Here is a 40925-nt window from a genome sequence, read left to right as displayed (position 1 = left end):
CTCCCCGCCCCGCCATCAGCCAGTCCAGATTGGCATGACACCATGCCGGATCAGCATCGCCCGCATCGATGCTGCCAGCGTGCACGCCCAACCATGTGCAGTTCCTCAGGTGTCGCACGCCTGCTGGCATGGTCATTGCAAACCCGCACGGGACGATACAGTTCATTCAACGAAAGGGATCACATGAAATTTGCCAAACCGGTGCTCGCCGTCTCGCTGGCCCTGCTGGGCCTGTCCGTTCAAGTCGCGCACGCGGACGCCCTGGCCGATATCCAGAAGGCGGGCACGGTGCGCATTGCGGTGCCACAGGACTTCGCCCCCTTCGGCTCGGTCACGGCCGACCTGCAGCTGCAAGGCCTGGATATCGACGTGGCCAGGCTGATCGCCCAGAAGATGGGCGTCAAGGTCGAGCTGGTGCCCGTGGCCAGCGCCAATCGCATCGCCTACCTGCAAACGCACAAGGCCGACCTGGTCATCTCCACCCTGGGCAAGAATGCCGAGCGCGAAAAGGTGATCGACTTCTCCCAATCCTATGCTCCCTACAACAACAGCGTCTTCGGCGTGGCCTCGGTGAAGGTGAGCGGACCGGAAGACCTGGCCGGCAAGACCGTGGGGGTGGCGCGCGGCACCTTCCAGGACCTGCAACTGACCGACACCGCCCCCAAGAGCGCCACCATCAAGCGCTATGAAGACAACAACGCCATGATCTCGGCCTACGTTTCCGGCCAGGTACAGCTGGTCGGCACCGGCGACTTCGTGGCCTACGCGCTGGCCGAAAAAGCGCCCGGCAACAAGCCCGTGCTCAAGTACATCATCAATGAATCCAGCTGCAGCGTCGGCCTCAACAAGGGAGAAGCGGCCTTGCTGGCCAAGGTCAACGACGTGCTCACGGCTGCCAAGAAAAGTGGCGAACTCAACGGCATCGTCCAGAAATGGCTGAACGTGCCTCTGCCCGCAAAGATGGCCACTACCTTCCAATAAGCAAAACGGCCCGCCAAGGCGGGCCGTCCTCCTGTGCCGGACCGCTTACTGGTAAGTGGTCGCGATCTTTTCCGGCAGCGGCACGTTGAGCCACTTCTGCACAATGCCGTTGAGCTCTCCGCTCTTCTTGGACGCAGTCAGCGCCTCGTTGACCTTGGCCATGAGCGCCGGCTCGCCCTTGTTCATGCCCACATAGCAGGTCGAGACGTTGATGATGTACTTCAGCAGCGGCTTGTTGGTGGGGGTTTTCTCCGCCAGCGCATAGGCCACGAAGTCGCCCGTACCCACGATCTGCACCTGGCCCGAGACATAGGCCGAGATCAGGCCGTTGTTGTCTTCATAGCGCTTGATGGTGGTGCTCTTGGGGACGCTGTCAGTCAGCATCAGATCCTCGAAGGTGGAACGGGCCACGCCCACGGTCTGGTTGGCCAGGTCGGCCGGACCGGAGACCTTGATCGCCGCCACGCCGAAGACGCTGTTGTTGTAGGGCGCGTAGCCCTGCGAGAAGTCGATCACCTTTTCACGCTCGGCATTCTTGCCCAGGGTGGAAATGATGAGGTCGATCTTGTGCGTCTGCAGGAAAGCCATGCGGCTGGAAATAGGCACCGGCACCAGCTCGGCCTTCACGCCCAGGCCCTTGGCAACCAGTTTGGCCACGTCGATGTCCAGGCCCTGCAGCTTCAGGTCGGACGTCACCGAGCCATAGGGCGCAAAGTCCTGCGGCACACCGATCTTGACCACGCCGGCTTTCTGGATGTCAGCCAGGTTGTCGGCGCAGGCGGTACCGCTGAGAGTGGCCAGAGCGGCCAGGGCGAGGATGGTCTTGACGAACTTCATGAGGGTTCCCTTGTTGTCGTGGATGTCGGACGTCGCGTGAAAAACCTTGCAGCGTGCAAACACTTAGAAAATCACGCGACTGACTGTATGTACGTCCCGGGCGCTTGCCCAGGAGCAGGCACGCCGGGACGCTGTCCCGACCTCTGCAAGGAGCATGCCAGCGGCCGCTTGTTGGCGTAAATCATCTGCCGGACTGCCGCTGGCTGCGGAACTTCGATATCGCTACGGATATCAATCAGCGTACTGCGTGAAGTTGTAAGGTTTCCCGCGGCTGCAATGTCACGACTACCTGCCCGCCAATGCCCATCCCCCTAGCGAAAACCGAATGACGACCCGCTCTGCAGAAGGCATGGCAAGGGGACAAAATCTAAGGATTGGGAAACCTGTCCACTCGGGCAATTGTTTAGAAATTCGCTTGACACGATCTCCAAGCAGGAATAAAAAGCGGGGGCATCGTCGCTGTTGCGATCTCGTCAAAGATCAGCCGCAGCATTCCCGCCAAATAAGAGCGGCCAGATAAAAATCGTAAAATCGAAGAAATAAGTTCTTCTGTCTTCACGATCAAAGTTATATTGCCGCAGGCACTCTACCAACGTCACTCCAGACCAATCACAAGGGAGATACCCATGCCCAAGCGTTCCAAGACCGTCGAACCCGTCGTGGTGGTTCCGCCGCAGTTCCTGACAGAACCGGATGGTTTCCTCAACGTTCCGGTGAGCCGCAAGACCCGCGATCACATCCATCACCTCAAGAAGAGCATGCGCGTCTCCAGCCAGGCGGAAGTCATCGAAAAGGCCGTGGCCATCGTGCGTGCCATCGACCTGGCCGCCAAGGGCGAACTGCCCGACAACTAAGAGCTGTTCGCGCTCCCTCTTCCTCGCCGCAACCGCTCCTGGTTGCGGCTTGCTCCCACCTTCCCTTGCACCAGCCGATCCGGGCCATGGCTCGCCTGCGGCCGCAAACGCCCATAAAAAAAGCTGCCCGTTGTGCGGACAGCTTTTCTCTGGCAAGGCGACCTGAACAGTCGCCGGGACTTACATCACTGCTGCACGCGCCTGCTGCGGCAAGCGGAACACAGCCACCTTCTCGGCCAGTTCAGCGGCCTGGCCCTGCATGGAACGGGACGCTGCAGCGGCCTCTTCCACCAGGGCGGCATTCTGCTGTGTGACCTCATCCATCTGCGCCACGGCCTGATGCACCTGTTCGATGCCGGCACGCTGCTCTTCGCCGGCGGCACTGATCTGGCCGATGATGGTGTTCACCTGGGCCACGCTTTGCACGATTTCGTCCATGGTCTGGCCGGCCTTCTTGACCAGCTGGGCGCCTGAATCGACCTTCTCAACCGAGTCGCCAATCAAGACCTTGATTTCCTTGGCGGCAGCCGCCGAGCGCTGGGCCAGGCTGCGCACTTCCGTGGCCACCACCGCAAAGCCGCGCCCCTGTTCACCGGCACGCGCCGCTTCCACGGCGGCGTTCAAGGCCAGGATGTTGGTCTGGAAGGCGATGCCGTCGATCACGCCGATGATGTCCACGATCTTGCGTGCCGAAGCATCGATGGCGTCCATGGTGCTGACCACCTCACCCACGATGGCACCACCCTGCCCGGCGATGTGCGAAGCGGCTTGTGCCATCTCCGCGGCCTGGCGGGCATTGGCGCTGTTTTGCTGCACGGTGGAGGTCAGCTCCTCCATCGAGGAAGCGGTTTCTTCCAGCGAGCTGGCCTGGTGCTCGGTGCGGGCCGACAGGTCCTGGTTGCCGGCCGCAATCTCCTGCGAGGCCGTGGCGATGGTGTCGGCACCGGTGCGCACGTTGGAGACGATATCGACCAGGGCGGCATTCATGTCGCGCAGCGCGCCGAGCAGGTCACCGGTTTCATCCGGTGCGCGATCGTTGATGGTCTTGGTCAGGTCGCCGTTGGCCACCTTGCGCGCTGCATCGACAGCATCGGCCATGGGGACCGTGATGGAGCGGCTGATGGCCAGCGCAGCGATCAAGCCAAGCAGGATCGCCACCGCCGCCGAGACGCCGAGGATAGTTGCAGAAGTGACGTAAGTTGCGTGGGCCTGCTCGCTGGCCGTACGCATCTGGCCTTCGAACAAGGCGACCAATTGCTGCAGCGTGGCCAGCAGTTCGCCCTGGGTCTTGTAGCGCGGACCGAAGAGCAGGCGCTGCCCTTCCACGTTCTGGTTCTTCAGTCCCAGTGCGACCACATCGCCCGTGAACGCGAAGTAGGCCTTGCTTTGCTCGTCAACCAGCGCAACAAGACGGCGGGCCTCGTCGGACACTGCACGGGCACGGACAAATTCGAGCGCCTTCTGGAACTCCGCCAGATCCTTGTCGATGCCCTGCTTGTTGCTGAGCATCTGGCCCTCATCCTCCAGAATGATGATGTTGCGCGCCGACCGGGCGATGTTCATCATCAGGTATTGCATCTTCTGGGACGCATTGACCTTGGGATAAATCCCGCTGCTCAAATCGGAGGAGGTCGCATCCAGAGAGGACATGCGCGTGATGCCGATGAAGGTAATGATGACCAGCAACAACAGGAGGGCAGCAAAGCCCGCTGCCAGGCGAGCGCCAAGGCGGAGACGGCGGAGAGTATTCATGTGGATTGCGCAGTGGAGTCGGACAGCCGGCGGAAGTACCGGCGCGGTGATGATAAGGCAGATGAGCTGGCACCCCAGGGAGGAATAAGGGGGAAGAGACAGGTCTGATCGGCCCTTGCGCGGCTGCCTCGGACCTGCGTCACTTCCCCGACAGGGTGGGCAGGCTACTGGCCCGCTGCCTTCTCGTCAAACCAACGCTTCCAGGCCGGCACCGCCGTGGCAAAGGTGCCGCGATGCGTGGTCGGTCCGGTGGAGACCGCCTGTACCCGTGCATTGCCGGCCCCCATGGCTTGCGCATAAGTCATCGCCATGCGGCCCACGCCGGGGGTGATGGCCTCGTCGGTTTCGCCGTAGTAATTGCGCACGTCGGAACGGATCACCCAGCGATAGGCCTGGGTGGTCGCGATCAGGCGGCCATAGGCGGAACGGGCGAAATACTGCGGGTCAAAATATTCGGGCCGCATCAGCTTGTGCAAGTCGGTCGGGATGTCGGCCACGTTGAAGGGCTGGCGATCGTAGGCTTTCTTGGCCACCGGATAGGAGGCATCGGTGAGCACCGAGCGCGCCAGCCCAGGCACGCCGTAATAATTTTCGAAGGCGAAGGCCGATAGGATCACGATGCTGTTGAGCCAGGAGGCATCGTTGGGGCGCGGAAAAGTGAGGAAGCCTTCGAGCAGCGCAAACACGTCCAGCGGCGCACTGGCCGTGGTGGCCGCATCCACCTTGATGCCGGCCGCTTCCAGTTTTTCGAGGAAGGCCATGGTCACGAAACCACCCTGCGACCAGCCGGAAAGAAACAGCCTGTCCTCGCGCACGCCCATGCTGGCCAGCACGCTGCGCGCGGCCAGCAGCATGTCGTAGGTCGCTTGCTGGTGGCTGCCCTTGACCATGTAGCCTTCCGGCTCGGTGGAAATGCCCATGCCGAAATAATCGGCGCCGATGAGGGCGTAACCCTGGCCGGCGAACTGGGCAATCATCAGCTGCGTCTCGGGTGATTGGTCGGGGAAGGAGGGGACCTGCTGGCGCTCGTAGACGGTGCCGTGCTGGTAGGACACCAGCGAAAAGGCTTTGGCCGGCGTATCCGGCAGCGCCAGCAGGCCCGAGGCCAGGATGGGCTGGTTGCCGCGTTCCGGGATCACGGAAGGATAGGTGATGCGATAGAGCAGCACGGCATTGCGCGCGGGCGAGTAGGTGACGGGCACGCCGGAGAAGGCCGGCGTGTCCTTTTGCAGGATGGTGTTGAGCTTGTCCACATCCCAGCGGCCGATGAGCTGATAGCGCACGCCGGAGGCCACTGCCTGCACCGGCGCAGCGGCGGGCGCCTGGGCCAATGCCGGAGATGGCAGGATCGACAATATCGCACTCAGCGCGGCGAGGACCAGGCTGGCACGTCTCAGGCATGACTTCATCACTTCCCCTTTTCTTGTATCGGAAATAATCGCTGCAATCGTTTGCAGCACTCCTGCACGGCAGGATCGGCAAGGCCGGCGCCGCATGCGCAGCATCGCCAGCCTGGCGCATTATGACGAGGTGCAACGTAACGCAAAGCGGGAAAAGCAAGGCCTTTACCGCGCAAGCACAAGTTTGGTGGTGACGTGACTTCTGGTATAAACGTAGACTGGAACGCCGCCGCCTCTCCCCCCGATGGCGGTTGGCGCCATTGACCTCCCGATATGAGAAAAGAGCAAGCCATGAACAAGCGCCCCCACTCTCGCTTCCGCTTCCTGAAGCTGGCCGCCCAGGCTGGCCTGATCTGCGCCGCCGCCCTGAGCCATCAGGCCCACGCGCAGGCCAACCTTGATTTCTTCGCCAACACGGCCGTGGCCGACCTGAAGAAGGAACAGATCAACTCCCTCTACGCCGCCATTACCGCGTCCCTGGACGCCGGCGTGAGCGGCAAGACTTCGCAGTGGACCGATGGCCCCAAGCCCAGCACCACGGCCAAGATCACCCCCACCTTCGAGCAAAGCACCCCGCCTTGCGCCAATGTGGACCTGGTGGTGAGCAGCAAGCGTGGCACCGAACCGCTCAAATTGCGTTATTGCAAGAACAGCGCGGGCAAATGGGCCCTGAGCAACTAAGGACAGCGCCCCTGCCCCACTGACCCGGCATCCTGCGCTTGCGCAGGACGCGGTGGCGGCTGCGGCCACACTGCGCCCTGCCTGCAGCCGCGTTATTTGCGGCGACTCAGCGTGTCATCGGCACGCTTTTTGCTCGTTGCTGTACATCACACCTTCCCCCTCAAGGTAGCTTCACCATGGCTGATACAGACCAACACTTTCTCGTCGTCGACGATTTCTCGACGATGCGCCGCATCGTCAGCGGCCTGCTCAAGGAACTCGAATACACCAAGATCGTGGAAGCCGATGACGGCTCCACGGCGCTGAAGATCCTGGAGTCCGGCGCCGCCGGCATTACCTTCGTGCTGACCGATTGGAACATGCCGGTCATGGATGGCCTGACCCTGCTCAAGAAGATCCGCGGCACGCCTGCGCTGGCCCACCTGCCGGTATTGATGATCACGGCAGAAGCCAAGAAGGAAAACATCGTCACGGCCGCCCAGGAAGGTGCCGATGGCTACATCGTCAAACCTTTCAACGCCGCCACGCTCAAGGAAAAGATCGAAAAGATCCTGGCGCGGCGCGCGCAGATGAAATGAGGGAGCGCTGATGGACATCCCCGCCAACGACGATCAACGGAACGTGGAAGTGGGCAGCGTCATCAAGCATGCCTCGATGACGGCACGCATCCACGAAACCCTCTACACCCTGGAAAGCCGCATCATCCAGGAGGCATCCGGCCGGCAACGCCCGGAATATCGCGTGCTGCTGGAGCGCAATGTCATCAAGGACTGGACCGAAGGTGACGTTGCGCAGTATTTCGGGCTGGACATCTACTGAGCCTGGCCACGCTCACTGCGCCGCTGGCGTGAATTCCTGCGCATGCATCCAGGCCGCGTGCCTGGGTGCGCGCCGGGTGCGTGCCCATTCCTCCAGCATCTCCCACTTGACCTCGTCAAGGCGCTGCAACTGCTGCGGGCTGGCGCAATCGGCTGCCAACTCCACACGGTGGCCGCTGGGATCGAAAAAATAAATGGATTTGAAAATGGTGTGATCGGTGATCCCGACCACCTCGATGCCATCAGCCTGCAGGCGCTGCATGACTTCCTTGAGGGTGGCCTCGCTGTCGACCTTGAAGGCGATGTGCTGGACCCAGGCTGGGGTATTGATGTCGCGCCCCATGGGCGGCGAATTGGGGATCTCGAAGAAGGCCAGCACATTGCCCTGGCCGGCATCGAGGAAGACATGCATGTAGGGATCGGCTGCCTTGGTGGACGGGACCTGGTCCTCGGCGATGGCCAGGATGAAATCCATGTTCAGGTATTTCTGATACCAGAGGACGGTTTCCCTGGCGTCCTTGCAGCGGTAGGCAACGTGGTGGATGCGATCGATCTTCATGGCAGTCTCCTGGAGGGTCATTTTAAGATTAGTAACAGTTGTTACTATATGGAGAGCGTACCGCCCAGGTCAACGCGCAGGTTGCGTCGGCCTTGCGGCAAGTACAGGGTTCTTGATGTGGATCAAGCGCGCCACTGCCCTGCCCGGATGGTAACGTCTGTTACCATCCGGGGATGAAACTGCAAACCTTCTTTCCCTATCAACTGGCCCAGCTCGCCGAGGCCGTCAGCCGGTCGGTCGCGGCCGTCTACGCGGACCGGTTCGGACTGAACCGCGATGAATGGCGCATCCTGGCGGCCCTCGCCGAAGAGGGCCAGATGCAGGCCAGTGACCTGGTCCCCCACACTTCGCTGGACAAGATGCAGGTCAGCCGCGCGCTGGCGCGCATGGAGCAGGACGGCCTGGTGACGCGCCAGCCCAGTCCGGACGATGCGCGTGCCCGGCTGGTCAAGCCCACGGCGCAAGGCCGCAAGCTCTACCGCAAGATCGTGCCGATGGTCCAGGCGCGCGAGGCCTATCTGCTGCAGGCCCTGGAGCGCAGCGAGTGCGAAGCCTTGCTGCAGGCCATGGAAAAAATCCGTACGCGTGCAATGCACGCCCTGGACGAACCCGACTGAGGCTTGTCCGTGCCTGGCTGACGTCATTGTGCGTGCACCGCTGATAACGCAGGCTGGCCGGCAAGGCTACCTTGCAGCTTTCAGGGAGACTGCCATGAACTTGCCAGAAAACGCTGCACCACGCGATGACGAGCGCGTCGAGGATCAATCCCGCCGTCCAAAGGAAGGCCCCACCGAGACCCGCTTCGAGCAGGAACCGGAAGGCCATGAAGGCACACTGGGCGGACAGCCGCCGCTCAATGCACCGGCCGGGATCCAGCGTGCCGGACGCGGCGGGGTACTGGTGGAAAAGAGCCCGAATGCGGCCAGCGACAATGGCGAGGCTGGCAAACCCCAAAAACCGCAATGAGCAGGTGCGGACTTGGCTAGGGCCTGTTCACATTAAATCTGCGAGTGCGAGAGGTCGCCAAGCGTTGACTGCCTAGGCGCAGCGACGCGCTGTGGTGGTGCCACGGCAAGGAGCTGCAACAACGGCAGGCGACGCTTGGCGGCCTCTCCCGGAGGGTTGCCCCCAGAAGGCGTGCTGGCCGCGTTGCACGTCAGGGCTGGTGGCACCACCACCAGCCCTGACGCGGGCCTTGCCAGCCCGCCTTCTGGGGGCAACGCATCTCGCAGATTTAATGTGAACAGGCCCTAGGCAGACCAGGCCAGGGTCGGTTTCCTGGCGATGAAGTCCCGGAAGACCACCCTGCCCCGTCCTGCTTCCTTGGCCTCGTAAAGCGCCTTGTCGGCGCTTTCAACCAGTTCGCGCGGCTGCCAGGAGAAGCCGTCAGCGCTGGCGATGGAAGTCACACCGATGCTGACGCTGACCAGGCCCTTCGTGGTCGCTGCATGCGGGATGCCCAAGGCCTTGACGGCCGCACCGATCCGCTCGGCCACGACCAGTGCGCCGGCGCTGCCGCACTCGGGCAGCAGCACTGAAAATTCTTCGCCACCGTATCGCGCGACGGTATCGATCTCGCGCTGGGCGGCATTGGAGATAGCCGCCGCGATGTTCCTCAGGCACACGTCCCCCACCACATGGCCGTAGTGGTCGTTGTATTGCTTGAAGTGATCCACATCGATCATGAGCAATGAAAACGCTCCCCCCACCCGTGCGAAACGCGCGGCTTCCGCCTCCAGCAGTTCGTCGAAATGACGGCGGTTGACGGCGCCGGTCAGCCCGTCGCGACGTGACTGCTTCTGCAGCAATTCAAACATCGTCTCCAGCTCGGCTTGGGCCCGCACGGCGTCGGCCTGGGCACGCTCGCGCAGCGACACCTGCGCCACCATCTTGTTGCCACCGTAACCGATGGCCAGCAGCAGCAGCGCGACCCCGACGGCCCGCACGATGGCATGGTGAAGCCAGCTCTGCAGGACCTCATCTTCCGACACGGCAACGATGACGAACAACGGATAATTGCCCAGGTGCTTGAAGCCATGCACGCGCGATACGCCGTCCTGGTTGGAGCGGATGGTCACCTGGCCGGCGTCTGCAGTACTGATGTGCTGGCGGAACAAGGGCGACTGCGCGAGCGATTTGCCCATCGAATCGGCCAGTAGAGGACGGCGGTACAACACGGTGGCATCATTGGAGCCGAACAGGATCGCCCCCTTCTGGCCGATATCGAACTTGTGATAGAAGCGCTCGAAGAACTGGATATCCAGCGTGGCCAGCACGACCCCGGCGAAGGCGCCGTCGGGCTTGTTGAGGCGCCGGCTCATGGTGAGCACCCAATGGCCGGTGGACTTGCTGCGGATCGGCTTGCCGATGAAGACGGCGTCCTGGCGATGCGTCCTGTGGTATTGGAAATAGTCACGGTCGCTGTTGTTGAACCGTGTTTCGAGGACCTGCTGGGACGACGCCAACCACTTGCCCTTTTCATCGTAGATGAACAGGCCCGCCAGTTGCGGTACTTCGCCCACATTGCGCACCAGGAAGTTGTGCAGCCGCTCCTTGCTTGCGGCGCCCAGCGGCTTGCCCTGGGCCTGCTCGATGACGGACTTGAGCACGATATCGACTTCATCCAGCGCCTGGTCGGCGTGCTGGGCCAGCGCCAGCGCCATGTTGGCGGTGGCGCGCGAGGATTCCTCCATCTCGGCCGTACGTTCGTGCCAGATGGTCCACGCTTCCAACAGGACGATGATGATGCACACGGCCGCCACGAACCCCTTGGCCGCCCGGGACGCCACCTTGATCGGACACACTTCCATTGTTCTCCCCTGAACGGTGACGTCTCGTAATGCCATTATTGTTCGCACGGGAAGGCTTCGCTATCAGAGATTGCCTGAGGTGAAGCGCCCGCGCGCCATCCCGCGCAGGCGCACTTCTCAGGATTCTCCCGATGGCGGGCGTTGCCCTGGCCGGTTTAAGCTGGGCAACAGGAGAAAAAATGCTAAACAGTTTTGCAGAAGAGATAGCCCACCGATATGCGTTGATCGTGCAGAAGCTGGCCGAGATGGCCGGGGCCAACCTGATCGTGGGCGACCTGATCCGCAATGCCACCCGAAATTGCCTGGTCGGCATGCACGCGGCTGGGGCGGAGTCCTACGAAATCAGGCAGCACCTGGGCGCACTGATCGCGTGGCACATCAACAGCTTGCAGGCACAAAGCGTGCGTACGCTGGCGGCCTGGATACAGGCCCGCAATCATATGGAATTCCTGCTCTTCATCGAGGAGCAGGAAGGGCTGGCGCTGTCCGGGGATATCGGAACAAGCGCCGCAGATACGCTCCACTGAAGCAGTCGGCCTGCTCCGGCGCCGCGACTTTCCAATCGCGTTCTTCACCTCTTGGCGCTGCGACATTTGCGCACGGACTCGCGATTGGCCTACGCATCGGGCGGGCCAGTCTCTGCGATGCGGCAAGCTCCGCCATCTTCAATCGCAGCGCACCGCATTCAGTGCCCCACCGCTCCTCATCTCCTCCCGGAATCAGCGCTCTCCATTTCCTACAAAAGTTAGAGAAATGCGCTGATCGATGTGTCCAGACGCGACGATTTACGATGACGCGGCTTTCGGGTCCTCGCGACCTCTTCGATGACAACACATTACCGGGCAATTACCACCATGAACCTCCACTCGTTCGCACGTTTCGGCTTGCACACCAGGACATTACGTTTGATGGCCTCTTTTTCCGGCACCGTCGCGCTGGGTCTCTTTGCGCAGGGAGCCCATGCGGATCCCTCGCCGGCACTGGATCGCTTCAGCCTCTCCGCAGGTGGCTATTACGTTGATCCGACCTTCAACGTCCAGGGCAATACCCGTTACGGTTCAGCTCAGAGCGGTGACATCGACCGCGATCGCACCACGTTGCCGCGGGTACGCGCCGAGCTGCTGCTGGGGGATAGCCACGGCTTGTCCTTCGATTATTTCCGCTACCGCAACGACTATACCTACAGCACATCCCGCTCATTCAACGTCGGCGGCACACCGGCTATCCTGGCCGGCAGCGCGAACGCCAACATCGAGGTGGATTTTGCCTCTCTGGCTTACAAGTGGTGGCTGGGCTCGGGCAATGACGTTTTCGGTATCGGGGTGGGCGCAGGCTACTACCGGGCGCACTACGATCTGCAGGCCAGCGGCGTATTCAACGGAACAACGGGGGCACTCAGTGAAAGCCAGACCGAGAAGACCTTCGCCCCCCTGCTCGAGCTTGGATGGAAACACGCTTTCAGCAAGGACCTGCGCATTTATGCCGAAGCCTCGGGCGTGAAGAAGAACTGGGGCACAGTGACCGGCCACATCTACGGCGGGGCATTGGGCGTGGAATGGTACCCGCTGAAGAACATCGGCATCGGCGCGGACTATGGCATTACCCGCATTCATATCGACCGCGACGGCGGCAATTCGCAGGCGGCCTTCGACATCAAGCTGAAAGGACCTTCTGCTTACCTGAAAATGCGCTTCTGACCTGGCTCCCGCCGTAGCTGCGGCTTGGACGCAAGCGCAGCATTTTCAATGGCACACGCCTGATGAAATGGCACAGGAAAAAGACCCGCTTTGCACCTCACCCCAAAAGTTGGACATCAATCCAGGCTTTGGGGTGTTTTTCTTGTGGTGGAGGACGCCTGCCCTTGGCGGCAACGGCGCGAGAAAACCCAGTCCACATTTGAACATCCACTTCACCACCTCGGCCTTCAAGACGCCAATCGATCCCTGCTGAGCTTGAGCAAGCAAGCGTAGCGCCCCCTCCATTTGGACTATATGAGCAGCCAGCGCTTGCTGCTATATTCGCCCAAAGTCTTAAAAAAATTCCAAACAAACCATCTCTTCCCCTGTAGCGTCACACGCACAATTTCTGGAGCCATCAGAAAAGGTGTAGCTCAGATTGCCGAGTCATTAGCCGCACGCACGATCAACTTCCAATCCATTATCTGAATAAAGGAAGACGTTGCGGATGTGGCAGTGCGTCTGCCTTCCCGGCAGGTGGGGAAGAAGGGCTCTGACGATCGAGGGAAATTTTGTGAATCGAATCTACCGGCTGGTCTGGAGCAATCGCCAGCAGAAGTTTGTGGTCACCCATGAAAAAGTCCGGGCGCGGGGGCGGTCGGGCGGCAGCATCGTGGGCGCAGGCCTGCTGACGGGCCTGCTTGGATCGGCCATGGCGGCGCCTGCTGCCGGTACGCTGCCTGACGGTGGCCAGGTGACTGCCGGCAGCGCGACTATCAGCGTCAACGCCAACACGATGACAGTGCAGCAGAGCACCCAGCGCGCCGCAATCAACTGGCAAGGCTTCTCCATCGGGGCTGGCGGTACCGTCAATTTCCAGCAGCCCAATGCTGCCGCCGTCACCCTGAACCGCGTGGTAGGCAACGAGCAGTCGGTGATTGCCGGGGCGATGAACGCCAATGGCCAACTCTACCTGCTCAATGCCAATGGTGTGCTGTTCGCCCAGGGAGCACAAGTCAATGTCGGCGGCCTGGTGGCTTCCACGCTTAACCTGTCGGACGCCGACTTCATGGCAGGGCGAACGACTTTCAGCGGCAGCGGCAGCGGCCGTGTCATCAACTTCGGCTCGCTTACAGCGAGGGACGGCGGCTACGTCGCTTTGCTGGGCAATCAAGTGAAGAATGAAGGCAGCATTACTGCCCGCGTCGGGAGCGCGATCCTGGCCGCTGGCGAACGGGTGAGCCTGAATTTCAACGGTGACTCATTGGTCGGGGTTTCGGTCGACAAGGGAAGCCTGGAGAGCCTGGTGGAAAACAAACAGGCGATCCGGGCCGACGGCGGACTGGTGATACTGACCGCCAAGGGACTCGATACGGTGCTATCCGGGCTGGTGAACAACAGCGGGGAGATCCGGGCTCAAACGGTCGTCAACAAGGAAGGACGCATTCTCCTGCTGGGCGACATGACCTCAGGCAGCGTACAGGTCAGCGGCAAGCTGGATGCCAGTGCGCCCGACGGTGGCAATGGCGGCTTCATCGAAACCAGCGCCGCCCGCATCCAGATCGCTGACGACGTGAAGATCACTACCCTGGCCCCCGGGGGCAAGACCGGCGAGTGGCTGATCGATCCCTACAACGTGACGATTTCAAACGCAATCAGCTCAGGCATGGGCGGCTTCAATGGCAATGCCAACGACAGTGTGCTCAACGTCACGACACTTGCCAATGCCTTGGCCAGCACAGGTATCACGGTCACTACCGGTGTCGGCGGCAGCCAGGCAGGCAATATCACCGTGGACGCCCCCATCAGCTGGAGCGCCAATACGGTGCTGGCGTTGAATGCTGCCGGCAGCATCCTGATCAACAAGGACATCACTGCCACCGGCAACAATGCCGGGCTTTCGCTCTCCTACAGCGGCGGCTACAGCCTGAACAAGGGCGCCCGCGTCACCCTGTCCGGCAGAAACGCCAGCCTCAGCATGGCGGGCACCGGCTATACGCTGATCCATGATATCGGTGCGTTGCAAGGCATCACCAGCACCGGCTTCTATGCGCTGGCCAATGACATCGATGCCAGCAGCACAGCCAGTTGGAACGCCGGGGCCGGTTTCAATCCGCTGGACGGAGTCAGCATGAACTTCGCCGGGCTCGGCCACAGCATCGACAAGCTGACCATCAATCGCGGTCAGGAGAGTGACGTCGCGCTATTCCGTACCGTATCCGGGAATGTACGTGACCTGACTCTCTCCAACGCCAGCATCAACGGCCAGTTGAACGTCGCCGGCGTTGCTGCCAACCTCGGCGGCACCCTCAGCAATGTTCATCTGACCGGCATCATCTCGGGCTCCGGAGCCTTCGTCGGCGGCCTGGCCGGCACAGTGTACAACGGCCTGATCCGCTACTCTTCCTCTGCAGCAGACGTGACCGGTCTGACTGTGGTAGGTGGGTTGGCGGGCAGCGTATCCAGCATCGCCATTGCCGACTCCTATTCCACCGGCTCCGTGACCGCGACCGTCAGCAACACCAGCGCGTTCGCTGGGGGACTGCTGGGCGAAGTGATCTCCAGCGCCACACTTACCAACACCTACGCCAGCGGCAAGGTGACGGGCTATTCCGCCACGGGCGGCCTGGTCGGAGGCGGCTACCTGCCAACCATCACGGTCAACAACAGCTACTGGGACGTCAACAGTACCGGCCAGTCCAGCTCCCGGGGCGGTGGCACAGGGCTGTCTGCCCCGCGCAACCAAGCGAGCTATGTTGGTCTGGACTTCACCAACACCTGGGTCATGTTTGAGGGCAATACCCGGCCGATGTTGCGCAACGAGTATTCCACGACCATATTCACACCACACGCCTTGCAGCTGATGGGTCTTGATCTCTCGGCCAGCTACCGCTTGGGCTCAGACCTGAGTTTGACCGCTGCGCTGGCGGGCAATGCTGGCTCCTACGGCGAGGTCTGGGGCGCATCGGGCTTCGTTCCGATCGGCAACAGCCCCCAGCAGTTCACCGGCAGTTTCGATGGACAGGGGCACAGCATCATGGGCCTGGCCATCAACCGCGCGGCCACCAATTACGTCGGCCTGTTCGGCTATACCTCCGGGGCGAGCCTGAGCAACGTGACACTGACGGGAGGCAGTATTACAGGTGCCGACGGCGTGGGCGCCCTGGTCGGCTACATGCTGGGCGGCACGCTGGCCAATGCTGCGGCCAGCACCAATGTGAACGGTACCTCCTCGGGCGAGGCCAATACGGGCGGGCTGGTAGGCACAAATGATGGCGGCGCGATTGCCGATGCTTCCGCCAGTGGCAATGTCAACGGTGCCGGCTACCAGGTTGGTGGCCTGGTCGGTTTCAACGTCAACGGCGGCAGCATCACCCGATCCTATGCCAGCGGCGACGTCACCGGCACCAATTCGTCCGTGGGCGGCTATATTGGTGGTCTGGTGGGGGGCAACGGCTATAGCGGTGACGGCGGCGCCATCAGCCAGTCCTACGCAACCGGCACAGTGAGGGGTGCAGGCGGGCCCATCGGCGGATTCGTCGGCCACAACGAGGGCAGCATCACTGACTCCTATGCCAGCGGCGCGGTCATCGGACAAGGCGCTGCCAGCAACATCGGTGGCTTCGCCGGCGTCAACTTCATCAACGGCACCATCAGCAACAGCTATGCCACCGGCTACGTCGAAGGCAACCAGTCAGGCGGCTTCGTCGGCTACAACAATGGTGCGAACGGTGCCATCAGCAACGCCTACTGGAACATCCAGACCAGCGGCCAATTGCAAGGGACGGCCGGCGGCCTGGCCAGCGGCATGACCGGGCGCAGCACAGCACAACTCCAGGGCTCACTGCCCACTGGTTTCGCTTCCTCGATATGGGGGATCAGCAGCAACCTCTACCCGTACCTGACATGGCGCTATTCCACCACGCCCCATGCGGTGAGCGGCCAGGTCTTCAGCGATGCGGGCAGTACCGCACTGGCCGGTGCCACCGTGGCTGCGGTGTCCGGCGGGCAGCTGATCGGCAGCGCCTCCAGCGGAGCCAACGGCTATTACTATGTGCTCGGAGCAGCCAGTCAGTTTGACAGCAACGGCGCCATCACCTACCTGGCTGGCAGTACCACCAAAGGGGCCGCCTTCAGCGACGTGAGCGGCATCAATGGCATCCAGGGCCTGGATCTGCATGGGTCCTCGGTGCGGCTGGTCACGAGGCAGACCGGCCTGTCGGCCACCCGCAATCGCTACCTGGGCGCACGCGGCAGCTACAGCGCTGCCGACCTCACTTTCTTCGCCCCCAGCGACTTCTCCGCCTTGACCAGCAATGGTTACGGCCTCTCACTGACGGCCAGCGCCACCAGCTTCAGCCTGGACACCGACCTGGGCGCCGGCGGCCTGCTCAGCCTGGACAGTGGCGGCACTTTCATTGTCAGCGGTACCCGCCATCTTTCGGCAGGCGGCAACCTCAATCTGGCCGACCGCTTGGCCTGGACTGACAACGCTGCGCTGAGCTTGAGCACCACCAGCGCCGGCAACATCGTCCTGGGCGATGGCATCCATGCGGCCAATGGCAGCCTGACGATCTCGGCTGGCGGCTCGGTGTCCAGTACCGGCGACGTCAATCTCGGTGTGCTGAATTTCAATGGCGGCAGCTGTATCCAGGTGGCCGCAAGCCTGCCGGGCTTGAGCGTCACCGACTTCCGTCTCGGCTCCAGCGCGACGTTTGTGCGCGCCATCGGCGGCGATGGCAGTGCTGCCACGCCTTATCGCATCGCCGATGTCTATGGTTTGCAGGGGCTGGCTTCCGCCGGACTGGGGGGCACGCACTTCGTACTGGCCGGCGACATCGCAGCCTCCGGCAGCGCGTCATGGAACAGCGGCAGCGGTTTCGTTCCTGCCGGCAGCCTGGCCAATCCCTTCACTGGGCGGCTGGACGGGCAAGGCCACCGTATCAGCGGCCTGGTCATCAATCGTCCCGGCAGCACTTACAGCGGCCTGTTCGGCTACAACGCCGGCTATGTCGGCAACCTGTACCTGGCAGGTGGAAGCGTGGATGGAGGAACCTACAGCGCTGCACTGGTGGGCCACAACGCCTCCACCGGAGTGGTCGAGCGGGTCAGCAGTGATGTGAGCGTGACGGGTACGGGCAATGTCGGTGCGCTCGCAGGCAGCAACGCGGGCAGCATCAGCCAGTCCCTGGCCTCGGGCAATGTCAGCGGCGGTCTCAATGGCGGCGGTCTGGCCGGCAGCAATGCCAGTACCGGCACCATCAGCGACAGCTATGCCACCGGCAGCGTACAGGGCAGTGCCACCGCAGGCGGCCTGGTGGGCTTCAATGACGGCGGCCTGCTGCGTGTCTACGCAACCGGCAACGCCGCATCGGCTGGCGGTGCGGCAGGCGGCCTGGTAGGCAGCAATGTCGGAGCCATCAGCGGCAGCTTCTGGAACACCACCAGCAGCAGCCTGATCCAGGGTGTCGGCGCGGGTAACGCCAGCGGTGTTGCCGGGTTGACCGGTACGCAGCTCACCAGCCTGGCCAGCTTCACGGCCGCCGGCTGGAGCATCGACAATGCCGGCGGGACCGGCGCGACGTGGCGGATATATGAAGGGCACAGTGCGCCGCTGCTGCGTACCTTCCTGACATCCTTGACCCTGAGCGCCGGCAGTGCCAGCAAAACCTACGACGGCAATGCCAACAGCGCTGCCGGTACCCTGGTGTTCCCGGTCGGCTACGATTCGTCGCTGGTGTCCGGCAACGCCTTCTACACCGCCAGCAGCGCGAACGCCGGGACCTACACGGGTGCCAACCTGCGCCTTGATGGCCTCTATTCCAGCCAGTTTGGCTACGACATTGAAATGAGCGGGGGCAGCCTCACGATCAACAAGGCGACCCTGACCATCACGCCGAACGACCAGATCAGGCGTTATGGCGATGCCAATCCTGTCTTTGCCCAGACCGTCACCGGCTTCACGAATGGTGAAGACCTGAGCGTACTGGGCGGAACCCTCGGGGTGGGCAGCAGCACGGCAACGGCAGCCAGTGCCGCAGGCAGTTATGTGATCAGCGGCAATGCGACAGGGCTCTCGTCCATCAACTATGACTTCAATATTGGCAGCGGCACATTGACCATTGTCGACGGCCCCGCCTCCCCCGCGGCTGCCGTTACCGCCTCCGGAACGACCAACGGAACCGCGAGCAATGTCCCTGACTCCGCCCCCGACCTCACCGGCGCCAATCGGGCGATTTCTGCCACGCACACGACTGCGACGATCACCGTCACCGACGACAACGCGCGGAGAAAGCCCCCCCAAGCGCTCTTCGCCACGAGCGAGGCCAGCACGCTGTTTACCGTCGTGGAGGGAGGAGTCCGTCTTCCATCCGAAGTCGCGCGATAAGGATCGGTGCGCAGGCCCTCACAGAACACCATGAACAAACATTCTTCACCATTTCAACAGGTCGGACTGACCATGGCATTGGCGATGGCCGGCCTCAACACCTGGGCCCAGGGGGCCCCCAACAGCGGCAGCATTCTGCAGCAGGCACAGCCGCCGGCGGTCCCTGCCGAGCCGGTACCGAGTCTCCCTTCGTTGGGTGACAGGCAGGCAATGGAGCCGGCAATGGCACCGCTCCCCCCGGGGCAGGCAATTCCGGTGCGTGCCATCCAGATCCAGGGTAACCATGTCATCGATACCGAACAGCTTGCGCCCCTGGTGGCTGAGGGCGTCGGCAAATCGCTGCAGCTGCCGGAACTGGACTCCCTTGCACAGCGCATCACACGCTACTACCGCAGCCGGGGATACTTCGTCGCGCGCGCTTACATTCCGGCCCAGGATATCACCGCAGGCGTACTGCGGATCCAGGTGGTCGAGGGCCGTTATGGCTCGTTCCAGCTGAAAAATTCCTCGCGGGTGGGGGATCCGACGGTACAAGCCATCCTTGACCAGACCAAGGCGAGTGCAGCGGTGTCGGCGGAGAGCCTGGAGCGCAGCCTGCTCATCATCAATGACACCCCCGGTGTACGCGTCGAGCGAGCCGAAGTCCTGCCCGGCGAACAGGTCGGCAGTTCGGGCTTTGTGGTGGCCACCGGACCGACTGCGCCTTTTTCCGGCTATCTGATGGGGGACAATTTCGGTTCTCGCTATACCGGCAGTCGCCGTCTTTCGTTCAATCTGGAGAGCAATTCCCCCACCGGCCGGGGCGACCGCCTGTCGGTCAGCGGGCTCGTGAGCGACACCGGGGAACTGGTCAGCGGGCGCCTGGCCTATTCGATGCTGCTGGCAGCCGACGGCCTGCGTGGCGAAGTGGCGGCCAGCCAGCTCGAATATGAGCTAGGCGATGCGTATGCCAGCCTGAATGCCCGCGGTACGGCCCGCACCCTGGAGGCGACGCTGAGCTATCCGCTGCGTCGCGTCCGTGCGCAAACCATCGAGGCAAGTCTCAATGCCAGGTACCGTGACCTGGAGGACAAGATGGCCAGCGCCGGAATCCGTACGCCCAAGACACTGTCCTCGGCCACGGCGCAACTGGCATTGCGCGACGAAACCCCTGTGTTCGGGATGGCGGGCGCGACGCAGGGACAGGTCGCCGTCAGCTTGGGGGAACTGAAGATCGGAGACGCCACCGCCCGCGCACTGGACGCGGCGGGACCACGCACGCAGGGTGGCTATCAGAAGCTGGCAGTCGATCTGAACCGGGTGATGCTGCTGCCCTGGGCAGTGAGCGTCACGGGCGCGCTGCGCCACCAGCGCTCCCTGAACGGCAAGAATCTCGACAGCAGCGAATACCTGCCGGTGTCAGGCTTTGGCGCAGTAATGGCCTACCCGTCCGGTGAACTGCTTGGTGCAAATGCCACCCTTGTGCGGCTCGAACTATCCCGTCCCCTGCCGGCCTGGGGAAGCTTGCGCAGCCGCTGGCAGGTCTTCGCCGACTGGGGCCAGGCGAGTGCGGCCCGCCCGGTTTCCGCAAGCGACCGGCGGCGCAAGATCAGCGACGCTGGCCTCGGCTGGAGCGGCAGTTACGACAATTTCCTGGTCAAGGCCTATCTGGCCAACAGGTTGAATAGCCAGCGCCCCTCCAGCGAACCCTACCCGAGGACCAAGCTCCTGGTGCAGGCGGGATGGGTGTTCTGATTGCTGTCGATTCCAGGTCTGTTCCCACCTGATCTACGAGATGCAGATCCAGTGGGAACAGACCGTGAAGGATCAGGTTTCGGCGCGACTTCTCGTATGAAAGCAGCTACCTTCAGCAGGCAATGAAAGGAGCGCAAATGGAGCGGCGCGAATTTGCAAGCGAATCAACAGTCAACTTGCGCACCCGGGCACAACGAGCAAAAAAAAGCCCCTGAGCATTTGATTGCTTAGGGGCTTTTCGTCAAACTTTGTTGAAGTTTGCTTTACTACTGGCGGAGAGGGGGGGATTCGAACCCCCGATAGGCTATGAACCTTTTATGGCATCGCCTGATTTTGCTTATAAGTCAATGCCTTGCGCAATGATCGTTGTGCTACAGAATTTTTCGATACCGATCGTAAGTCGTTGTTTTGTAAACGTGTCTATGGTGGCAATAGCACAATTTATGGCGGCTTTCCGTGGCGTCGGATCCACTCCGCCATCAGTGCCCGGTCCTCCGGATGCTCATCGTCCAGGTCTTCGAAGATCGTTCCCTTGGTGAAGTCCAGCGGCTTTTCCTTCTCGCGCGGGCGCGGCCACGCCTCCCGGGTCTCAACCAGCATCGAGGCCTTCAGCATCTCCAGCATCACCGGCCGTTCTTCCACCACGCGCGGCCACATAGCCATGACCTTGATGTAGTCGTCGGTGAACTGCTCCATCCTGAATTTCAGGCGCGCAATCTCCCACAGCGCGCGGGCGAGCTCGGGCGTCGGGTTCTGGCGGTAGAGCTGGCGCAGTTCCTGGCTGGACAGCGGCGGCTTGAGATTCTTGCTTTTCTGCATGGAAATACTGGATAAAAACACAGTATAGCAAGCCGGAAGCGAAAAAAGGCCCCGAGCCTCCACGTAGGAAGCTCGGGGTATGGGTCACGGCGGCGCCATGCCGTTCTCTCGGATGAAGGCCTGCGCCGCGCGGGCGGTGGCGGCGGACTCCTCGGCCTGCCCGATCAGCGCGCGAACAGCGCTGTCCAGCTCTGGAGGAAGTAACCGGCCGGTGGTACCGGCTCCATCGCTGCCGGCGGCGCCACTGGCTTGGGCGGGTCCGGGAGTGCCACCGTCGCACCAGGCTGCACCGAGGCGCAGCCGCTCAGAATTGCGCAGATCAGCGCGCACTTTTGCCATTTCATCATCGTGACCTCTCTGGATCTGGGCCGACTTGAGCGCCTGCTCGGCACCGATGGCCCGGTTTTGTTCGCGCCGCAGCTCCAGCGCTGCTTCTGCTGCGGCCGCCTGCTGTTTCACCTGCGCGTCCCACTTCGCCTGCACGCGTCCGGCGCCGTGGATCTCGCAGCCCAGGCACAGCGCCACCAGGGCCAGGATCCAGTAGCACCATGACGGGACGATGCGAAGCATTCCGAGGACGGCCATCATGGCAACACCTGCTTGGCGTTCTTGTACAGGGCCAGCCGCTTGGCATAGTCCATTGAGTCACCGACGGCGGCCGTCTTCCGCCCGATGTTGATGATGTCGCACACCCCGTCGAAGTCGCCGGCGTCGGCATACTCGCTCAGGTCGTTGGCATGCCAGTAGTACGCGGCAGCGCGCGCGGCTCCCTCTGGCTGCTCCAGCAGTTCTGGGTGAACAGCGCAGTCAATCCCAAGGGCCATCATCAGGGCCATGTAATTCGTCTTGCCGGTGGTTTGCAGCAGGCCTCGGCCGCGATACATGAAACCTTCCCCGCTCGCCTCGTCGCCGTTGCCCATCCGATTGCAATAGACCGCGTTGCCCATGCGCTCGGGATTTCCGGCCAACTCGGCCGCGCGCGGCACCAGCGAGCGCCAGCGCGAGCCTGCCGGCGAAGCGTTACCGATCTGGCGGATCCGGTCGGCGCTGTAATTCAGGTTTTCCGCCAGGTTCGAGAGTTGCCCGGACTCGGCGCCCACGTTGGCCAGGAACATGCCCTGGCGCTGTGCGGTATCGATGCCAAACTCCCGCATCGCTGAATTCAGCGGCCCCAGAAAAGACGATGCCCGCATCGAGGCGGGCATGATCTGGCGCAGCTGGTCTATCGTGAGGTCCATGGGATACGTCCTTTCAATCGGTCGCGCGCCGCCAGGTACAGCCAGGGAACAGCGTAGATGCCTGAAAAGCCGACGTTCAGCACCACGTAGGCCATTTCAGGCCTCAGCATGTAGCCGAACAATGGGCCGAGCAGGATGCCGCTCTCCCCGGCCACGACTAGCGAAAAAAACAGCCGGTCAAAATGATGCTCAGGAGCCGGCGTCATCTCGTTGAGGGCGCACAGCGCGCGCAGCAGGATCAGGCCAGCGGCCACGAGATTGATAATCAGCAGGTAATTGATCGTCATTGGGGAGCTCCTGGTTGCGGATTACCCCCTCCGAATCGGCTTTTCAGCTGCTGCAGCGCCAGCGGCACCAAGGTCTGCGAGCACACCCCGATGGCAAAGGCGCTGAAGAAGCGCATCTGTTCTGGGATCTTGGCCGTCCATTCGAAATACGACGACTGCGCCGCCCAGGCCATGGCCACGGGGCCGCCGTAAGCCGCCACCAAGGCGCTGGTGATCAGCGTGATGGCCATGCGCAGCAGCGGCGTCTGCCGTGTGAATGAGAGCGCCACGCAGCCCCCGAAGATGCCGGCCAGCAGCAGGTCATACTGCAGCCCGAGAAACGATCCGGTCAGCGTGACCGTGCCCACAGCGACGGCGTACCCCGTCGCCGCGCTGGTTGTTGGTTCTGGCATTGAGCCCCCAAATAAAAAAGCCCGCACTGGGCGGGCTGTGGATCAGGCCTCTACAGGCTTCTCGATGACTTGGGGATTCGGCCCATCATATGGAATGAATTCGCCATTGATGTATTGCCACTTCCCCGCCTCCATGCGGCATTCATCGTCCACCAGAATGGACTGATAGCCAGCAACCGGGAAAATATCGGGGCTCAACATCATGAGCACATTGTCAGGGCGAATAATTGCGTAGAGGGCCATATTAGAACTCGTATCCCGTCGTGACGACGTTCAGGTTAGAAATAGAGGAACCGGTGGAGTAGTAGATTCGACGGTCTTCCGAAAGAACGCAACGGAACGGAACGACCATCGGCGAACCGGTGGCCGGCACGGCCACGCTCTGCGCGCCTGCGCCGCCCGCGTTCGGCGCCAGTGACGCATTTGCTTGCGCAAGCGAGCCAACTGTGGTGGCCAATGATCCCGAAACAGCTTTGGACCCTCGCGGCAATGCCGTGTTCAAGGAAATGGCAGTGTATGGGGCACTCGGCCCACCGCCGGTCAGAACGGTGACGGATGGGATCACGATCGAGCGGCCAGTTTGCGCAACATACGCCAGGAATTGGCCAGAACCATTGGTAGGCAAGATGCTGATCAGGCCAGTTGCGTTGTACCCCGCCGGTGCATTCGCCCCTGAGTAGATCGTGGTCGGCGCACTTGCTCCAACGGTCTGAGCGAATACGGTGCGCGCTCCAGTGGTGGTATTCAAACCGGCATAGACGGCCACGAAGCCGCTGGCAGGGGCGCTGCCGGTATCCATCCCGCCAGCACCGGTGGTAGCGAGATTCAGGGTCTGGTTAAACGAAGGGAGCGCCCAGCGAGTCCCATTCAAAGCCGTACCGACGATGACCTGCTCATCAGTAAATGCAAGGCTGGCTGTTGCTGACGCACCGACGACCGCACTCATCTGCGGCGAAGGTCCCAATTGGCCAACGACCTGCGAAAGCTGCGCCGCATGGGCGCCGGCAGTCGCTGCGGCCACCTGGACCGGGACCGCAAAAGATGGAGAAAGGCCGAGCAACGTGTTATTGATCGTCGGCGCCACGCTGTACGCGGTAATGCTGCCCGACGTGATCGTGGTCTGGCCGTTGGCCACGGTGACTACAGCGATGCCGACGTATCCGGAATCGGGCGACGGCGTTACTTGGCTGCCGGTGGTGGCCGAGATACCAGCTTTCGCGCTCAGCACCACAGAGCCTTGGCGGAAAGTATTGCTGGTCGCGCCGGAATTGTTCGGGCCGCTGTAGGGAACGGTCGGGTTCGAGTCGTTGTAGAACTGCAGCACCACCGGCGACGTGCCGGTGGTCGGATCCACGCTGATGTCGGTTTCTTGGAACGTGGCCTGGATCAGGTAGTTGATCGACTGCCCTGCCACGCTGGGTGCGGCCAGGGTCAGCAGCGAGGCATCCAAGCTGATGCCCTGCTTGACGATCTGGTGAGTGGTATCCGCCGCCAGGGTGCCATAGATGGTGCCTTCCAGCGCGGCCAGCATGTAGATCTCGCCCGGGGCCACGCTGACCTGCATCGATGCGGGCGATGTCGGGCTCACGGCCAGGCCGTTGAACTGCGTGCTGGTGCCAAGCACCGCCGCGCTCAGCTTGGCCAGCGCCACCATGTTGTCTTGGGCCTGGCGGGTGAACAGCCATTCATAGATGGATTGTCCGATTTGGGTAATGACGCGGCGCATTGGCTCTCCAAAATAAAAAGGCCGCGCAATGGCGGCCCGAAGGGATGTTTGGTGCTGCTGGGATGGTTACTCGATGGCGGTCCACATGATCGTGCCCACCGGCTTGACGGCGCTGATTGCCTCGTAAATATCCTCGTCGGTGGCCGAAGTGGTCACCAGGCTGAGAGAGTTCATGTAGGAGCTGGCCAGCGGCTTGTTCAGCGCCGCCACCTTCGGCGCAGCGCAAAATGCACCCCCGGCCGCAGTTCCAACCGCAGCGGGCCGGTAGGCTGTGATCATCGCGGTGTACGGTACGGCCATGGAGCCCATGCGTGCCACGCCGCAATATCCTTTAGACAGCGGCGTATTCATGGCCCCGGTGTCCAGCGGTCGGTTCGGTTCGAAGATGTCCGGAGTTTTGCCGGTGATCTCCTCCAGCACCTGAATCATGGCCGTGCGTGTTCCGCGCCCACGGAACAGGTTGATGATGATTCGGTTTCGGAACGAACTGTCGCCCTGCCCTTTCTTGCGCAGCAGCGTGTCGCCGAAGAAATCCGCGGCGATCATGTCCAGCCAGCCATCGGTGGCCGACTTGATGCGCGTCTGCAGCTTGGCATAGGCCCACAGCGTATACACAAAGTTCAGCGCATAGGCCGCGCCCCACAGCAGGCCGTCGAGGATCGGTGTGTCACCGGTGAACCAGCCATTCGGCAGCAGGTCCTTCAGCCGTTTGAAAACGTCATCTTGATCGCCAGTTGCCATCATGCCACCGCAATAATCCCGGCTTTCGCCGTCTGCTTGGCCGTGATGGCCAGGTCCGAAGTGCCGCCGTTCAGCAGCAGTGCGCTCACATTGGTGACGCCCGGCGAGGCGCCATATGCCACCGTGGCAAGCTTGGTGTAGCTCAGCGAGTTACCCAAGCCCAGAGTGTTGATGTAGGTCTGCAGAGCTGCGGTGACCAGCGCCACCACATCGGCATGGATGTAGCCCGTGGCCGTGGTGATCGTCATGGAGACGTTCGCAGTGACAGGAGTTGGGCCGAAGATGCCATACGTGACCGACAGCGGGCGCGTGGCTTCCACCGCATTGCCGGCGCTGGCCAGGAACGTGCTGCTGGGATTGCCGCTGCCATCGTCCACCACCGCGTAGAAATATCCGGGCTGCGGGATGCCGTTGTAGGCCTGGTTCTCCACGATGACAGCGCTGACGTTCTGCTGCAGCGACAGGATCGCATACAGAACTGCGGCCTTTGTGGCCTTGGACAGGCTGTTGATGTACTGGATGAAGCGCGCGCGGAAGTCCGCATCCAGCTCGGCATCCTGGCCATTCGTCAGCCCAGCGGCGTTCGTCACCGTGTCAATCCCGGTGATAGCTTGGGCGATGGTGTTGATCGTGCCGGCCGTCACGTTACCGGCCACGCCGGCCGTCACGGCCTGAATCGGCACGGTCACCGAGCTGATGCCGTTGGCCAGCACATAGCCGCCCTGGCTGGCGTCATAGGCCGCATTGGTCGTGTCAGCCGTCACGGTGTATTGCTGCGTGCCGTCGCCAGTCTGGATCAGCGCCCCCACCGGCACCAAGGCAGTGCCAGAAGCAGTGAAACGCGAGAACGTGGCTGAGCCGGTCGCGGCCACCGCCGCCAGCCGCGTGAAGTTGTAATCGGCCATCCAGGTGTCCAGGTCGCTGCCGCTGGCAGTCGATGCCCGGGTGGTGACCAGCAGCGCCAGCACCAGCCCCTGCAGCCACAGCGCCACCGATGCGACGGATTCGACCGCCGCGCGCAACGTGGAGCCGATGGTCAGGTCCACCAGCGCGGTGGCCTTGCCTTGAATCGACGCCACCTGCTCCTGCACCAGCGTCACGAAGTCTTTGCTTGATAGGCTCATTTGTTTACGTCGAAGGCGAGATATACGGGTTTCTTGGTCTGGGCGTCGTTGTATCGGATCGAAACGCTGACGCCCCCGGTGATCGGCACGACATCGATCTGCGGCGCCGGCGAGCGGGCCACGGCCGACTCGCGCAGGATCTGGCCACGAATCAGCGCCCGGATCTTCGAGACGTCGACCACTTCGCCGACCTGGCGCGGTAGCCCGGCACCGTAGTCCAGATGGAACAGGTAGTCGCCGGGAAGGTCTGGCGCGCCGTTCTGCCCGGCGGCGGAGGGGTTCGTCAGCAGGCGCCGCAAGACGCGCTGCTGCCCCAGCTCCGTGCCGTCCACGCCCAGCAGGTCGCCGGAGGCGGATGCAGATAGGTCTCCGCTCCAGTAGTGGTAGAGGTCGGACATCAGGAAGCCTTTACTGTGCTGGTCATGTGGGAAGAATCAGCCTGCTGCTGGGGCGGATCAGTCTGCACGCCGCTGCCGTTGCTCTTATGCGTGTGGCCGTTGAAAAGTGAAGCAAAGGCAGAAGTAAGAATCTCTTTCAGGTCTGCCCCATCTGCACCCAGGTTGATCTGCGGGGCCGTCACATTGGCCGCGCCACTGGCCACGATGTTCACCACCGGGGTGGTGACGTCGATCTCCGCAGCGCCGTTGACCGAAATCTTTCCGTCGCTGGTGAACTTCAGGAAGCTGCCGGTCTTGTGCACCATCCAGAACTCGCCGGACGGCACGGCCATGGGCCGGTCCTGGTCGTCGAAGAAGCGGCTACAGACGAAACCGCTGTTCGCATTGCCCTCTTCGAAATGGACGTCGACTTGATCACCGATGGACGGCGCAAAGATCACACCCCAACCGTTGCCCACGGCGGCGGCCGCCAGCGAAAGCCAGCCGGTTTCAACGTTCTCCGGCTGAATCCGCACTTTCACGCTATAGGTGTTCGCGTTGTAGCTGCTGACGATGCCCTTCCGCGGCTTGGCCTCTGTGCTGCGCTCCATCGCCGCCTGCAGGCGCATTGCGTTGGCCAGCGCACTCATGGCGCCACCGTGGAATCCGGCGCATGGTTCTTGGCATGCAGGTTCATCATGTATCCCTCTTCAAACGACATCCGGCGCGTGATGCTGTCCGGGTAGTAAGTCTGGTCCCAGGCCGTGTCCGTCCCGATCACTTGCACCATGGTGTCAATCCCCAGGATGTTGTCGCCCGGCAGGCTGGCCGTCAGCTTCATCTCGTGCGCGATCAACTCCGCATAGATGGACTGCGCACGCTGAAGCGCCTGCTCCTGCGTCAGACCCGGGATCGTGTAGGTGTAAATCTGCGTCCCGCCGAACGGCTTGGCCTTGCCGGCTTGCGTCGAGTTGCCTTTGCTCGGATAGGTTGCGGTAAAGCTCTTCTTCCCTTTCGACAAGAACGAGCGCACTACCACCTGGATACCGCGCGAGACGGTCAGGCCCCGGGTGAAGCGCAGATCCATGAAATTGCCGACTGGGTAGCCCCGGCCGCCTTCTGGTGGCTGCCACTGCAGCACATAGGGCGTTGCCTTCGGGTCCGGCTTCGGGCCGAAATAGAGCGTTTTGCCGCGCACGTAGACCGCGAATTCCTCCAGGTGCGCCAGATAGTTCAAGATGTCCCACTCGCTGCGCTGGTCGGTCATCGTCACGTTGTCGATGTCGTAATACGTGCCCACCTTTGTGGTGGTAGGCGTAACCACCGGCGTCAGGCCGCGACGCACGGCCAGATCGGTGGCGATCTGCGAAGCAGTCAAGTTCGGCCATTTCTCGGTGGTCTTGGCATCGATGAATTCCGATGTCAGGTCCCGCCCGATCAGGTCGATGCGCCCGCGCACGAGATCAAACTCGACCTCATCCACCCGGCCATAGAGCATGCTCGTCAGGTCCGTGGTGCGGTAGTTATCCGCGTTCGGCGGGAAGCCTGCGAAGATTTCCACGAATGCCGTGGTGAGTTCGGAAAACCAGCGCGCATTCCGCTCGGGCGGCAGCATTTGCTTCAGGAAGGTGATGCGGAAGGTATCGGCAGCATAAAAGCTGTTGCTCTCAACCTCCCAGGACAACCAGCCATCAATCAGCGTGTCGTTCAACTTGACCGCGCCGCGCGGCTGTCGTGCTGACGGCTGCACCGGAAGCACGTTGAGACTAGGCATTCAGCACTCCATTCGGCGTCTGGTTCAGCGGCGGCACCACGATGGTGTTCACGCCGGCAAGCTGCGGATCGGTCAGGCCATTGGCAGCGAGCAGCGTTGTGAACCCCATGGCATCGCCATACTCGTCTGCGGAGACGCGCAAAAGGTTGCCGCCGGCCTGCGTCACCGTCTTGGTTCCTGCATTGATGTTGCCCAGGTTCTTACCCATCCGGCCGAGCGTCACGTCCATCTGCTGCAGCACCGGAATCTGGGTTGCGGCCGTAGCCTGGCTCAAGATTCGCCCCACGTTCGTGGAAATCGGGTTGTTTGGCAGGATGCCGCCCAGCGTGGTCACGCTGCGCACCGTGTTGTTGACGGAGGCGAACAGCACCTGCACGCGAGCGCGTACTGCATTGAGCGGCTTCACGATGCTATTGATCGTGCTGGTGGCCGCCTTGGCGATATCGCTTACCGTGCTGATGGCAGTGTTCAGGCTGGAAACCAGCGAGGAAAGCGTTGGGTCGCCGATTTGGTCGGCCAATGCCGTCACGCTGGCCGCATCATCCCGCGTAAGGTCATCAACCGAAGCAGGCGCCTTCTCCGTCACCGCGCCGCTCAGGTCCGCCACGATCTCGACCGTGATCTGATAAGGGATCTGATAGAACCGCTCGAAATCGGCCTTGAACTCTCGAACGAGAACCCGATACAGGAACTCCGACCAGATCAGGTCAACCGCACGGCCCTCGTTCATGATGTTCTGCACGTAGCGGGCTCGGTAGGCCGCCGTCGTCCCACGAAACAGGCCGCCCCAGGTGATCGGCGCAGGGTCAGGACCCAGCGCCTGCACATCGCGCACCCCGCCAACCAACTTATTCACGATCAAGTGCTGCTCGCCGCCGAAGTTGATCTTCTCCGGAATCTCGGTACCGGAAAACTCAAAGTCTTTCAGCTGGAGGACGGTATCGGGTTTCATTCTGCTTCCGGAAAAAGAAAGGCCGCCCGAAGGCGGCCCGATTTGGCTGCTGACTGCGATCTTGTTATCTGGCGTATGGCATGCCCGCAGGCGCAAGTGCCTGGTTTGGATCAAACGCACTGCCGCCGGTCGGCCGCACGACCTCACGCACCAAGTAGCTGGCCAGGGAGTTCGCCATCGGTCGGCCGTCCAGGTTGATCTGGGTATTCACCAGCATCACCCGGGCTTCTCGCGGGGAAATGAATTTGTCGCGCTCTCGCTCGACAGTGCCAGGGGCGCCTTCTTTTGGAGAATCGCCACCACCAAACAAGCCGGTGAACCATTTCCACTTCGAAGCGAACCATTCGACCAATGCGCTGACGCCGTTCTTGATGCCGTCCCAAATTCCCTGCAGCCATGGCCCCACGGTGTCCCAGTTCTTCCACAGCAGGTAAGCCGCCGCAGCGATGCCGGTGATGGCCAAGCCGATGGGGTTCATAAGGAAAGCCCGGCCCAGGAACATGATCCCAGTCCCGATAGCTCGCATCGCGGTGCCGATCATGGGGCCCATCCCAATAAACTTAATGAATGCGCCATACATCAGAATCCGGCCGAGCAAAGAAAAGCCGAGCGCCAAGCCGCCAAGTCCGAAAACAACAACCTTCACCGTCGACTGGTTGTCTTTCATCCATTGGCTCATTTCGCTGAGAAGATTTGCGAACTTCACCATATACGGGATCAGCGTAGGAAGAATTTGATAGCCGATGATGCCCATGGCTTCTTCATATTTCTTCCGCAATGCGGCCTGCGCGGCATCAGGGTTCGTTTTCAGCAATTCCTGATAAGCCGCATAGCTGCTTGGCGTAGCCTGGATGAGTTCCTTGTCACGCTCAAACTGCAGCGTCTTCATCAAAAATGTGCTCAGGCCGAAGTTCTTGTTCACCTGCTGGGTGAGAGCGCTGATTGCCTGTTCCTCAGTCAGCCCGCGCGACTTCATCAGGTTCTCGACACCGGCCTTCCCGTACTTCTGCGCCCAGGTGTAGAGGTCAAAATCCTTATCGCCCGAACCATACACAGCGCCCGGCAAAAGCTTGCTGCCGATCCCATGCTTGTTGTTCACCACCTTGGATGGATCCAGCAGCCCGGCATCAAGCCACGTCTGGATATCATGCTTGGGGATCTGGCCACCTACGATCATCGCACGCAAGCGCTCTGTAATCGTGCCGGCAGATTGTGCCCCGCCGCCCTTCCCTTTCAGTTCGGCCATCAGGGTCGGCAGGATCATGTACTTGTATTCATCCGACATCGTGAGGGATGAACTCTTGGCGTACTTTGCCGCCATCAGGAAGTCATGGTCATCAATCGTGCCGCCGCTGGCGATCAGCGCGCGCGCCTGCAGGTTCAGACCCTTTTCCAACTTCTCATACGTCATCGCACCGGGAGTCATGAGTTCCGTTGCCTTGACCATGTTGAAGCCGAGGTGCGGATTTGACTTCCCGGTTTGCGCCTCGATCACCGCTGCGGTTCGCTGCAACAAGGGAAGCGCACGATAGGCCTCTTCCATGTGATGCAGACCGAAAACGGAACGAAGCTCGCGGAGTGCCGCCAAGTTTTCCGAGGCCTTGCTTGTTGGCACCTCACTGGCTGTTTTCCAGGCTGCAGCGGTCGCTTCTGCGATGTCTTTCTGCGACATACCGGCAACTTTCATCAAGGAAAGCTGCCGGGTGTATTCCTTGGAATAGTTGACTGACTTTTCCAGGAAGCCGAGCATACCATCGCCCATTTTCGCGGAGGCCAGGCCAATTCCTGCTATCTTTACAGCTTTGAGCTTGTCTTCCAGCTTGAGCGCCAAGCCATGGGTCTTCATCAGGTCGGCACCGAGCATGGCCAGGCCTTGGCTGGCAAAGTTCAGGACCTGAATCCGAATCCCAATTTTGTAGGCTTCAAACATGAAAAATTTCCTCTATAGGCTGCAGGAAATGGCAGCCGATAAAATTCCGTGGGTGCAATATCCAAACGTCAGTCGAGTGCGCCATAGGCAGAGCGGATATGGAGTATCTTCCACTCCAAAGCTGGATCTCGCGCTGAAATCCATCCTTGCCATCATGGCGTTCTGGGCGCTTTTCGCTCCAGTTCTTGCCGTGCTGGCTTTTTTCTTATTGCCAATTATTTTCGGAGTGAAAGAATGACGCCAGAAGAACTTGAGAAAAAGGTGCCCGGATCAAAGCTGTTTTTATGGGGCGCTTCATTCATGCTGCTTGGCTCGATACTTTGGTCAATCCTTATGTTCGCAATCCTGGGCTTCGTGCTTTACTTCATCTTCAAATAAAAACCCCGCCGAAGCGGGGTTCCCGTGCCATGCCCCACCTCAGCAGAGCCCGCCTTGGCATACCTTGCCTTGACTCGCCACGCCGTGGGAAATGATGCTATTCGCATCGGTCAGCCCGAAAGCTGACCGCTGAAAACAGCCCTTGCCAAACCAAGCCAAGCCATAGCTCACCTCGTCGAGCCATAGCAGAGCTTGCCGTACCTTTTAGTCCAAAGCCTTATGCATGCCGCGCAGCATCGAGAGCTTTGCGACGGCATCCATGTTTTCCTTCCGCTGATCGTCGGTCAGTTCGCTCATACGCACGTGGCGCAGCGTCTTGGCGGCGCGCTTGTAGGCTTTCCGCGCCTCCGACTCAAACTTGTCCTGCGCGAGGCTGGTTTGCTCCCCAGGCGGAACCACGCGGTAGCCTGTTCCGTGAACGTTGGCAAGACAGATTTGGTGCTCTTCCAGCAATTCTGCCCGGAAAGCCTCCATGTTCTGCAGCCATTTGAACTGACGCTCTTGGAACTCAGCCACCGTCAGAGGCTGGTCAGAATCCAGAGCCGGCATGTCGAAATGGCGCTCAAACCAGCTGCGCGAGATGACGTCACCTGGCTTGAAGCCGGCCGCAAGGTAATCCTTCACGGCCTGGCGCCACTCAGGAAGCAGTTTCGGCTCATCCATACTGCACCATGAACCGGCCGAAACGCGGGCGATACTCGCAGACGCCAATCAATGCGCCTGCATCGGAAATTGCTTTCTTGACCTCTTGCTCATCCAGCACATCAGGATTGAACGACAGCTCTACTTCAGTCGCCCACTCCGCGAACACCGGGCGGTAGCGCATCACTTTCGCAGTACCCACCTTCACGCCGCGGCAGTCCACGAACTGCGTGTCTTCCCACAGCTTGGCCGGATCTTTCGGGCCGTCGTAGATCAGCTTTGCGCGGTCAGTCATCACCACCGCGCCGCGCTTCCAGGCTGTGCCCAGCTTCTGCAGCTTCGCGCCGGCCAAGAAAGTGGCGTCGAAATTCTGGCCAGGGATGAAAATACCGTCGCGCGAGGAATGGTACAGCCCGGCCATGAATTCGGAGCGCGCGATGGCCAGATGATCATCCTCCGTCTTCTTGCGCTTTGCGGTCAGTTCCTTATGCGCCTTGGTTTCTGGCGCCAGCGGGTTGGCCAGGCGATCCGAGTGCATCATCAGCGGGGACATGCCCGAGATTTTCAGCTTCAGGATTTCCATGTTACGCGCCCTCCGTGCTACGGCTGACGAAAACCACGCCGGCAAACTTGGCCAGCAGCACGGTCACGCACTCTTCCAGACGGTCCAGCATGGAATCCGGGGCTTGAAGCTCCAGCTCCAACTCTTTCTTGCCATCGCGCGACACCACGATGAACGGCTTGGCATCCTTGACCTTGGGCTGGAAGATGGCTTCAGCCGCCAGAGTGATGGCCCCGCCGAGCGCGCGGCGGATCTTCTCGATAAGCGCTTCCATGTTGAATTCGGACGGCGAAAACACGCTGGTGGGCGTGAAACGCACGCATCCGTTGCGAAATTCGCGGAAACCCAGGCTGATCGTGAGCCCTTCCTTGACGGAAGGCGCATTAATAGCTATCGTTGTCATTGATTGACTTTCATCAAGAGTGTTGATCCAAGCCCCGAACCCAATCCGCCAAGATATGTTCGGGGCTTTTCTTTTACTGCGCTGCTTCCTTCCGCCCTTCAGACTGGGCTTTCTTTTCCTTCAAGATCGCAACGATCTGGTTGTTCATCGAGCGATCGCTTTCTTTTGCGGCAGCTTTCACCCAATCGTGCACATCAGGCGGAAGGCGCAGCGCAGTTTTGTTCATTGCCGTCATTTTGCTCTCCGTTAGGCTTCACAGTGAAGCCGTATATGCATAGTAATTAGGCTTCATGATGAAGTCAACTTTATTTTGAAGCCGCGTGTAAAATTCGGCAATGGCAAATCAAGATGACTTCATTCGGACTGCATTAAGGGTCCCCCCGGATCTGCACAAGCAGATTCACGATGCTGCGCGCGCCTCCAATAGAACTTTCAATGCTGAAATCGTTGCGCGGCTTCAGGCTAGCTTTTCGGACCAGTCGTCACCGCCTAAATACCAAGCAAGCGAAATCAGCATAAAGATCAACCAGAAGCTATTGGCCGAGATGTTTTCGAAGCTGGACAACCTGGATGCTGAGGTCAAGGCTCTTCCTGTCAAGCTACGCCAAATACCGGAAGGCACTAAGGTGATCAAGGACAAAATTGCCATAATCAAACACCTTGGCGAAGATCCGACCAATGCTATGAAAAAGCGCACTATCCGAAAAAAGAAAGAAGACGATCAGGAATCGTAACGCTTCTACCGCGTGCGCCGGCGTCCAGTTGTTCCGGCTGCCGTAGGGCTCTTCTGGACTTCGAACATCTTCTGCACTTCGCGCAGTTGAATCCCTTCTGCGGTGGCCGGCCGGTTGGATTGCGGGGTCTTGGAATTCACCGCAGTAGCCGCTGGGTTGTATCTCATCTTCATTTCATATCTCCAAGTTGCTCTGCGTTCAGAAATCGTAATTGCCGCCGATGGGTTCTGATCCTGTCATGCCGCGCACGACTGCCCGTCCAAGCTCCTTCTTGATCAATTCTCGGTTGCGGATGACGGCCATACCGAGAACTGAGCGGGGCGGCTGCTTGTTGGTCCCCAACTCGAAATAAACCAAGTGCTGATCATCCGAGCCTACGACTGCCTCGCGCGCGCTAACGTTTTTCTGGATCGAGTCGCGCATTTCTCCGCTGCGAAGGCCGGGGTCGTCAGGAGTGTACCCAAGGCGCTTGCGCTCTTCTTTCGTGGACTCGGCCAGTGGCGCCCAAGCATCAAATGGCCCTGTCATGCGCTGGTAGTGCCCGATTTCCTCTTTGGCCGTCTTCTGGATCGCTGAAGCGACGATGCCCAGGCCATGTCGAAGTTGCTGCTCGACGGCTTTTTCCATGACGCCAAGATGCAGGGCCATTTCAGCGAGGGTGCCGAACTCCTTCATCGCTTCTCCTTGAACGTCATCGTGTTGGTATCGAATTCAGAACCGTGGAACTCGCTCATGATGATCGCCCAGCCACTGCGCGTTGCATCGTCCAGGCCGAATGCCAGGTCTTCGCTGACTCCATTGAAGATCAGCCAAAGCGCCTCTCGGATCGGCCCGGACCGAACTATTTTTTTACGGATTCAGCCTCTGCCTCTGCATCAGCCTTGCCGAAATGTTCCTTCACGCCGGCCATCACCGCTTCCATACCGACGTCTTCCAGCTGCTGGATGAGCGCTTCAACTTCCGCCTTCGTCCGCAGCGGCGAGATTGGCGCGTTGTCGATTTGTGCGACGAAGAGCACCGGCATCACCATGCCGACGTAGACCTCATTACGCGCGGAATTGCCGAGGGCGTCAATGAGTCGATATTGAGCCAGGATCCCGGGCTTGCGCAACGTGATGACGCGGCCAGATGCATCCGTGACGATGTGTTCAGCGCTGGCTGCGGCAATCAGCTCTTGGGTCGCACCAGCGCTCTGCGCTGACGTTTTTACGTTGGATACTTTGGCCATTAGGACACCTTGATGCGGCGCGAGGCCACGAACGAAAGTTTTTGCATGACAGTGCTGTCGCCGGACTTGTCGCCAGCGTCATCGAACTTGAGCAAGACGCCCAAGTAGCGATATTGCGAGATTGATCCGTTCACTTCTTGAATGGTCTCAGTGATGGTCGCGCCCTGCTCTGCGATGCCATCGTAGTAGTCCTGCTCCAGTTGCGCGAAGTAATCGTCCAGCGTGCTGTCCTGGCGCTCGATGTCGAAGGTTCCGGACCAGCCGTCAGGGAAGCGCACATGGCGAGTGACGCCATCAATACCCTTGATTTTTTTGTCCGTGATGTCCTGCTTCGAAGTGAACTTCGTGATGAGACCGAAGCTCAGCGGGCCGTTCGACGTGATGATGTCGAGGGATACGTCGCGCCCTACGCTGAAACCGTTTTGCGGCATGTTTTTCTCCAGAAAATGCAAAACCCCGCCGAAGCGGGGTCTTTATGGGGTTGGTGCGGCGATTAGGAAGCCGCTGCGAGGCTGGCGCGGGTGACGACCGACGCTCCGCCTTGCATGTTGACGATCAGCTTTTCAGCGATGCCCAGGTAGCGCGCGTTCAGGTCGTCCTGCAGGTAGCCCTGCGCGATGCGGTTCGGCGGGTTGTTGGTCAGGTCGCACTTGTTGTCGAAGCTGTCCAGCATCCTCTGGTCGATCATGTTCTGCATGAAGCTGCTGATCGTGCCGTCCACCTCGCGGCGCACCGGGTCATTCTTGTCGGTGGACTGCACGCGGCCGACGAACTTGCCCATGGCGCTGTTGAGCGTGTAGGCGATGTAATTCGTCATGCGGGTATAGTTGTCGCCGTTGATCACCGGATTGCTGCTGGTGTTGTGGCCGATGCGCACGCCGAACATGCTGCCGGCGGGAATCGGGTTGGTGATCAGGTCGATGCCGGCTTGGGCCAGGGTCTGCAGTTCAGCGTTGCTGTATTGCAGGTTCTGCATGCTCTTCTGGGTGCCGACGATGCCATACAGCTGCTTGTTCAGGCTGGACTGCTCAGGCGACAGGTTCGCCAGGCAGCCTGCCACGAAGCCCTGCGGCGAGACCAGGCGGGTCACGTTGTTCACGGTGTCCTGCCAGTAGACCCAGTCACCGAAGAGCAGCTTCATGGCGTAGCTGTCGATGCCGGCCGTGGCCTTGGCGGCGACCGCGTTGGAGATGGTGTCTCCGGCCGGGCCCACGCCGATCATGTAGATGCCCTCGAACAGGCCGAATGCAACTTGAGTGGTCCAGCTGGTCGAGTCGTCGCAGTCGGCCAGCAGTGCGATACTGGTGTAGGTGCCGCTCAGGGCGTACATGCCCTTACGGGGGGTGGTGCCCTGGCCCAGCAGCACCGAGCTGGTGATGGTGGCGGCGCCATCGGTACCGCCGGTCAGGCTCAGGGTGGCGGCAGTCGGGGCGGTGGTGCCGCTACCGGCAGTCGCCACGATGACCTGCGACGGACCGCGCTGGCTGGACTGGCCCAGGTTGATGGCCGCGGCAATGTTGGCCCACAGCGCAGCACCGGTTCCGGTGATGTTGTCGAAGGTCTCGGGCTGGCGGTTCGGCATCGAGACGACGGCGCGCCAGGAGTTTGCGGCCGAGCCGGCCGACAGCGTCACTTGGATGCCGTTACCCAGCGTGCCGGTGTATTTCGAGGTGAAGGTGATGCAGTTGGTCTGCGCCACGACGGAGGCGGCCACGTCGGTGCCATCGGTCACGCGCACGCACTTGAAGTTGTTGGCGCCCTGCAGCACGGCCAGGGCAACCTGCGTGCCCATGTCGTACTTGCGGTTCTGGATCGCGCCGAAGGTCTGCGAATAGCCTTGCATGTCGCCGATGGTGGTCGGCGCATTCACCGGTCCCCACTGGGCGGTACCGACGATGCCCAGGATGTTGGTGGGCAGGCCATTGATCAGGGTGTTCTGCGGCGGCAGGATCTGGACATAGATGTCCGGGACGATCAGGGCCGTGGTGTTGATCGAGCCCGCTTGGGAAACCGGCATTGGAGCCTCCGAAAAGAAAAAAGGCCGCGAATGGCGGCCTCAGAAACGAAAAAGGCCGCGCTGGGCGGCCCTTATGGGGATTGCTGGTGCTTACTTGCTGTCGGCGGAGTTCTTGACGCTGGCGGCCGGCGCCGGGTCATCCGGCACGCGCACCACGAAGGCGGCCTGTTCGCTGGCCAGGATCGCGTCGATGGCAGCCTGGTCGGTAATTTCTGCGCCTTGGGCATAGCCGCCAAAAGCCTGAGTTGCAACGAGTTTCATGGAATGGTCCTCAAGTCGAGATATTCACGTCGATTCCGCCGACGATGGTTGCGTTTGCGTCCAGCACGGTGGTGCCGGTGGTGCTCTGGGTGGTCATGTAGTCCACCGCGAACAGCACATGGCGGCGGTAAATGCGCTGTTTCTGCATGCTGTCGTCCTGCATGCTCCGGCTGTAGTGCAAGACGCCGACGGAGCCATCTGTCAGCGCCGCGCGTGACAGTGGGCTCAGTGCCTGGTCAATTGCCGCGCCCAGCTGATCGCGCTGCGCATGGCCGCTGGCCCAGGCCGTCATCTGGAAAACCTTCTGCTGCCGGCGCAGCGCGCGGGTCATCGTGCCCGACGTGCCCACGCTGGCGGCCAGCGTCTTGGCCGACGGTACCGTCACCGCCGCGCCGCTGGACGTCGCCGGCACATCCGCGCTGATGAGCGTGGCCAGCGCGGCGGCGAGGCCGGATAGCGTGCCGCCGTCCTGAGCCGCGACGATGTAAGCCGTGCCGTTGACAGCGATGGCGACGTTCTGCCCCGCGCTCACGGTGCCTGCGAGCGTCACCACTTGGCCAGCGACGGATGCTGTGATGGTGGCGGCGGCCAGCGTGCCAGCCTGCCAGTCGCGCTGCGTCACCAGCAGCTGCTTTTCCGTGTCCAGCGGATAGATGCTGATGTAGCCCCACCCGGCGCCCAGGTCCGCGTCCAGGTCTTCAGGCTGCGGCCAGCCGGCGAAGACCTTCACCTTCGAGTTCACCACCGGCGAAACCGGGTTCGAAGTCCCATTTGGATAGAGATAGGCCGCGAGCTCGGCCACCAGCATGTTGCTGACGTCGGATAGGTCAGCCATCGCTGATTTCACCCTTCAACTCGACCACCGGCTGAGCGAACGTGATTTTCGCTTCGCCGACGCGGCCGACAGCATCAATGCACCACTCGACACGGCTGATGAGGGCATCGATTTTTTGGCCATCAGAATTGAATACCTGAGTGCCTTCGGCCGTGCCGTCGCTGACGATCTTGATGTTTTTCATGCGTGAAGCTCCGTGCAGGTCATGCGCCAGCCCATGTCAGTGAGCTCGGCGCCCTGGACCGCATAGCGCCGGCCCATGTCGTCAGTGAGGATGTCCGCCGCCGTGATCACGACCGAGGCCGGGACCGAAGGCGGCAGGATGATGCGCCAGCCGATCTGCTGCACGCTGCTGGGAATCTCGCTCAGGTTGCGCTCGCGCTGGCCGAACAGCAGGATGCTCGCCGGCCACCCGGTGTCCGCCACCGAGCCAGAGCCGCCCAGCAGGATGGTGTCATCTGCGGATCCAGTCGGGCCGCCGTAGTCGACCGCGCCGGCGCCCGAGGCAATCGAGGTGCGTGTCAGGAACACCTTGCGGTTGCACTGCACCAGCTGGATCGGCAGGTGCAACTGCTGGCTGGCGATGAAGAACGTGCCTTGCGGCCCGACCAGATAATCACCTGGCAGCGTCTGACTGGCATCGAACAGGCCATACCAGACCGCGATGCCGTACTTATTCGGCTTGCCGTAGGTCATGTCCTGTGCGTTGAAGCTGGCCTTCAGCGTGACGCCGGCGGTCGCCAGCGGGTTGCCGGTGCCGCTCGGGCGGTATTGGACGTTGTCCAGGCCCAGGCGCAGGGCGGCCTTCGCATACCCGCTGTAAATCTTGCTCCGGAGTTTCAAGGCGTCCATTACTTTTTCGCTTTCTTCCCGCTCTTTGCAGTCAGTTCCTCGTAGGCCTCCATCAAGCGCTGCGAGATGGATTGAATGGAATACGCCTCAAACTCCTTGCTCGGGCTGTCTTCGCCGATCTCGCGGCGGATGTTTTGCCAGATATGCACCGCCTCATGGACAAGCAGCGCATGCACCTGCTGGATTGTTTTGCCTTGGTGCGCTCCGATCGTGACGATTGCAGCCAGCGAGCCATCGCCTTTGATGAACGTGTGGCAAGTTGCATCCGAGCCGGGATTGACCATCTCGCCCCAGTCCTTGCGCGGAATGCCCATCGCTTTCTGGGTCTTGCGGAACTGCTTCTCGTCCAGGCAAAGGCCGATGAAGTAAGGGGCCACCACCAGTGCGTTGTCGACCCAGATCATGCGCGCTCCAACTTCACCATGTTGCCGCCAGCATTCAGCCCCGGGCCAGGCTTGAACCCGATGAACCGGCACAGCTCGTGCCGGATCCGGTTGTACAGCGCGAACCGGTCGGAGATCTCGGCCTTGTTGTGGTACCAGACGGCGGCCTGGTCGGTATCCAGATTCTCCCGGCTGCCGTAGACGTCGGTTTCCAGCTGCCCCAGCTTGGTAAGGAAGTTCGTCGTCAGGACCGTTTCCTCGCTCGGCGTCAGCGACGTGAGCCGCTGATACAGCGACATCGTGACCATCCCGAAGGAGCCGTACACAATGTCGCTGTTCACGGTGATGGGCATGGTGGTGCCCACCAGCTGGTAGCCCATGTATCGCCGGATGTCGGTCATTTGGGCTTCAGATAGGGCCATGGCTATTCCAATTCAAAGCGATAGGTAGAACGAGCGTTTTGCGGTCGCCCATGGAACCACGCCAGTCGAGCTGTAATGCGTCCCGTCGTTGGAGTAGTTGGGGAGCCACTTGTAGAAATTGGCGTTTGCCGGATCGGATGATCCGCGCAGCACGCTGCCGGGATCAAAGGTGCCATCCAGATACGTTCCAACCTGGCTCACGCGAGTTGCGTTGTAGCTCGCAACGTCGCCGCCAATGTCCCACTTCGGACCGAATACCGTTTGCCCTGCCAGCGTCGTGTAATCGCTCCCAGCGGCAGAACGCGGCCCCAGCAACTCGCCGTAGATTTTCAGGGCCCGAGCGCCTGCAGCACCGCTC

The 40925-nt window shown here is 61.3% G+C and carries 47 protein-coding genes (1 of these 47 cut by a window edge); 13 read left to right on the top strand and 34 right to left on the bottom strand.

The window, feature by feature from the left end; genetic code table 11:
• The first annotated feature begins 183 nt into the window (after positions 1-183).
• Positions 184-981: a transporter substrate-binding domain-containing protein gene (locus FYB76_RS19275; protein ID WP_088756646.1), complete on the top strand. Its 798-nt coding sequence runs from the start codon at positions 184-186 to the stop codon at positions 979-981.
• A 45-nt stretch (positions 982-1026) separates the two neighbouring features.
• On the opposite strand, the gene FYB76_RS19270 is transcribed toward FYB76_RS19275, so the two are convergent.
• Positions 1027-1818 carry a transporter substrate-binding domain-containing protein gene (locus FYB76_RS19270; RefSeq protein ID WP_154134726.1) on the bottom strand — a complete coding sequence of 264 codons (792 nt, stop codon included), beginning with the start codon at positions 1816-1818 and terminating at the stop codon, positions 1027-1029.
• Positions 1819-2444: 626 nt separating this feature from the next.
• Between FYB76_RS19270 and FYB76_RS19265 the strand changes: the two genes are divergently transcribed.
• Positions 2445-2672 carry a hypothetical protein gene (locus FYB76_RS19265; RefSeq protein ID WP_088756648.1) on the top strand — a complete coding sequence of 76 codons (228 nt, stop codon included), beginning with the start codon at positions 2445-2447 and terminating at the stop codon, positions 2670-2672.
• Between the two features lie 180 nt (positions 2673-2852).
• Here FYB76_RS19265 and FYB76_RS19260 read toward each other — a convergent pair whose 3' ends face one another.
• The gene (locus FYB76_RS19260) at positions 2853-4424 is read right to left on the bottom strand and encodes a methyl-accepting chemotaxis protein (RefSeq protein WP_154134725.1); all 1572 of its coding nucleotides are present in this window, start codon (positions 4422-4424) and stop codon (positions 2853-2855) included.
• A gap of 164 nt (positions 4425-4588) precedes the next feature.
• The gene (locus tag FYB76_RS19255; RefSeq protein ID WP_154134724.1) at positions 4589-5833 is read right to left on the bottom strand and encodes a S9 family peptidase; all 1245 of its coding nucleotides are present in this window, start codon (positions 5831-5833) and stop codon (positions 4589-4591) included.
• Between the two features lie 282 nt (positions 5834-6115).
• Here FYB76_RS19255 and FYB76_RS19250 point away from each other — a divergent pair, with 282 nt between their 5' ends.
• The 3 genes from FYB76_RS19250 to FYB76_RS19240 all read left to right on the top strand — a co-directional run bounded on the left by FYB76_RS19250 (position 6116) and on the right by FYB76_RS19240 (position 7324).
• The gene (locus FYB76_RS19250; protein ID WP_154134723.1) at positions 6116-6505 is read left to right on the top strand and encodes a hypothetical protein; all 390 of its coding nucleotides are present in this window, start codon (positions 6116-6118) and stop codon (positions 6503-6505) included.
• A gap of 176 nt (positions 6506-6681) precedes the next feature.
• The gene (locus tag FYB76_RS19245; protein WP_088756652.1) at positions 6682-7083 is read left to right on the top strand and encodes a response regulator; all 402 of its coding nucleotides are present in this window, start codon (positions 6682-6684) and stop codon (positions 7081-7083) included.
• 10 nt (positions 7084-7093) lie between these two features.
• Complete coding sequence (locus tag FYB76_RS19240) at positions 7094-7324, top strand: hypothetical protein (RefSeq protein ID WP_154134722.1); 231 nt, start codon at positions 7094-7096, stop codon at positions 7322-7324.
• A gap of 12 nt (positions 7325-7336) precedes the next feature.
• Here the strand turns inward: FYB76_RS19240 and FYB76_RS19235 are convergent, their stop codons facing one another.
• Positions 7337-7882, bottom strand: a complete 546-nt coding sequence (locus tag FYB76_RS19235) for a VOC family protein (RefSeq protein ID WP_088756654.1) — start codon at positions 7880-7882, stop codon at positions 7337-7339.
• Between the two features lie 173 nt (positions 7883-8055).
• On the opposite strand from FYB76_RS19235, the gene FYB76_RS19230 reads away from it, so the two are divergent.
• On the top strand, positions 8056-8499 hold the full coding sequence (locus FYB76_RS19230; protein WP_088756655.1) for a MarR family winged helix-turn-helix transcriptional regulator: 444 nt from the start codon (positions 8056-8058) through the stop codon (positions 8497-8499).
• A gap of 94 nt (positions 8500-8593) precedes the next feature.
• On the top strand, positions 8594-8848 hold the full coding sequence (locus FYB76_RS19225; RefSeq protein ID WP_154134721.1) for a hypothetical protein: 255 nt from the start codon (positions 8594-8596) through the stop codon (positions 8846-8848).
• 284 nt (positions 8849-9132) lie between these two features.
• On the opposite strand, the gene FYB76_RS19220 is transcribed toward FYB76_RS19225, so the two are convergent.
• Positions 9133-10692: a diguanylate cyclase gene (locus FYB76_RS19220; protein ID WP_154134720.1), complete on the bottom strand. Its 1560-nt coding sequence runs from the start codon at positions 10690-10692 to the stop codon at positions 9133-9135.
• Positions 10693-10823: 131 nt separating this feature from the next.
• Here FYB76_RS19220 and FYB76_RS19215 point away from each other — a divergent pair, with 131 nt between their 5' ends.
• From FYB76_RS19215 to FYB76_RS19200, 4 genes are all read left to right on the top strand, one after another.
• Complete coding sequence (locus FYB76_RS19215; protein WP_229297026.1) at positions 10824-11219, top strand: hypothetical protein; 396 nt, start codon at positions 10824-10826, stop codon at positions 11217-11219.
• Positions 11220-11546: 327 nt separating this feature from the next.
• Positions 11547-12389 (top strand): hypothetical protein, encoded by an 843-nt coding sequence (locus tag FYB76_RS19210; RefSeq protein WP_088756659.1) that lies wholly within the window; start codon positions 11547-11549, stop codon positions 12387-12389.
• A gap of 553 nt (positions 12390-12942) precedes the next feature.
• Positions 12943-18756 (top strand): filamentous hemagglutinin N-terminal domain-containing protein, encoded by a 5814-nt coding sequence (locus FYB76_RS19205; protein ID WP_195724674.1) that lies wholly within the window; start codon positions 12943-12945, stop codon positions 18754-18756.
• Between the two features lie 30 nt (positions 18757-18786).
• Positions 18787-20490: a ShlB/FhaC/HecB family hemolysin secretion/activation protein gene (locus FYB76_RS19200; protein WP_154134718.1), complete on the top strand. Its 1704-nt coding sequence runs from the start codon at positions 18787-18789 to the stop codon at positions 20488-20490.
• Between the two features lie 441 nt (positions 20491-20931).
• On the opposite strand, the gene FYB76_RS19195 is transcribed toward FYB76_RS19200, so the two are convergent.
• The 14 genes from FYB76_RS19195 to FYB76_RS19130 form a co-directional block, all read right to left on the bottom strand.
• Complete coding sequence (locus tag FYB76_RS19195) at positions 20932-21309, bottom strand: hypothetical protein (RefSeq protein ID WP_154134717.1); 378 nt, start codon at positions 21307-21309, stop codon at positions 20932-20934.
• Positions 21310-21393: 84 nt separating this feature from the next.
• Complete coding sequence (locus FYB76_RS19190) at positions 21394-21897, bottom strand: hypothetical protein (RefSeq protein ID WP_154134716.1); 504 nt, start codon at positions 21895-21897, stop codon at positions 21394-21396.
• Complete coding sequence (locus FYB76_RS19185; RefSeq protein ID WP_154134715.1) at positions 21894-22547, bottom strand: glycoside hydrolase family 19 protein; 654 nt, start codon at positions 22545-22547, stop codon at positions 21894-21896. The genes FYB76_RS19190 and FYB76_RS19185 overlap by 4 nt, the downstream gene beginning before the upstream one ends.
• On the bottom strand, positions 22532-22834 hold the full coding sequence (locus FYB76_RS19180) for a hypothetical protein (protein ID WP_154134714.1): 303 nt from the start codon (positions 22832-22834) through the stop codon (positions 22532-22534). The genes FYB76_RS19185 and FYB76_RS19180 overlap by 16 nt, the downstream gene beginning before the upstream one ends.
• On the bottom strand, positions 22831-23226 hold the full coding sequence (locus FYB76_RS19175) for a restriction endonuclease (RefSeq protein ID WP_154134713.1): 396 nt from the start codon (positions 23224-23226) through the stop codon (positions 22831-22833). Before FYB76_RS19175 ends, FYB76_RS19180 begins: the two co-directional genes overlap by 4 nt.
• A 42-nt stretch (positions 23227-23268) precedes the next feature.
• Complete coding sequence (locus tag FYB76_RS19170; RefSeq protein WP_154134712.1) at positions 23269-23469, bottom strand: hypothetical protein; 201 nt, start codon at positions 23467-23469, stop codon at positions 23269-23271.
• A gap of 1 nt (position 23470) precedes the next feature.
• Positions 23471-24952 carry a hypothetical protein gene (locus tag FYB76_RS19165; RefSeq protein WP_154134711.1) on the bottom strand — a complete coding sequence of 494 codons (1482 nt, stop codon included), beginning with the start codon at positions 24950-24952 and terminating at the stop codon, positions 23471-23473.
• A 66-nt stretch (positions 24953-25018) separates the two neighbouring features.
• On the bottom strand, positions 25019-25696 hold the full coding sequence (locus FYB76_RS19160) for a hypothetical protein (RefSeq protein ID WP_229297025.1): 678 nt from the start codon (positions 25694-25696) through the stop codon (positions 25019-25021).
• Entirely contained in the window at positions 25693-26817 is a 1125-nt protein-coding gene (locus FYB76_RS19155; protein WP_154134710.1) for a baseplate J/gp47 family protein, read from the bottom strand. Before FYB76_RS19155 ends, FYB76_RS19160 begins: the two co-directional genes overlap by 4 nt.
• Entirely contained in the window at positions 26814-27215 is a 402-nt protein-coding gene (locus FYB76_RS19150; RefSeq protein WP_154134709.1) for a phage tail protein, read from the bottom strand. Before FYB76_RS19150 ends, FYB76_RS19155 begins: the two co-directional genes overlap by 4 nt.
• Positions 27215-27844, bottom strand: a complete 630-nt coding sequence (locus FYB76_RS19145) for a phage baseplate assembly protein V (protein ID WP_154134708.1) — start codon at positions 27842-27844, stop codon at positions 27215-27217. Before FYB76_RS19145 ends, FYB76_RS19150 begins: the two co-directional genes overlap by 1 nt.
• Entirely contained in the window at positions 27841-28968 is a 1128-nt protein-coding gene (locus tag FYB76_RS19140) for a hypothetical protein (protein ID WP_154134707.1), read from the bottom strand. Before FYB76_RS19140 ends, FYB76_RS19145 begins: the two co-directional genes overlap by 4 nt.
• The gene (locus FYB76_RS19135; RefSeq protein WP_154134706.1) at positions 28961-29920 is read right to left on the bottom strand and encodes a hypothetical protein; all 960 of its coding nucleotides are present in this window, start codon (positions 29918-29920) and stop codon (positions 28961-28963) included. The genes FYB76_RS19140 and FYB76_RS19135 overlap by 8 nt, the downstream gene beginning before the upstream one ends.
• 64 nt (positions 29921-29984) lie before the next feature.
• Positions 29985-31850 (bottom strand): hypothetical protein, encoded by a 1866-nt coding sequence (locus tag FYB76_RS19130; RefSeq protein ID WP_154134705.1) that lies wholly within the window; start codon positions 31848-31850, stop codon positions 29985-29987.
• Here FYB76_RS19130 and FYB76_RS19125 point away from each other — a divergent pair.
• On the top strand, positions 31849-32088 hold the full coding sequence (locus FYB76_RS19125; protein WP_154134704.1) for a hypothetical protein: 240 nt from the start codon (positions 31849-31851) through the stop codon (positions 32086-32088). The genes FYB76_RS19130 and FYB76_RS19125 overlap by 2 nt on opposite strands.
• Positions 32089-32432: 344 nt before the next feature.
• Here FYB76_RS19125 and FYB76_RS19120 read toward each other — a convergent pair whose 3' ends face one another.
• The 4 genes from FYB76_RS19120 to FYB76_RS19105 form a co-directional block, all read right to left on the bottom strand.
• A complete protein-coding gene (locus FYB76_RS19120; RefSeq protein ID WP_154134703.1) occupies positions 32433-32891 on the bottom strand; it encodes a hypothetical protein in 459 nt (152 codons plus the stop codon).
• The gene (locus FYB76_RS19115; protein WP_154134702.1) at positions 32884-33453 is read right to left on the bottom strand and encodes a hypothetical protein; all 570 of its coding nucleotides are present in this window, start codon (positions 33451-33453) and stop codon (positions 32884-32886) included. The genes FYB76_RS19120 and FYB76_RS19115 overlap by 8 nt, the downstream gene beginning before the upstream one ends.
• 1 nt (position 33454) lies before the next feature.
• Positions 33455-33835: a hypothetical protein gene (locus FYB76_RS19110; RefSeq protein WP_154134701.1), complete on the bottom strand. Its 381-nt coding sequence runs from the start codon at positions 33833-33835 to the stop codon at positions 33455-33457.
• A gap of 73 nt (positions 33836-33908) precedes the next feature.
• On the bottom strand, positions 33909-34070 hold the full coding sequence (locus FYB76_RS19105; RefSeq protein WP_154134700.1) for an Arc family DNA-binding protein: 162 nt from the start codon (positions 34068-34070) through the stop codon (positions 33909-33911).
• Between the two features lie 100 nt (positions 34071-34170).
• On the opposite strand from FYB76_RS19105, the gene FYB76_RS19100 reads away from it, so the two are divergent.
• Complete coding sequence (locus FYB76_RS19100; protein ID WP_154134699.1) at positions 34171-34569, top strand: Arc family DNA-binding protein; 399 nt, start codon at positions 34171-34173, stop codon at positions 34567-34569.
• A gap of 198 nt (positions 34570-34767) precedes the next feature.
• Here FYB76_RS19100 and FYB76_RS19095 read toward each other — a convergent pair whose 3' ends face one another.
• From FYB76_RS19095 to FYB76_RS19050, 11 genes are all read right to left on the bottom strand, one after another.
• Entirely contained in the window at positions 34768-35244 is a 477-nt protein-coding gene (locus tag FYB76_RS19095) for a hypothetical protein (protein WP_154134698.1), read from the bottom strand.
• A gap of 166 nt (positions 35245-35410) precedes the next feature.
• A complete protein-coding gene (locus FYB76_RS19090) occupies positions 35411-35797 on the bottom strand; it encodes a hypothetical protein (RefSeq protein WP_154134697.1) in 387 nt (128 codons plus the stop codon).
• Positions 35797-36228 carry a hypothetical protein gene (locus FYB76_RS19085; RefSeq protein WP_154134696.1) on the bottom strand — a complete coding sequence of 144 codons (432 nt, stop codon included), beginning with the start codon at positions 36226-36228 and terminating at the stop codon, positions 35797-35799. The genes FYB76_RS19090 and FYB76_RS19085 overlap by 1 nt, the downstream gene beginning before the upstream one ends.
• Before the next feature lie 62 nt (positions 36229-36290).
• Positions 36291-37814 (bottom strand): phage tail sheath C-terminal domain-containing protein, encoded by a 1524-nt coding sequence (locus tag FYB76_RS19080; protein ID WP_154134695.1) that lies wholly within the window; start codon positions 37812-37814, stop codon positions 36291-36293.
• Positions 37815-37904: 90 nt separating this feature from the next.
• Positions 37905-38075 carry a hypothetical protein gene (locus FYB76_RS26690; protein WP_195724673.1) on the bottom strand — a complete coding sequence of 57 codons (171 nt, stop codon included), beginning with the start codon at positions 38073-38075 and terminating at the stop codon, positions 37905-37907.
• A 10-nt stretch (positions 38076-38085) separates the two neighbouring features.
• Complete coding sequence (locus tag FYB76_RS19075; protein ID WP_154134694.1) at positions 38086-38910, bottom strand: hypothetical protein; 825 nt, start codon at positions 38908-38910, stop codon at positions 38086-38088.
• The gene (locus FYB76_RS19070) at positions 38903-39094 is read right to left on the bottom strand and encodes a hypothetical protein (RefSeq protein ID WP_154134693.1); all 192 of its coding nucleotides are present in this window, start codon (positions 39092-39094) and stop codon (positions 38903-38905) included. The genes FYB76_RS19075 and FYB76_RS19070 overlap by 8 nt, the downstream gene beginning before the upstream one ends.
• On the bottom strand, positions 39091-39762 hold the full coding sequence (locus tag FYB76_RS19065) for a hypothetical protein (RefSeq protein ID WP_154134692.1): 672 nt from the start codon (positions 39760-39762) through the stop codon (positions 39091-39093). Before FYB76_RS19065 ends, FYB76_RS19070 begins: the two co-directional genes overlap by 4 nt.
• The gene (locus FYB76_RS19060) at positions 39762-40166 is read right to left on the bottom strand and encodes a hypothetical protein (protein WP_154134691.1); all 405 of its coding nucleotides are present in this window, start codon (positions 40164-40166) and stop codon (positions 39762-39764) included. The genes FYB76_RS19065 and FYB76_RS19060 overlap by 1 nt, the downstream gene beginning before the upstream one ends.
• Complete coding sequence (locus tag FYB76_RS19055) at positions 40163-40567, bottom strand: hypothetical protein (RefSeq protein ID WP_154134690.1); 405 nt, start codon at positions 40565-40567, stop codon at positions 40163-40165. Before FYB76_RS19055 ends, FYB76_RS19060 begins: the two co-directional genes overlap by 4 nt.
• Before the next feature lie 12 nt (positions 40568-40579).
• Positions 40580-40925, bottom strand: the final stretch of a protein-coding gene (locus FYB76_RS19050; protein ID WP_154134689.1) for a hypothetical protein. 980 nt of this gene lie beyond the right edge of the window; 346 of the gene's 1326 nt are visible here — the last part of the coding sequence; its start codon lies beyond the right edge, outside the window; its stop codon occupies positions 40580-40582.

It is taken from the genome of Herbaspirillum sp. CAH-3 (genome assembly GCF_009668275.1).
Taxonomy (GTDB): Bacteria; Pseudomonadota; Gammaproteobacteria; order Burkholderiales; family Burkholderiaceae_D; genus Herbaspirillum; species Herbaspirillum aquaticum.
Note: the sequence above shows the minus strand (reverse complement) of the source record. Positions and strands in the feature narration are given on the sequence as shown.

What these genes read in the sequence shown, in the direction of transcription:
- FYB76_RS19275 (WP_088756646.1), top strand. Translation starts at nt 184, where the DNA reads ATGAAATTTGCCAAACCGGTGCTCGCCGTCTCGCTGGCCCTGCTGGGC.
- FYB76_RS19270 (WP_154134726.1), bottom strand. Translation starts at nt 1,818, where the DNA reads ATGAAGTTCGTCAAGACCATCCTCGCCCTGGCCGCTCTGGCCACTCTC.
- FYB76_RS19265 (WP_088756648.1), top strand. Translation starts at nt 2,445, where the DNA reads ATGCCCAAGCGTTCCAAGACCGTCGAACCCGTCGTGGTGGTTCCGCCG.
- FYB76_RS19260 (WP_154134725.1), bottom strand. Translation starts at nt 4,424, where the DNA reads ATGAATACTCTCCGCCGTCTCCGCCTTGGCGCTCGCCTGGCAGCGGGC.
- FYB76_RS19255 (WP_154134724.1), bottom strand. Translation starts at nt 5,833, where the DNA reads ATGAAGTCATGCCTGAGACGTGCCAGCCTGGTCCTCGCCGCGCTGAGT.
- FYB76_RS19250 (WP_154134723.1), top strand. Translation starts at nt 6,116, where the DNA reads ATGAACAAGCGCCCCCACTCTCGCTTCCGCTTCCTGAAGCTGGCCGCC.
- FYB76_RS19245 (WP_088756652.1), top strand. Translation starts at nt 6,682, where the DNA reads ATGGCTGATACAGACCAACACTTTCTCGTCGTCGACGATTTCTCGACG.
- FYB76_RS19240 (WP_154134722.1), top strand. Translation starts at nt 7,094, where the DNA reads ATGGACATCCCCGCCAACGACGATCAACGGAACGTGGAAGTGGGCAGC.
- FYB76_RS19235 (WP_088756654.1), bottom strand. Translation starts at nt 7,882, where the DNA reads ATGAAGATCGATCGCATCCACCACGTTGCCTACCGCTGCAAGGACGCC.
- FYB76_RS19230 (WP_088756655.1), top strand. Translation starts at nt 8,056, where the DNA reads ATGAAACTGCAAACCTTCTTTCCCTATCAACTGGCCCAGCTCGCCGAG.
- FYB76_RS19225 (WP_154134721.1), top strand. Translation starts at nt 8,594, where the DNA reads ATGAACTTGCCAGAAAACGCTGCACCACGCGATGACGAGCGCGTCGAG.
- FYB76_RS19220 (WP_154134720.1), bottom strand. Translation starts at nt 10,692, where the DNA reads ATGGAAGTGTGTCCGATCAAGGTGGCGTCCCGGGCGGCCAAGGGGTTC.
- FYB76_RS19215 (WP_229297026.1), top strand. Translation starts at nt 10,824, where the DNA reads ATGGCGGGCGTTGCCCTGGCCGGTTTAAGCTGGGCAACAGGAGAAAAA.
- FYB76_RS19210 (WP_088756659.1), top strand. Translation starts at nt 11,547, where the DNA reads ATGAACCTCCACTCGTTCGCACGTTTCGGCTTGCACACCAGGACATTA.
- FYB76_RS19200 (WP_154134718.1), top strand. Translation starts at nt 18,787, where the DNA reads ATGAACAAACATTCTTCACCATTTCAACAGGTCGGACTGACCATGGCA.
- FYB76_RS19195 (WP_154134717.1), bottom strand. Translation starts at nt 21,309, where the DNA reads ATGCAGAAAAGCAAGAATCTCAAGCCGCCGCTGTCCAGCCAGGAACTG.
- FYB76_RS19190 (WP_154134716.1), bottom strand. Translation starts at nt 21,897, where the DNA reads ATGATGGCCGTCCTCGGAATGCTTCGCATCGTCCCGTCATGGTGCTAC.
- FYB76_RS19185 (WP_154134715.1), bottom strand. Translation starts at nt 22,547, where the DNA reads ATGGACCTCACGATAGACCAGCTGCGCCAGATCATGCCCGCCTCGATG.
- FYB76_RS19180 (WP_154134714.1), bottom strand. Translation starts at nt 22,834, where the DNA reads ATGACGATCAATTACCTGCTGATTATCAATCTCGTGGCCGCTGGCCTG.
- FYB76_RS19175 (WP_154134713.1), bottom strand. Translation starts at nt 23,226, where the DNA reads ATGCCAGAACCAACAACCAGCGCGGCGACGGGGTACGCCGTCGCTGTG.
- FYB76_RS19170 (WP_154134712.1), bottom strand. Translation starts at nt 23,469, where the DNA reads ATGGCCCTCTACGCAATTATTCGCCCTGACAATGTGCTCATGATGTTG.
- FYB76_RS19165 (WP_154134711.1), bottom strand. Translation starts at nt 24,952, where the DNA reads ATGCGCCGCGTCATTACCCAAATCGGACAATCCATCTATGAATGGCTG.
- FYB76_RS19160 (WP_229297025.1), bottom strand. Translation starts at nt 25,696, where the DNA reads ATGATGGCAACTGGCGATCAAGATGACGTTTTCAAACGGCTGAAGGAC.
- FYB76_RS19155 (WP_154134710.1), bottom strand. Translation starts at nt 26,817, where the DNA reads ATGAGCCTATCAAGCAAAGACTTCGTGACGCTGGTGCAGGAGCAGGTG.
- FYB76_RS19150 (WP_154134709.1), bottom strand. Translation starts at nt 27,215, where the DNA reads ATGTCCGACCTCTACCACTACTGGAGCGGAGACCTATCTGCATCCGCC.
- FYB76_RS19145 (WP_154134708.1), bottom strand. Translation starts at nt 27,844, where the DNA reads ATGAGTGCGCTGGCCAACGCAATGCGCCTGCAGGCGGCGATGGAGCGC.
- FYB76_RS19140 (WP_154134707.1), bottom strand. Translation starts at nt 28,968, where the DNA reads ATGCCTAGTCTCAACGTGCTTCCGGTGCAGCCGTCAGCACGACAGCCG.
- FYB76_RS19135 (WP_154134706.1), bottom strand. Translation starts at nt 29,920, where the DNA reads ATGAAACCCGATACCGTCCTCCAGCTGAAAGACTTTGAGTTTTCCGGT.
- FYB76_RS19125 (WP_154134704.1), top strand. Translation starts at nt 31,849, where the DNA reads ATGAAAAATTTCCTCTATAGGCTGCAGGAAATGGCAGCCGATAAAATT.
- FYB76_RS19130 (WP_154134705.1), bottom strand. Translation starts at nt 31,850, where the DNA reads ATGTTTGAAGCCTACAAAATTGGGATTCGGATTCAGGTCCTGAACTTT.
- FYB76_RS19120 (WP_154134703.1), bottom strand. Translation starts at nt 32,891, where the DNA reads ATGGATGAGCCGAAACTGCTTCCTGAGTGGCGCCAGGCCGTGAAGGAT.
- FYB76_RS19115 (WP_154134702.1), bottom strand. Translation starts at nt 33,453, where the DNA reads ATGGAAATCCTGAAGCTGAAAATCTCGGGCATGTCCCCGCTGATGATG.
- FYB76_RS19110 (WP_154134701.1), bottom strand. Translation starts at nt 33,835, where the DNA reads ATGACAACGATAGCTATTAATGCGCCTTCCGTCAAGGAAGGGCTCACG.
- FYB76_RS19105 (WP_154134700.1), bottom strand. Translation starts at nt 34,070, where the DNA reads ATGACGGCAATGAACAAAACTGCGCTGCGCCTTCCGCCTGATGTGCAC.
- FYB76_RS19100 (WP_154134699.1), top strand. Translation starts at nt 34,171, where the DNA reads ATGGCAAATCAAGATGACTTCATTCGGACTGCATTAAGGGTCCCCCCG.
- FYB76_RS19095 (WP_154134698.1), bottom strand. Translation starts at nt 35,244, where the DNA reads ATGAAGGAGTTCGGCACCCTCGCTGAAATGGCCCTGCATCTTGGCGTC.
- FYB76_RS19090 (WP_154134697.1), bottom strand. Translation starts at nt 35,797, where the DNA reads ATGGCCAAAGTATCCAACGTAAAAACGTCAGCGCAGAGCGCTGGTGCG.
- FYB76_RS19085 (WP_154134696.1), bottom strand. Translation starts at nt 36,228, where the DNA reads ATGCCGCAAAACGGTTTCAGCGTAGGGCGCGACGTATCCCTCGACATC.
- FYB76_RS19080 (WP_154134695.1), bottom strand. Translation starts at nt 37,814, where the DNA reads ATGCCGGTTTCCCAAGCGGGCTCGATCAACACCACGGCCCTGATCGTC.
- FYB76_RS26690 (WP_195724673.1), bottom strand. Translation starts at nt 38,075, where the DNA reads ATGAAACTCGTTGCAACTCAGGCTTTTGGCGGCTATGCCCAAGGCGCA.
- FYB76_RS19075 (WP_154134694.1), bottom strand. Translation starts at nt 38,910, where the DNA reads ATGGCTGACCTATCCGACGTCAGCAACATGCTGGTGGCCGAGCTCGCG.
- FYB76_RS19070 (WP_154134693.1), bottom strand. Translation starts at nt 39,094, where the DNA reads ATGAAAAACATCAAGATCGTCAGCGACGGCACGGCCGAAGGCACTCAG.
- FYB76_RS19065 (WP_154134692.1), bottom strand. Translation starts at nt 39,762, where the DNA reads ATGGACGCCTTGAAACTCCGGAGCAAGATTTACAGCGGGTATGCGAAG.
- FYB76_RS19060 (WP_154134691.1), bottom strand. Translation starts at nt 40,166, where the DNA reads ATGATCTGGGTCGACAACGCACTGGTGGTGGCCCCTTACTTCATCGGC.
- FYB76_RS19055 (WP_154134690.1), bottom strand. Translation starts at nt 40,567, where the DNA reads ATGGCCCTATCTGAAGCCCAAATGACCGACATCCGGCGATACATGGGC.